Below are 53,888 nucleotides of genomic sequence, written 5' to 3' on the forward strand. Positions count from 1 at the left end.
ACCGCTCGGCTGCGGTGGCCGACGTGTACGCGCCGATCCGCACCGGTACCGACATCGTGTTCCTGGGCGGCCTGATCAACTACCTGTTGACCGAGGACCGCATCCAGCACGAGTACGTGCTGAACTACACCGACATGTCGTTCCTGGTGAAGGACGAGTTCGCCTTCAAGGACGGCCTGTATTCGGGCTACAACGAAGAGAAGCGCAGCTACGACCGTTCCAGTTGGGACTACGCCTACGGTGACGATGGCTTCGTGCGCAGCGACCCGACGCTGCAGGACCCGCGCTGCGTCTACACCCTGCTCAAGCAGCACTACGCGCGCTACACCGTGGAGATGGTCGAGCGCATCTGCGGTACGCCGGCCGACAGCATCCGTCAGATCTGGGACATGATCGCGTCCACCGCCGGCAAGGACAAGGCGATGACCATCCTGTACGCGCTGGGGTGGACGCAGCACTCGATCGGCGCGCAGAACGTGCGTGCCGGCACCATGGTGCAGCTGCTGCTGGGCAACATCGGCGTAGCTGGTGGTGGCATGAACGCCTTGCGCGGGCATTCCAACATCCAGGGCCTGACCGACATCGGCCTGATGTCCGACCTGCTGCCCGGCTACCTCACGCTGCCGAAACAGGACGAGCAGGACTACGACGCCTACATCGCAAAGCGCACGCAGAAACCGCTGCGCGCCAACCAGATGTCGTTCTGGCAGAACTACCCGAAGTTCCACGTCAGTCTGATGAAATCGTGGTGGGGCGACGCCGCCACCGCCGACAACAACTGGTGTTTCGATTACCTTCCCAAGCTCGACAAGCCGTACGACATGCTGCAGGCGTACGAGCTGATGAACGAAGGCAAGATCCACGGCTACATCTGCCAGGGTTTCAACCCGCTGGCCTCGGCGCCGAACAAGGGCAAGCTGATCAGTGCGTTCTCCAAGCTGAAGTTCATGGTCAGCATGGACCCGCTGGAAACCGAGACCATTGCGTTCTGGCAGAACCACGGCGCGTTGAACGATGTCGATCCCAGCGCCATTCAGACCGAGGTGTTCCGCCTGCCGACCACGTCCTTCGCCGAGGAGAACGGCGCGGTGGTGAACTCCTCGCGCTGGCTGCAGTGGCACTGGAAGGGTGCCAATCCGCCGGGCGAAGCGCGCAGCGACATCGAGATCATGTCCGAGCTGTTCCACCGCATCAAAGCGATGTACCAGAAGGACGGCGGTGCGTGGTGGGACCCGGTGCGCGACCTGGCCTGGAAGTACTCCAACCCCGAGGCACCAACGCCGGAAGAACTGGCGATGGAATACAACGGCAAGGCGCTGGTGGATGTGTTCGATCCGAAGGACCCGACCAAACTGGTGCGCAAGGCCGGCGAGCAGCTGGCCGCGTTCAGCGACCTGCGCGACGACGGCAGTACGTCCTCCGGCTGCTGGATCTACATCGGTGCCTGGGGCCCGACCGGCAACATGATGGCACGGCGTGACAACAGCGACCCGACCGGCATCGGCAATACGCTGGGCTGGGCCTGGGCGTGGCCAGCCAACCGGCGCGTCATGTACAACCGCGCTTCGTGCGACGTGGCCGGGCAGCCGTTCGATCCGCGGCGCACCCTGCTGGCCTGGAACGGGAAGAACTGGGGCAGCGTGGACGTGCCGGACTTCAAGGCCGACGAAGACCCAGCCGGCGGCATGGGCCCGTTCATCATGAACCCCGAAGGCATCGCCCGCTTCTTCGCCAAGGCCGGCATGGCCGAAGGCCCGTTCCCGGAGCACTACGAGCCCTTCGATACTCCGCTGCGCAGCAACCCGCTCAGCCCGGGCCAGGCGCAGACGCTCAACAACCCGGCCGCGCGCGTGTTCGCCAGCGACCGTGCCCAGATCGGTTCGCCGGACGAGTTCCCGCACGTGGCCACGACCTACCGCCTGACCGAGCATTTCCACTTCTGGACCAAGCACGGCAAGCTCAACGCCATCATCCAGCCCGAACAGTTCGTCGAAATCGGTGCTGCACTGGCCGACGAGCTGGGCATCAACAACGGCAGCCGCGTGCGCGTGAGTTCCAAGCGCGGCCATATCGAAGCCGTTGCGATGGTGACCAAGCGCATCAAGGCCCTGCAGATCGATGGAAAGACCGTGCACCAGGTGGGCATTCCGATCCACTGGGGTTTCCTCGGTGCGGCCAAACCCGGCTACATCGCCAATACGCTGACCAACGCCATCGGTGACGGCAACTCGCAGACGCCCGAATCGAAGTGCATCCTGGTCAAGGTCGAGAAGGTGTAGGAGACACGCCATGTCACTGCAATCGCTGGACATCATCCGCCGCTCGGCCACCACCACGCCCTCGCCGGAAGCGCGCGGTGCGCACACCGGCCAGGTCGCCAAGCTGATCGACGTGAGCAAATGCATCGGCTGCAAGGCCTGCCAGGTCGCGTGCATGGAGTGGAACGACCTGCGCGACGAAGTGGGCAGCTGCGTTGGCAGCTATGACAATCCGCCGGACCTCAGCGACCAGTCGTGGACGGTGATGAAGTTCCGCGAGTACGAGGACGAGAAGGGCAAGCTGGAGTGGCTGATCCGCAAGGAAGGCTGCATGCACTGCAGCGACCCGGGCTGCCTGAAGGCCTGCCCATCGCCCGGCGCGATCATCCAGTACGCCAACGGCATCGTCGACTTCCAGGAAGAAAACTGCATCGGCTGCGGTTACTGCGTGACCGGTTGCCCGTTCGACGTGCCGCGCATTTCCAAGAAGGACCACAAGGCCTACAAATGCACGCTGTGTTCGGACCGGGTGGCGGTTGGCCAGGAGCCGGCCTGCGTGAAGACCTGCCCGACCGGCGCGATCACCTTCGGCAGCAAGCAGGCGATGACCGAACATGCCGCCGGCCGCGTGGAAGACCTGAAATCACGCGGCTACGAGAACGCCGGGCTGTACGACCCGCAGGGCGTGGGTGGCACCCACGTGATGTACGTGCTGCAGCATGTGGACAAGCCCGAGCTGTACGCCGACCTGCCCAAGGACCCACGCATCAGCCCGATGGTGGAGCTCTGGAAGGGCGTGGCCAAGCCGCTGGGCGTGCTGGCGATCGCTGCCACCGCCTTCGCCGGCTTCCTGCATTACATCGGCATCGGCCGCAACACGGTCAATGACGAGGAAGAAGAGGAAGCCGAACACGAGGCGAAGCAGATCGAAGAGGAGCAGCGGCCATGAAGTACGCACCGCACCCGCGACAGATCATCCGCTACCGCGCGCCGACCCGCATCAACCACTGGATCGTGGCGATCTGCTTCGTGCTGACCGCGCTGTCCGGGCTGGCGTTGTTCCACCCTGCCCTGTTCCCGCTGACCCAGCTGTTCGGCGGCGGCCCGTGGACCCGCATCCTGCATCCGTTCATCGGCCTGGCCATGGTGGTGGGCTTTGCGCTGCTGGCGTTCCGCATGTGGCGCGACAATCTGCCGACCGCCGACGATGGCAAGTGGATGCGCGGGATGCGCGATGTGCTGCGCAACGAGGATGAGAAGCTGCCGCCGGTGGGTCGCTTCAATGCCGGCCAGAAACTGCTGTTCTGGGCCATCATCGGTTGCCTGTCGGCATTGCTGCTGACCGGCTTCGTGATCTGGCGGCAGTACTTCAGCCACTTCTTCCCGATCGGGGTGATCCGCTTCTCGGTGCTTGCCCACGCGTTGTTCGGCTGGGTGCTGATCTGCGCGATCGTGGTGCACATCTATGCGGCGATCTGGATCAAGGGGTCGGTGCGGGCGATGACCCAGGGGAAGGTGACCTACGGGTGGGCGTACAAGCATCACCGGCAGTGGTTCCGGGACATCCTGCGCGGGCGCCGGGAAGAGGGGTAGCGGCAGGGCCTGCGGCCCTGCACCCGCCGGATCAACGTCAACGCCGAAGGCAGGTCTCCTGCGAGATGGCGGGGTGGGTCCGGTTGCGGGGGACGCTGCAAGTACGTCCATGTAAGCTCGGTCGCCGCTTGCTCGTGTGCGCTTTCCTGCGCACACGGCAAGACCGGGGTTGGGCGTCCTGCCCAACCCGTCGGGCGCATGCGCCCGACCCATGCGGCTCACGCCCCCGCAACCGGACCCACCCCGCCTTCGACAGTTTCCTGCGATCTGATGGTGGGTGCCGACCATTGGTCGGCACTGATCGAATCCCGGCCAACGGTCGGGATTCACTTTCAACCAGCCGATGTGGTCAGATCCGTTTTCCTATGGAAAACGGATCTGACCCCAACCTTTCAAATGGCCGGCAACACGCTGGACGCCAGCGCCGACAACGGCGAGGATGGAGACTGGTTCTTCTGGCTGGCCCTGCATGGCGCAACGCATCCTTGAACCCGGTGAGATCGAGACGCTGGCCTCGCGCGATGTTCCGCGCATCATCCTGCCCGATGTCGCGTCCCTGTTCGCCGAGCGCGCGACGCGCCTGCGCAGCCTGGCCGCGCACAGTGCCATCGGCGGCTACCTGCAGCTGTTGGCGGCGTTGGCCGATGCACAGCAGGCGCTGCTGGACGAGCTGACACCACAGCAACGCGAGACGCTGCAGTCGCAGGCACGTGCGCAGCAGTCGAGTGCGGCGGTCGGTGCCGGCATGCCGTTGCGGCCGGCCAACACACTTCACCTGGATGGACGCTGGCGCGACTGGCTGCGCACGCTGTGCCAGCACTGTGCCGACGAAGCCGGGCTGCCGGCGGAAACCCGCCAGGAGTTGCAGCGCGTCGCTGCGGCCGACGATGCCTGGCTGGAGGCGCAGGCCCATGCCGTGCTGGAGCGTGATGATGCGCCATCGGTGGACGCGGTCGCGGCGCTGCTGGTGATGAACGCACTGCAGGTCTACTGGGCGGTGCTGGCGGACAGCTTCCGCCCCACCGACCTGAAACCGCTGGCCGATGCACCCGGCCTGTGCCCGTTGTGCGGCTCGCTACCGGTGGTCAGCGTGGTGCAGGCACGTCCACCTTATGCGTCCTACCGTTACCTGTCGTGCTCGCTTTGCGCCTGCCAGTGGCACTACGTGCGCGTGCAGTGCAGCCAGTGTGGCACCGCCGGCAAGGACATCGCCTACCGCGCCCTGGCCGATGTGGATGGCGACAGCGGCGAGGCGGTGCGCGAGAGCGCGGTCCGTGCCGAGACCTGCGACCACTGCCACAGCTACCGCAAGATCCTGTACCTGGAAAAGGATCCCTCACTGGAACCTGTCGCCGATGACCTCGGCACGCTGGCGCTGGACCTGCTGCTGGGCGAAGAAGGTTATGCGCGCGCCAGCCAGAATCCGCTGCTGTGGCAATCCGACGGCGAGTGAGGCGATGACAGCCACGCCCCCCACCCCGGCATCGGTTTCCGCGCTGCCCTCGCTGGACCGGTTGCTGCGTCTGCCTGCCCTGGCAGCACTGATCGAGGGCCACGGCCGCAGCCGCATCACCCAGCTGCTGCGTTCGCACCTGCAGGTGCTGCGGGACCGTATCAGCGCCGGCCAGCTTTCGGCCGCGCAGCTGCAGGAAGCGGTTGGCGATCCGGCGCTGGTCGCGGCGATCGAGTCCGCACTGGCGGCCGATGCACGGCTGGATCTGCAGCCGATGTTCAATCTGACCGGCACCGTACTGCACACCAATCTCGGGCGCGCATTGCTGCCCGATGCCGCCGTGCACGCGGTCAGCCGCGCGATGACCGCGCCGGTGGATCTGGAGTTCGACGTCATCCGTGGTCGTCGCGGCGACCGCGATGCACGGGTGCAGGCATTGATCTGCGAACTGACCGGCGCTGAAGCCGCCACCGTGGTCAACAACAATGCGGCGGCGGTCCTGCTGCTGCTCAACAGCCTGGCCAACCGCCGCGACGTGGTGGTGTCGCGCGGCGAACTGGTGGAGATCGGTGGCGCCTTCCGCATTCCCGACGTGATGCGCAGCGCCGGTGCGCGGTTGCTGGAAGTGGGCACCACCAACCGTACCCATCCGGCTGACTTCGCCAACGCCATCGGCGCGCGCACCGCACTGCTGATGGAGGTGCACGCCAGCAACTACGCGATCACCGGCTTCACCGCCAAGGTCGACACCGCGGCGATGGCGGCAATCGCGCACGAACATGGCCTGCCGCTGGTGGTGGACCTGGGCAGTGGCAGCCTGTGCGATCTGGCCACGTTCGGCCTGCCGCACGAGCCCACCGTGCAGGAAACGCTGGCAGCCGGCGCCGATCTGGTTTCGTTCAGTGGCGACAAGCTGCTGGGCGGGCCTCAGGCCGGCATCATCGCCGGCCGCGCCGACCTGATCGCACGGATCAACCGCAACCCGCTGAAGCGGGCACTGCGCATGGACAAGATGGGACTGGCCGCGCTGGAAGCGGTGCTGGCCCTGTATCGCGAACCGGAGCTGCTGGCACAGCGCCTGCCGACCCTGCGCACCCTGTCGCGCACGCAGGACGACATCGATGCACAGGCCCAGCGCCTGCTGCAACCGATGCGTGCCTCGCTGGCGGCGGACTACACCCTCGAGCCTGCGTCGATGCACAGCCAGATCGGCAGCGGCGCGCAGCCGCAGGCGCAGCTGGCCAGTGCCGGACTGCGCATTGCCAGCGCACGCCGTGGCGGACTGGATCGCCTGGCCAAGCGCCTGCGTCAGCTGCCGCGGCCGGTGCTGGGCCGCATCGCCGATGACGCGTTGTGGCTGGACCTGCGTTGCCTGGAACCCGCCGACGAAGCGGTCTTCCTGGCCCAATGGAGCATGCTGCAGGCATGATCGTCGGCACCGCCGGGCATATCGACCATGGCAAGACCAGCCTGGTGCGCGCACTGACCGGCATCGAAACCGATCGCCTGCAGGAAGAGCGTACGCGCGGCATATCGATCGAACTGGGCTATGCCTATGTCCCGGTGGAAAGCAGGGACGTTGAAGGCCCGGCGACGACACTGGGTTTCGTCGACGTGCCGGGCCATGAGCGCTTCGTGCATACGATGGTGGCCGGCGCCACAGGTATCGATGTCGCCCTGCTGGTGATCGCTGCCGACGACGGCGTGATGCCACAGACCCGCGAGCATCTGGCCATCCTGCAACTGCTGGGCGTGAACCGGGGTGCGGTGGCCCTGACCAAAATCGACCGTGTGGATGCAGCGCGCATCGCCCGGGTCGAGATCGAGATCGCTGCGCTGCTGGCCGCGACACCGTTGCAGGATTCTCCTCTGTTCGCCTGCAACAGCACCGCACCCGACGATGCCGGCATCAGCGCACTGCGTACCCAGCTGCACGCGTGGGCGGCGGACGACGCCAGCGCGCGCCAGGCCGAACTGCGCAGCGAGCTGTTCCGCATGCCGGTGGACCGCGTGTTCTCGCTGGCCGGCCACGGCACGCTGGTGACCGGCGCGGTACATGGCGGCATCGCCTTGGTGGGTGAGCATCTGCAGCTGATGCCGGCCGCCACTGAAGTACGCATACGCAGCATCCACGCGCAGAACCAGGCCAGCGACCACGCGATGGCCGGGCAGCGCTGCGCGTTGAACCTGGCAGCCATCGCCCGTGACGACATCCGCCGTGGCGACTGGATCGCCGACCCGCGCGCACTGCTGGCCACCACCCGCGTTGATGTACGGCTGCGGCTGTCCGCGTTGGCCGCACCGTTGCGCGACTGGGCGCCGCTGCATATCCACTGGGGCACGATGCACCGGCAGGCCCATGTGGTGCTGCTGGAGGACCCGGACCAAGGCGATGGGCAGTTGGTGCAGCTGGTGTTCGATGCACCGGTCTGTGCGATGTGTGGCGATCGCTTCATCGCCCGCGATTCAGCGGCCTCCCACACGCTGGGCGGCGGCATCGTGCTCGATCCGGACCCGCCACAGCGGCGCCGGCGCAGCCCGGCACGGCTCGCGTGGCTGGGAGCCCTGGAGCAACTGGCCGCGGGTGCGGGAATCGGCCCACTGTTGCAGCAGGCGCCCTTCGGCATTGCCATGGCCGCGCTGCAACGCTACTGCCGGCGCGCGGCCGACCAGATCGAACTACCCAAGGACGCGCAACGCATCGCTACCCGCGAAGACACGGTGGTCATCCTTGCCTCGCACTGGCAGGCCTTGCGCGAGCAGGTGACCACGTCGTTGCGCGGCTGGCATGAGCGACGCCCCGACGAACCCGGTGTCGACAGCGGGCGCCTGCAGCGCAGCACCCTGCCCTCACTTGCAGTGAGCCTCTGGAATGCGCTGCTGCAGGACCTGCTGGACGACGGCAGCGTACAACGCGTGGGCGCCTGGTGGCGCCTGCCCGGCCATGACCATGCGCCGCCGGAACGCGAACGCCTCCTGCTGGAACGTGTGCTGCCGCAGCTGCATGACGGCGGTTTCGATCCGCCATGGGTGCGCACCCTGGCCGCCGACTTCGGACTGGCCGAAGACGAGGTCCGCGCCGTCCTGCGCCGCGCCGCCGCACGTGGCGAACTGTTCCAGGTGGTGCCGGACCTGTTCTACGCACCGGCGCGCATCGCCGAGCTGGCCACGATCGTCGCGCAGCTGTCACAGGCCAGCGGCACGGTGGATGCGGCGGCCTTCCGCGATGCCATCGGCCTGGGCCGCAAACGCAGCATCCAGATCTTGGAGTTCTTCAATCGCGTTGGCTACACTCGACGCGTCGGTGACCAGCATCGGCCGCGTGGCGACCTGCAGTGGAACGCAGTCCGCGACTGAGCCCACCGCTACCGCCGTACTTTCGGAAGGCATGCGCATCCGGGCATGCGGCTGGGCTTCAAACCCAGTAGGGGGCGTCGATCGTTCCCTGGTAGGTTCGACTCCTGCTGCCTTCCGCCATTCGTGTTTCCGCAGGAGATGTCGGCATGGCCACGCACGCGCAGTCCCCCGCCCCTTCGACGGCCGATGCCCCACAACGACTGACGTCTCTCGCGCATGGCGGCGGCTGCGGCTGCAAGATCGCGCCGGGCGTGCTGACCGAACTGCTGCGCGGCGTGCCGGCGCTTCCGGCACCGGCTGAGCTGCTGGTTGGTCGCGAGACCAGCGACGACGCCGCGGTGTACCGCCTTGATGACCGCCAGGCGATTGTCGCCACCACTGATTTCTTCATGCCGATCGTCGACGATCCATTCGACTTCGGCCGCATCGCCGCCACCAACGCGCTGTCGGACCTGTATGCGATGGGCGCGCGCCCGCTGTTCGCACTGGCCATCGTCGGCATGCCGATCAACAGCCTGCCGCAGGACACCATCCGCGGAATCCTTCAAGGTGGCGAACGCGCCTGCGCCGATGCCGGCATCGTGGTGGCCGGCGGCCACAGCATCGATTCGGTGGAACCCATCTACGGCCTGGCCGCGATCGGCGTGCTCGATCCGCAGCGGCTCAAGCGCAATGCCGATGCCCGCGCCGGCGATGTGCTGGTGCTGGGCAAGCCGCTGGGCGTGGGCGTGTATTCGTCAGCACTGAAAAAAGAAGTGCTGGACGCCGACGGCTACCGGCAGATGATCGAGTCGACCACCCGACTTAACACCGTGGGCGTGCCGCTGGCCGCGCTGGACGGCGTGCATGCGATGACCGACGTCACCGGCTTCGGCCTGCTCGGCCACCTGCTGGAAGTGTGCCGTGCCAGTGGCGTTGCCGCCGAGGTGGACAGTGCACAGGTGCCGCTGCTGCCACAGGCACTGGAGCTGCTGCAGCGTGGCTGCGTGACCGGCGCCTCCCACCGCAACTGGGCTTCCTATGGCACCGAGGTGCGCTTCGCCGAGGGCTTGCCAGCACATTGGCAGCCGCTGCTGACAGATCCGCAGACCAGTGGCGGCCTGCTGGTGTCCTGTGCCCCGGAAGCGGTGGATGCGGTGCTGGCCTGTTTCCACGACGCAGGGTTCGTCCAGGCGGCCGTGGTGGGGCGCTTGGGCGAAGGAGCGCCGGGCGTCAGCGTGCGCTGATGCGCGGAAACGACAAGGGCGCCCAAAGGCGCCCTTGTCGTTTCGCCGGGTGCAGCATCACTCGATGTTCTGCACCTGTTCGCGGATCTGGTCGATCAGCACCTTCAGCTCCACCGCGGCATTGGACGTGCGGCTGTCCACCGACTTCGAGCCCAGCGTGTTGGCTTCGCGGTTGAACTCCTGCAGCAGGAAGTCCAGGCGGCGGCCGACCGGCTCACGCTGCTTGAGCACGCGGCGGATCTCGACGATGTGGCTGCCAAGACGGTCCAGCTCTTCATCCACGTCCAGCTTCTGCAGCCACAGCACCAGTTCCTGCTCGGCGCGGCCGGGATCGACCGGGTGCGGCAGGTCGGCCAGGCGTGCGGCCAGCTTGGCACGCTGGCCGTCGCGAATGGCCGGAATCAGCGTGCGGACTTCGGTGGCGATGCGTTCGATGCCGTCCACGCGCTCGCTGATGGCCGCGGACAACTTGCCACCTTCACGCTCACGGGCCTCGACGAAGCCGTCCAGCACCTGGTCCAGCAGGGCCAGTGCCTCGACCTGCAGCGCGGCGGCATCGGTGGCCTCGCCGCGGGTCACGCCCGGCAGCTGCAGCAGGTCGGTGAAGCTGACCTGCAGGTTGGGGAAATCGGAGGTCAGGCGGTGGGCCAGGCGGCCCAGCTGGCCCAGCAGGGCCTCGTCCACCTGCAGGTTGGCCGCCGCCTCCGGCGCGCGCAGGCGCATCACCAGATCCAGCTTGCCACGGCTCAGGCGTGCGGCGATGCGCTCGCGCAGCTGCGGTTCGAGCGCCCGCAGTTCCTCGGGCAGGCGGGTGCCGACCTCCAGGAAGCGGTGGTTGACCGAGCGCAGCTCGCAACCCAGCGTGCCCCACGGGGTGACCCGCTCGCCGCCGGCATAGGCGGTCATGCTTCGAATCATGGATTGTGTCCGGTGCGTGCAAAGGGGGAATGGTACCCTAGCGCCCTCACCAGAGCCCCCTTGCCCGCCCCGTGAAGGCCGCGGGCGTGGCGGCGTACTCCCTCGCCATTACGGAACCCGCACCATGTCCGATTCCCGCCCCAGCGGCCGCCAGCCCGACCAGCTCCGCCCGGTCGTCATCCAACGCGGCTTCACCCGCCACGCCGAAGGTTCGGTGCTGGTGTGCTTCGGTGAAACCCGCGTGCTGTGCACCGCCAGCGTCGAGAACCGCGTGCCGGGCTTCCTGCGCGGCAAGGGCGAAGGCTGGGTCACCGCCGAGTACGGCATGCTGCCGCGCGCCACCCACACCCGCAGCGACCGTGAAGCGGCCCGTGGCAAGCAGGGCGGCCGCACACTGGAGATCCAGCGCCTGATCGGCCGCAGCCTGCGCGCGTGCGTGGACCGCAACGCGCTGGGCGAACGCACCATCACCCTCGACTGCGACGTGCTGCAGGCAGACGGCGGCACCCGCACCGCCGCCATCACCGGCGCCTACGTGGCCCTGGTCGATGCAGTGAACGTGCTGATGAAGCGCGGCGACATCAAGCGCAACCCGATCCTGGGCGCAGTGGCCGCCGTGTCGGTGGGCGTCTACCGCGGCACCCCGGTGCTGGACCTGGACTACGCCGAAGACAGCGACTGCGACACCGACATGAACGTGGTGATGAACGACGGTGGCGGCTTCATCGAGCTGCAGGGCACCGCCGAAGGCCATGCGTTCCGTCGCGACGAGCTGGACGCGCTGCTGGGCCTGGCCGAAAAGGGCGTGCGCGAGCTGCTGGCCGCGCAGCAGGCAGCGCTGTCGGCATGAACCGGCGCCTTGCCCTGACCACCCTGGTGGTGGCCGATTACGACGAAGCCATCGCTTGGTACACCGGCAAGCTCGGCTTCGCACTGTTGGAGGACATCGACCAGGGCCACAAGCGCTGGGTGGTGGTCGGCCCGACCGACGGCAGCGCCGCCGCGCTGCTGCTGGCCCGTGCCAGCGACGAGGCGCAGCGCAGCCGCATCGGCAACCAGACCGGTGGCCGCGTCGCCTTCTTCCTCAACACCGACGACTTCCACCGCGACCACGCGGCGATGCAGGCCGCCGGCGTCGAGTTCCTGGAAGCGCCGCGCGAAGAACCCTATGCAACGGTTGCGGTGTTCCGCGATCTGTATGGCAACACCTGGGACCTGCTGGAGCCCCGTCAATGAAGAAACTGGTACTGGCCAGCCACAACGCCGGCAAGCTGGTGGAGATGCAGGAGATCCTCGCCGACCTGCCGCTGCAGATCACCTCGGCCGCTGAGCTGGGCCTGGGTGACGTGGAAGAGACCGGCCTGACCTTCGTCGAGAACGCGCTGCTGAAGGCGCGCGCCGCCTGCGAAGCAACCGGCCTGCCGGCGCTGGCCGATGATTCGGGCCTGATCGTCGATGCCCTCGGCGGTGCGCCGGGCCTGTACAGCGCGCGCTATGCCGGTCACCCGACCAACGCGGCGGCCAACAACGCCAAGCTGCTGGACGCGATGGCCGATGTTCCCGACGGCCAGCGCAGCGCCCGCTTCTATGCGGTGATCGTGCTGCTGCGCCACGCCACCGACCCGCAGCCGCTGATCTGCGAAGGCCGTTGGGAGGGCCAGATCATCCGCGAGCTGCGCGGCACGAATGGTTTCGGCTACAACCCGGTATTCCTGGACACCACCCACGGCCTGACCGCCGCGGAAATGGAGCCGGCGCTGAAGAACGCCATCAGCCACCGCGCCCTCGCCCTGCAGCAGCTCAAGCAACAGCTGGCGACGCTGTACTGACGCCACCCGATCGAACCAGGGAAGCCGGCCAGCGGCCGGCACTACCGAAGAAGCCCATGCCGCACGCCCACGACCACTGCAACCACCTGCCCGGCGAAGCCTGCTCCGCTGACCACGACAGCCCGCCGCGGCTGGTGCCGCCACCGCTGTCGCTGTACGTGCACCTGCCGTGGTGCGTGCGCAAGTGCCCGTACTGCGATTTCAATTCGCACCAGGCCAAGGGCGAACTGCCGTTCGATGCCTACATCGACGCGCTGCTGCGTGACCTGGACCAGGACCTGCCGCTGGTCTGGGGCCGGGTGGTGCACAGCGTGTTCTTCGGTGGCGGCACGCCCAGCCTGTTCCCGCCGGAAGCGATCGACCGCTTCCTGCAGCAGGCCAGCGCGCGCCTGCGTTTCGCGCCCAATGCCGAGATCACCCTGGAGACCAACCCGGGCACCGCCGAGCACGGTCGCTTCGACCGCTATCGCGCGGCCGGCGTGAACCGCCTCAGCTTCGGCATCCAGAGTTTTGACGACGCGATGCTCAAGCGCCTGGGCCGTATCCACGACAGTGGCGAAGCCGAGCGCGCGGTGAAAATGGCGCAGGACGCGGGCTACGACAACTTCAACATCGACCTGATGTACGCGCTGCCGGAACAGACCCTGGCCGGCGCCGAGGCCGATCTGGAACGCGCGTTCGCACTGCAGCCGGCGCACATCTCGCACTACCAGCTGACCCTGGAACCGAACACGGTGTTCTTCGCGCGGCCGCCGCAGGGCATTCCCGATGAAGACAACGCCTGGGACATGCAGGAACACTGCCAGGCACTGCTCGCGCAGGCCGGTTTCGGCCAGTACGAAGTCAGCGCCTATGCGCGCCCCGGCCGGCAGAGCGCACACAACCTGAACTACTGGCGCTTCGGCGATTACCTGGGCATCGGTGCCGGTGCGCACGGCAAGATCAGTTCAGGCGCCGAAGAACACGTGCTGCGCCGCTGGAAGCTGAAGCATCCGCAGGCCTACCTGGACAGCGCGGGTACCCCGGCCTCGTTCGGTGGTGACGATGTGATCGCGCCCGAGCGCCTGCCGTTCGAGTACATGCTGAATCTGCTGCGCCTGCACGAAGGTTTCGGCCTGCGCGATTTCGAGTCGCGCACCGGCCTGCCGCGCAGCGTACTGGACGCACCGCTGGCCGAGGCCGTGCAGCGCGGCTGGCTGGACGTGACGGATGGCCATGTGCAGCCGACCGAGCTGGGCCGCCGCTTCACCAACGATGTGGTGAGCCTGTTCCTGGAAGATTGATCTCGCGTGACAGAGGGCCATGCCTGGCGAACGGAAGGCACATCCACCCTAAAGTAGCGCCGACAGCGGCCGACACGGTAGATTCACCAGATCGATCCGCGGGAATCCGGGTACCGCCTGCCGATGTCAGCCGTCTTTTCCATCACTCCTGCCGACAAGAACCGACTGGCCGCCAGCGACCTGCCACCGCGGGTACGTGAGCTGTTGGGCGCGCTGATCGGCCTGTGCCGGCAGACGCTGGCCGCGCCCCTGATCCTGACGGTGGAGGCGTTGGAGCAGACCCTGCTGCACGACGCCGACCGCGCACGTAATCCGCAGCAGCAGGCCGAGCTGATGGCCCAGCGTGGACAGCTGCACGCCTTCGCCGGCCACTTCGCCGACCGTATGCTCGATGCCGTGGCCGATGCCCTCGCACGGCTGCGCGAACCGGCCAGCGGTGTCAGCACCAGTGCTACGCCGCCCGCGCTGCCGGGCATGCTCGGGCTGTCGCTGGTTGATGAGCATGAAGTGGATCGCGACCTGCTGCTGACCGAGATGGTGCGGCGCGAGACCCTGCGTTCAACCAACACACTGAACCTGCTGGGCCAACGCCTGGGCGTACTGGCGGCGGCGCCGGCCTTCGAGGCCGACACCCTGCCGCTGGCACCGCAGGCACTGTGCGCGATGGTGCGCCGGATTGCCGAACAGGACGCGCTGAGCGTCGAGGTACAGCTGGCGCTGTATCGCAGTTTCGAACGGCAGGTGCTGGAACGGCTGGGCGATATCCTTGACCGTGCCAATGCCCTGCTGGCCCAGTCCGGCGTATTGCCGGGGCTGGTCTACACCCCCTACCTGGCACGCTCGTCGAGCACGCGGCGGATCATCACCCAGTCGGTGGGGGGCGGCCGCACCACGCAGCCGGCCAAGCGCGCCGCAGCCCCCCTGACCGGCTGGAACGGTTCGGCACCGGCCGGCTCCTGGTCCAGCCTGGTACAGGACGCCTTCCACGGGGGCGGCGCAACCGGCCCCGCCACGCCGGGCGTAACCACGTCCACCGGCGGTGCATTGCATGAACTGCTGCAGCAGGCACGGCACGCCAGCCCTGCCCCGGCGGACAGCGGCGCGGTGCCCAGCGCGGCAGTCGACGCGGTCCTCGCGCGCCTGCAGGCCCAGTCCAGTGCCGCAACCGGAGTGGCCGACCTGCAGGCTGCCGTGGTCGCGCAGCTGCGCAGCGAGCATGGTGCGCAGGCCCAGCTGGGCAGTCACGACCGTGACAACCTCGACCTGCTGCGCATGCTGATGCAGCAGGTGCAACAGCAGCAGCGTCCGGATCCAGTGCCGGCCGCCCTGCTGGCGCGCCTGCAGGTGCCCTTGGCACGCGCGGCCATGGCCGACCCGGGCTTCTTCGTGCGCGACGAACACCCCGCGCGTGAGCTGCTCAACCAGATCGCCGAAGTCGGCGCCAACTGGCTGGGCGATGACGATGTGGACCCACAGCTGCTGCAGCGCATGGCGCAGAGCGTGCAGGGCCTGCTGGGGCAGGATGCGCGTGCGCCGGAGGCCTTTGCCGCCGCCAACGAAGACGTGCAGCAGCACCAGCGCGCGGCGGCCCATCGTGCCGAACTGGCCGAGCGCCGCCATGTGGAAGCCGCGCGCGGCAAGGAACGATTGGAACTGGCCCGTCGCCAGGCCACCGCACAGATCGACCAGTGCTGCGACACGCAGTCGCCGCCGCGCTTCGTGCAGACCCTGTTGCGCCAGGCCTGGGCCGATGCACTGACCCTCACCCGCCTGCGCCATGGTGACGATTCGCCACAGTGGCAGGAACGCCTGCAGCAGACCGAGCGCATCGCCGCCATCACCGCACAGGCCATCGACGCCCCTGGCGGCACCGATACCGCGCTGGCAGCGGACGTGGAGGCCGCACTGCTGCAGGTCGGCTACCACGCCGAGGAAGCCGCCGCCGTCGCGCGCAGGCTGGCCACGCCCGGCGGCGAGGATGAAAGCACCTCGCGTACCGAGCTCAGCGCACGCCTGAAGGCACGTGCGCGCTTGGGCGAGCACGCCGGCACGAACAGTGGCACCGCACCTGCCACACCGCGCAGCAGTGCTGAAGAAGTGGCCTACCAGCAGCTGTCCACGCTGCCGTTCGGCAGTTGGTTCGACATCGACACGGGCGATGGCACGCTGCGCCGCCAGCGCCTGTCCTGGTACAGCCTGCTGACCGGCCACGCGTTGTTCGTCAATGCGCGCGGGCAGAAGATCACCGATACCGACCTGGATACGCTGGCACGGCAGATCAGTGCCGGGCGCGCGCAGCTGGTCACCGAAGACAAGGGCCGGCTGGTCGACCGTGCATGGGAAGCCAGCCTCGGTGCACTGCGTGCACTGGCCACGGGCCGCGCACAGGAGACCCCCGCATGAAAGCCGTACCGCCGCAGGACACCCGCCGCGCGCCGCGCCGCCAGGTCTCGGACCTGGTGCCGGTCACCGACCAGATGCGCGAGTGCGTGGTCGGGCGCCTCGGCAATGTCTCCGAAACCGGCATGCTGATGCTGGCCAGCGTGCCGCTGCGCGAGGATGCGCTGTACCAGCTGCGCTTCCCGCTGCCACTGGGTGACGGCCGCCAGCAGGACATCGATGTGGGCGTGCATCTGCTGTGGAGCGAGCCCGCGCACGTTCCCGGGCAGAGCTGGACCGGCTTCCGCTTCCTCACCCTGTCACGCGAGCATCGGCAGCTGCTGCGGCAGTGGGTGGGCGAGGACAGCGACGAGGGACCGGTTTCGACGGCCTGAGTGCCGGTTCCGGCACAGCGGTTTTTCGCGGTATGCGGCAGAATCTAGGGCCGTTTTCCGTGTCGAGCCACCGCAATGATCCAGCAAGACCCCGGCGCCCTGTATTCCGACCACCTGGCCGTGCTGTGCCGACGTGCCGAACAGGCGCTGGCCCGCGGTGGCTTCGATCACCTGGTGGTGCCCAGCGGCACCCTGCACTACCAGGTGTTCGACGACCGCGACTACCCATATGCGGTCAATCCGCAGTTCAAGGCTTGGCTGCCGCTGACCCGCGTGCCCAACAGCTGGATCGTGTTCACCCCGGGCAAGCGCCCGGCCGTGATCTTCCACCAGCCCTTCGACTACTGGCACGTGGTGCCGGACGCCCCCAGCGGCTGGTGGGTGGAGCACTTCGACATCCACATCATCCGCAAGCCCGAAGAGGCGCTGGCCCTGCTGCCGGCCGACCCGGCGCGCTGCGCCATCCTCGGCGAGCCGCAGAGCGCGCTGGGCAACTACGTGCCGAACAACCCGGCGCCGGTGGTGAATTACCTGGAATGGCACCGCGGCAGCAAGACGCCGTATGAGATCGCGCTGATGCGCCAGGCGCAGGTGCTGGGCGTACGCGGCCACCGTGCTGCCGAGGCCGCGTTCCGCAATGGCGCCGACGAGTTCAGCATCCACATGGCGTACTGCCAGGCCGTTGGCCAGGACGCCAACGAGCTGCCGTACGGCAACATCGTGGCGTTGAACGAACACGCCGCCGTGCTGCATTACACCGAGCTGGGCCGCAAGGCGCCGCAGCCGCTGCGCAGCTTCCTGATCGATGCCGGTGCCAGCGCCTACGGCTACGCCAGCGACATCACCCGCACCTACGCCGCGCAGGGCCACGACGAGTTCGCGGCGATGATCGCCGCCGTCGACGCTGCCCAGCAGCAGATGTGCGCGGCGGTGCGGCCGGGCTTTGACTACAAGCAGCTGCACGTGGACGCGCATCTTTCACTGATGGGCGTGCTGAAGGACTTCGGCGTGATCAAGGTGTCGCCGCAGACCGCGTTGGAGACCGGCGTCAGCGCCGCGTTCTTCCCGCACGGCATCGGCCACCTGATCGGCCTGCAGGTGCACGACGTGGCGGGGTTCGCGGCCAGTGACGAAGGTGGCCGCATCGAGCGCCCGGCCGGCCATCCGTACCTGCGCCTGACCCGCGTGCTGGAACCGGGCATGGTGGTGACCATCGAACCGGGCCTGTACTTCATCGACATGCTGTTGAATGAAGTGAAGGACGCCGGCCATGGCGATGCGATCAACTGGGACCGCGTGGACTTCTTCCGTCCGTATGGCGGTATCCGCATCGAAGACGAAGTGCTGTGCACCGAGGGCGAAGCGGACAACCTGACGCGGCCGGCGTTTGCGGCGGCCAACGGCTGAGCCCCTCGTGGTTGCCCGTTGAATCAAAAGCCGCGCTTGGCCGGGCGGGGTGGGTTTGCAGGACACGCCGTAAACCCATCCATGGGGGCTCGATGGCGCCATCCATGGCGCCAACGGTCCTGCAAACCCACCCCGCCGGCCCCCCCCGCCCCCCCACCCCCCCCCCGCCCAGCCCTTGACAGTTTCCTGCCGCGTCCAACCACGGAAAAGAAATAAAGAAAAGCAAAAGCGGGTCGCTCGCTGCGCTCGCTCTGTGCCGACCAAGGTCGACACCTACCAACAGCCGCGCGTGCCAACAGCCGCAATTGCCAGTAGATCCACGCCATGCGTGGATGATTCATTCGATGTCTGACAGATGTGCCGACCAACGGTCGGCACCCACCAACAGCCCCGTGAACCTGTCGAAGGCGGGGTACTGTGGGTTTGCGGGGTGTGAGCCGCATGGATGCGGCGACCAAGCCTCCAGGGATGGATTCACGGCGTCCCCGCAAACCCACAGTGCCCCGCCATCCCACGGATAGCCCGCTGTTGCTGTTGCTGTTGCCTCTGCGGGTGCAGGGCTGCAAGCCCTGCCGACCCCCCTTACCCCGCCATCACCGCTTCGATCTCGTCGGCGCTTCGCGCCAGGCCTTCGGTCAGGACGCGATGGCCGTCATCGGTGATCAGCACATCATCCTCGGTGCGGATGCCGATGCCGCGCCAGCGCGGCTCCACCGTCGTGTCGTCCACGCCGATGTACAGCCCCGGCTCGATGGTGAACGCCATGCCCGGCTCCAGCAGGCGCGAATCGCCCGCCAGGCGGTAGTCGCCCACGTCGTGCACGTCCATGCCGATCCAGTGCCCGGTCTTGTGCCGGTAGAAGCGCTGGTACAGGCCTTCGGACAGGTTCTTTTCCAGCGTGCCCTTCAGCAGGCCCAGCCGCAGCAGGCCCTCGGTCAGGGTCTGCACTGCGGCGAGGTGGCCGGCCTCGTACGGTACACCCGGCTTGGCCTGGGCCAACGCGGCGGCCTGCGCATCGCCGACCAGGTCGTGCAGCGCACGCTGCTCGGCACTGAAGCGGCCATTCACCGGGAAGGTGCGGGTGATGTCGCTGGCATAGCCGCGGTATTCGGCACCGGCGTCGATCAACACCAGCTCGCCATCGCGCGAACGCGCGTTGTTGTCGCGGTAATGCAGGATGCAGCCGTTGCGACCGGCACCGACGATGCTGCAGTAGGCCGGCACAGCGTCGCTGGCACGGAACACGCGTTCCAGTTCGGCCTGCAGTTCGTACTCGTGGATACCCGCCCTGGCAGCCTTCATCGCCGCCAGATGCGCACGCACGCTGATCTGCGCGGCGTGGTGCATCAACGCCACTTCGGCGCCGGACTTGAACAGGCGCTGCTCGTGCAGCAGGTGGCCCAACTCCAGGAACTCGTGCGGGGGCTGCGCGCCGTGGCGCACCTGCGAACGCACGCGGTTGACCCAGCCGATCAGCTTCAGGTCGAAATCCGCGTCGCGGCCGAAGTGGTAGTAGACGCGCGAACGGCCTTCCAGCAGGCCCGGCAGGATGTCGTCCAGATCGTCGATCGGGTAGGCATCGTCCATACCGTACTGCGATACCGCGCCTTCCTGGCCGGCGCGGCTGCCGTCCCAGGCTTCGCGCTCGGCATCGCGCTCGCGGCAGAACAGGATGGCCTCGCCGTGGCGGCGGCCCGGGATCAGTACCAGCACCGCTTCCGGCTCCGGGAAACCGCTCAGGTACTGGAAGTCCGAATCCTGGCGGAACGGGTAATGGGTGTCGAGGCTGCGCACCTTCTCGGCTGCGGCCGGCAGTACCAGGATCGCGTCCTCGCCGGCCATGTCCATCAGCTGGCGGCGGCGACGCTTGTATTCGCCGGCCGCGATGCCGGTGCGCTGCTTGATGTCCATCAGTTCAGGCGCTGCCGATGGCGCGAGGCCAGCACCACGTCACCGTGAAGCAGCAGCACCGCCACGCGGATGAATTCCTCGATCTCCGACAGGGCTTCGTCGTCATCATCGCCGCCGGCCTCGAAATCCTCGCTGGAGGCGCGGGCCAGGCTGGCCATGTCGGTCAGCGCTTCCTCGCCCTCTTCGGACAGGGCTGGCCGGTTGCCACCACTACCCAGACCGAAGCCGCCCAGGAACGAGCGGGTCCAGCTGAACATGGCATCGGCCTGCGCGGACACGTCATCGTTGTCGGTCAGCAGCAGTTCGAAGGCGAAGTCACGGTCTTCCAGCTGCTTGATGGTGACCTGCAGCAGCTGCGCCAGCACGCTGTCGGCAGCCACCGGGGCCAGGTTGTCGTCGGCCAGCACGCGCGCCGGCCAGTCGTTGCCGGGGGCGCCGCCGGCGGCCAGCCAGCCACACAGCGCGCCGTGCAGCTCGGCAGCGGTGGCGCCCAGGCCCAGTTCCTGGCTGGCGCGGGTAACGTCGTCGACGGAGGGAAGTTCGGTCATCGTGCGGCTCGTTCGGAAAGGAAACCCGGGGCGCGCACGCGCGCGCCCGTGAGACCCCGTAGTGTAGCAACCCGACGGCATCCTCTCCGCAGCCGTCCAGCCTTGCTGCGACAACGCTTGACCGCCCTTACCCGGCTTGCCTATCGTGCCCGTATGGAACCCGCTGATCCCCTTGCCCAGCTGCAGGACTTCGCCGCCCGCGTGGAAGCGTTGCTTGAACGCAACCAGCGCCTGGCCGAGGAGAACCGCAGCCTGCGCCACCAGCAGGAACAGCTGGTGGCCGAGCGCTCGACGCTGCTGGCCAAGAATGAGCAGGCACGTTCGCGGGTGGAAGCAATGATCAGCCGGCTCAAATCCCTGGAGCAGCACACATGAGCGCCGAACCGGTCAGTGTCCGCATCCTCGATCGTGAATACACCGTGGGCGTCGGCGGCGATGAACGCGACAGCCTGATGGCCGCCGCGCGCCTGCTGGATGCGCGCATGCGCGAGATCCGCGGCAGCAACCGCATGGCCGCGGTCGATCGCGTCGCCGTGCTGGCCGCGTTGAACCTGGCCCACGAACTGCAGCTGCTGCGCGACGAAAACGCCCGCCAAGCGGTGGCCTTGCAGCAGACGCTGGCCGATCTGAACCGGCGCCTGGACCGCGCCATCGACGGCACCCCGTAGAAAAAAGGGACGGAGGGAATTAAGGCGCATTCGCCCCTTCCGTGCCGGAAACGCCTTAATCCCCTCCGTCCCCTTTTCTCATATCTGAATTGGCACGGACTGTTGCCGACGAACGGCCTATCCAGATCCTGCGTGCTGGCTATAATGGCCACGCGTTCTCTGCGGTACTCGACGGCATGTGCAAACATTCGCCTTGTCCCTTAAGAACGACACCGGGAGCGCGACAGCGCCGGGAGTGCAGGTCCGCCTTGTAGCGGGAAGCCCGATGGTGCTCCAGCGTTCCCACTTGAGCCCCCGGGTTCAAGGTCGTTTCGCATGCATCGACATTGCGGAGAATGCAATATTCCAGCAAGGGCGGCGTCTTCGGGCGTCGCCCTTGTTCTTTCCGGCACAATGACGGCTGATCCTTGCCGCACGCTGCCATGACCGACCCGCGCCAGGCCCTGCGCCACGACCTGCGGCAACGCCGCCGCGACCTTTCCGCCGCTGAGCGCATCGCCGCCGCCGAATCGCTTGCCGATGCCCTGCTCGCCCTGCCGTTCGCCCCACGCGAAGGCGCCGTGGCCGGCTACTGGGCGCTGGATGGCGAAATCGCCCTGCACCGCTGGCAGCTGCAGCTGCCCGAAGGCCTCACCTACTGCCTGCCGGTACTGGCGGGCGACGTGCTGCGCTTCGCACCGTGGCGCCCCGGGCAGCCGCTGACCAGCAACCGCTATGGCATTCCCGAGCCGGACGTGGCGGTGGAAGACACCCTGGAACCGGCGCAGATGGCGCTGGTAGTGACCCCGCTGGTGGGTTTCGACACGCACTGCCGGCGGCTGGGCATGGGGGGCGGCTGGTATGATCGCAGCTTCGCCTTCCGCCACGACCGGCCGGCGCCGCCCTGGCTGGTCGGTGCTGCATTCGCGGTGCAGCAGGTCGAGTCCTTGCCGGTGGCGTCGTGGGACGTGCCGGTGGATGCGATCTGCACCGAAGACGGCACCCTGTTCCCCTCCGCTGCCCCCGTGAACGCATGACCGCCCGCAAGCGCTACTGGCTGATGAAGTCCGAACCGGACGCCTTCTCCATCGATGACCTGGCCAAGGTCAAGGTCGAACCCTGGAACGGGGTGCGCAACTACCAGGCGCGCAACTTCATGCGCGATGGCATGCAGGTGGGCGACGGCATCCTGTTCTACCACTCCAACACCAAGGTGCCGGGCATCGTCGGCCTGGCCACGGTGGCCAGCACGGCCTACCCGGACGACACCCAGTTCGATCCGAAATCCGACTACCACGACCCCAAGAGCACGCGCGAGAACCCGCGCTGGATGCTGGTGGACGTGGGTTTCGACCGCAAGCTCAAGCAGGTGATCGCGCTGGACGAGATCAAGCTGCACGCCGAAGCGCTCGGTGAAGGCTTCCCGCTGGTTGCCAAGGGCAACCGCCTGTCGGTGTTCCCGGTGACCGCCGCGCAGTGGAAGCTGCTGCTGTCGCTGGAAAAGAAATCCTGATTCCCTGCCTGAGAGTTCTCCCATGTCCGAAGCCAAGCGCCTGGCCGCCGAGAAAGCCATCGAGTACGTAGAAGACGGCATGATCGTCGGTGTCGGCACCGGTTCCACCGTGGCCTATTTCATCGATGCCCTGGCCCGCATCCAGCACCGCATCAAGGGCGCCGTGTCCAGCTCCGAGCAGAGCACCGCGCGCCTGAAGCAGCACGGCATCGAGGTGATCGAGCTGAACCACAGCGGCAACCTGTCGCTGTACGTGGACGGCGCCGACGAGTGCGACGCCAACAAGTGCCTGATCAAGGGCGGCGGTGCCGCGCTGACCCGCGAGAAGATCATCGCCGAGGCCAGCGAGCGCTTCATCTGCATCGTCGACCCGAGCAAGCAGGTGCCGGTGCTGGGCAAATTCCCGCTGCCGGTGGAAGTGATCCCGATGGCGCGCAGCCTGGTCGCCCGCCAGATCCGCGACATGACCGGCGGCCAGCCGACCTGGCGCGAAGGCGTGGTCACCGACAACGGCAACCAGATCCTGGACATCCACAACCTGCAGATCACCGATCCGGAAAAGCTGGAGCGCGAGCTCAACCAGCTGCCGGGCGTGGTCTGCGTGGGCCTGTTCGCGCGCCGTCGCGCCGATGTGGTGATCGTCGGCGGCGAGCCGCCGGTCGTGCTCTGACCCTTTCGAAGGATCCTGACGATGTCGCTGTTGCGTTCGCTGCTGATGCTCCCGCTGCTGGCCCTGGCCGGCTGCGCCACCGATGCGGCCCGCCATTGGGTCGAGCTGGATGGCGCCCGCTACCAGGTCGAGCTGGCCACCAACGATGAAACCCGCGCGCGCGGGTTGATGTTCCGCGACCAGATGGCCGCCGACCACGGCATGCTGTTCATCCACGACCGCGAGGAAATGCAGGCGTACTGGATGAAGAACACCAAGCTTGCGCTGGACATCCTGTACTTCGACAGCCAGCGCAAGCTGGTCAGCCAGCAGCGCGACGTGCCGCCGTGCTCGGCCGGCGATATGTGCCCGCCCTACCCCAGCGGCGGCCCTGCACGCTATGTGCTGGAGCTCAACGCCGGCCAGGCCGAGAAGCTGCAGCTGAAGGACGGCACCCAGCTGACTTTCGGCCCGGGCATCGAGTAGATCCTCGCCCTGCATTGAGGAGAACCGGCAGGTGCCGACCTTGGTCGGCACTGACCTGCCGCGCGCTGGCTGGCTGTGGTGTGGACCAAGGTCCACACCCACCGGAAGCCCATCGACAAGCCCAGCGACCCAGGCCGTGACTTTTTCACGCGGCACCGCTTGAAACCGCCTGCGAATGACGCCAGTCTGTGGTCATGCAGGACCGGATCTCTCTCCCCGACTGGGATGCACTGGCCGACCTCGAAGACGAGGCGCTGCCACTGTTGCCGACCGCACTGCTGATCGCGCGCGATGAATACCCCGATCTGCAGCCGTCCACCTACGACGCGTTGATCCAGAGCCATGTCGACCACCTCCGCTCGGAAGTGGACAGCATCGACAACAGCCCCTTGAAGATGGCGGCGATCAACCGCCACCTGTTCGACGAGCTGGGCTACAGCGGCGACCACGACGAGTACTACGACCCGCGCAACAGCTACCTCAACCAGGTATTCGAGCGGCGCCTGGGCAACCCGATCTCGCTGGCGCTGGTGCAGATGGAAGTCGCGCGCCGGCTGGGCATTCCGCTCGATGGCGTGTCCTTCCCCGGCCACTTCCTGGTGCGCCTGCCGGTGGACGACGGCGTGCTGGTGATGGACCCGTTCAACGGTGGCCGCCCGTTGGACGTGGACGAACTGCGCGAGAGGGCCAAATCACACCTGGGTGGGCAGATGCCCGACGACCAGGTGCTGGCGCAGATCCTCGACCCGGCGCCGGCGCGCGCGATCCTGATGCGCATGCTGCGTAACCTGCACGGCGTCTACGCCGAAGCCGGCGAGTGGGACCGTGCCGCACGCAGTGCCGATCGCCTGCTGAAGCTGGCCCCCGAGCAGGACGACGCGCTGCGGGATCGCGGCCTGGCCTATCTGCAGCTGGAGTATCTGGCCGGCGCCCGCCATGACCTGGGGCAGTACCTGAAGCGCAATCCCGAGGCCAGCGATGCGCAGTGGCTGCGCGAGAAGCTGATCGACCTCGGCGGGCCGGTGCCGCGGCTGCATTGAGGGAGTCGGTGTGTGGACCAACGGTCCACACCCACCCCAACGGTCCGCACCCACAGAAGGGCCTGCAGGCCCCACCGGTCAATCGACTTCGACCATCTCGAAATCGGCCTTGGTCACCCCGCAATCGGGGCAGGTCCAGGTCTCGGGGATGTCCTCCCAGCGCGTCCCCGGCGCGATGCCCTCCTCCGGCAAGCCTTCCGCTTCGCTGTAAAGGAAGCCGCAGACCACGCACATCCAGGTGCGCAAGGTGGTGGGGGTGGCATCGCTCATCGGATAATCAGGGCTGGATTCACGGGCCGACATTGTCCCATCGCGGCCCACGCACCGGTAGCCATTGATGACTTCTGCTTCCCCGGCGCCCCGCGGCGTCTACCTGATCACCCCGGACGAGCCCGATACCGCGCGCCTGCTGGCCCGTACCGCGCCATTGCTGGCCGCTGGCGCCACCTGGCTGCAGTATCGCAACAAGACCGCCAGCGACGCGCTGCGGCAGGAACAGGCCATCGCCCTGCAGGCACTGTGTGCGGAACACGGTGTACCGCTGATCATCAACGACGACCCGGCGCTGGCCCAGGCAGTGGGCGCGGCCGGCGTGCATCTGGGCGGCACCGACGGCGACATCCCCAGCGCGCGCGCCCTGCTCGGCACGGACGCCATCATCGGCGCCTCCTGCTACGACCAGCTGGCCAATGCCGAAAAGGCCGTGGCCGCCGGCGCCAGCTATGTGGCCTTCGGCGCGTTCTTCCCGACCACCACCAAGGTCACCAGCAGCCGCGCCGATACCGACCTGCTGCGGCAAAGCGCCGCACTGGGCGTGCCGCGGGTGGCGATCGGCGGCCTGACGCCGGACAATGTCGGTCCCATCATCGACGCCGGCGCCGATCTGGTCGCCGTGGTCAGCAGCGTGTTCGCCGCCGAAGACCCGGTCGCGACCCAGCGCGCCTACCTCGCCCAGTTCGCGTAATGCCCAGGAAATCCGCATGAACCACGACCAGTCCCACGCCCTGTTCTCCCGTGCCCAGCAGCTGCTGCCGGGCGGCGTCAATTCGCCGGTGCGCGCGTTCAAGTCGGTTGGCGGCGAGCCGTTCTTCGTCGAACGCGCCGACGGCGCCTACCTGTACGACGTCGACGGCAACCGCTACATCGACTACGTCGGTTCCTGGGGCCCGATGATCGTCGGCCACAACCACCCGGCGGTGCGCCAGGCGGTGAAGAAGGCGATCGACAACGGGCTGTCGTTCGGTGCGCCGTGCGCGGCCGAAGTGACCATGGCCGAAACCATCACCCGGCTGGTGCCGTCGTGCGAGATGGTGCGCATGGTCAACTCCGGCACCGAGGCCACGCTGTCGGCAATCCGGCTGGCGCGTGGCGCCACCGGCCGCAACCGCATCGTCAAGTTCGAAGGCTGCTACCACGGCCACGGCGACTCGTTCCTGGTCAAGGCCGGCAGTGGGATGTTGACGCTGGGCGTGCCGACCTCGCCAGGCGTCCCGGCCGGCCTGAGCGAGCTGACCCTGACCCTGCCCTACAACGATTTCGAAGCCGCGACTGCGCTGTTCGAGCAGCAGGGTGACGACATCGCCGGCCTGATCATCGAACCGGTGGTCGGCAATGCCAACTGCATTCCGCCGCGCGAAGGCTACCTGCAGCATCTGCGTGAACTGTGCACGAAGCACGGCGCGCTGCTGATCTTCGACGAAGTGATGACCGGCTTCCGCGTCGCCCTGGGCGGTGCGCAGGCGCACTACGGCATCACCCCGGACCTGACCACCTTCGGCAAGATCATCGGCGGCGGCATGCCGGTGGGCGCCTACGGCGGTCGCCGCGAGCTGATGCAGCAGATCGCACCGGCCGGCCCGATCTACCAGGCCGGTACGCTGAGCGGCAATCCGGTGGCAATGGCCGCTGGCCTGGCGATGCTGGAGCTGATCCAGCAGCCGGGCTTCCACGCCGACCTCGCCGAGCGCACGGCACGCCTGTGTGCAGGCCTGGAAGCCGCCGCTGCCGACGCCGGCGTGGCCGTAACCACCACCCGCGTGGGCGCGATGTTCGGGCTGTTCTTCACCAGCGAGAAGGTGGAGACCTACGCGCAGGCCACCGCCTGTGACATTCCGGCGTTCAACCGCTTCTTCCACACAATGCTGGACCAGGGCGTGTTCCTGGCACCGTCTGCGTACGAGGCCGGCTTCCTGTCCAGCGCGCACGACGATGCCGTGATCGAAGCGACGCTGGCCGCTGCACGCGTGGCGTTCAAGGCCGCCAAGGGCTGATCGCAAAAAGGGGACGGAGGGGATTAAGTCGTTTGTGCACAAACGACTTAATCCCCTCCGTCCCCTTTTTTCAACCGAAGACGAACTTGCCCTTCATCATCGCGAAGTGGCCCGGGAACGAGCAGAAGAAGGTGTAGTCACCGCCCTTCTGCAGGCCCTGGGTAGAGAAACGCACGCGCGTGGTCTCGCCACCGCCGATCACCTTGGTGTGCGCCAGCACGCGCTTGTCGGCCTTCGGCAGGTAGCTGTCGGCCAGGGTCATGCGCATGCCCGCCATCGCCACCGGCTGGTAGTCGGCGGTGCGGGTCAGCACCCAGTTGTGGCCCATGGCGGTAGTGGCCAGCTTGCCAGTGTGGCGCAGGGTCAGGTCCACGGCGGTGCAGTCGGCGGCGACCTTGATCTCGCGGCTGCTGAAGCTCATCTGGTCGGTGCTGTCGATGCTCACCGCACACACCCGCGCCATCGCCGACGGCGCCAGCATCAGCGCGCCCAGTCCCACTGCCACCCTCCAAGCCTTCATCGTTGCATCTCCTGCGGATTCAAGCGCCATTCTAGGCAGGCCCCTGTGGCCGCGTCTGCGACCGTCTGTCGCATGGCTGCTCCAGGGTTTCCCGCGTGTTCACTGCAATGGCATGCTCGGCCGATGCGGATCGATCTGTTGCTGTTGGATGTGGATGGCGTGCTGGTGCAGTACCAGCGCGCGCAACGCGTGCTGCACCTGGCCCAGGCGCTGCAGGTTCCGGCGCAGGCCGTGCAGGCCGCGCTGTATGACAGCGGACTGGAAGCGGCGCATGACAATGGCACGCTGGATGGCCCGGCCTATCTGGCGCAGCTGGGGGAGCGTCTGGGCACGACGGTCGATGTGGCTGCATGGACCGCGGCACGGCGGGCCGCCAGCCATCCGCAGGCTGCCGTGTTGCAGCGGCTGCAGCCCCTGCAGCTGCCGATGGCGGTGCTGACCAACAACGGCGCGCTGATGCGGCAGGCCTTGCCCACCCTGCTGCCGGAACTGTTCCCGGCCCTGCGGGAGCGTGTGTTCAGCAGCGCCGATTTCGGCCTGCGCAAACCCGCACCGGAAGTCTTCCTGCGCACGCTTGAGGTACTCGGCGTGGCCCCTTCGCACACGCTGTTCGTTGATGACCTGTTCGCCAATGTGCGCGGGGCACGCGCTGCCGGCCTGCACGCGGAAACCGTGCGCGATGGCCGGGGATTGGGCAAGGTGTTGAAGCGCTATCGGATCACGTGACGCGCTGTAGAGCCGAGCCCATGCTCGGCTCCTGTTGCCTGACATCGCGATGAGCCGAGCGTAGGCTCGGCTCTACAGATGCCTCTGCCGGCGTCAGCGCGCGGCAATGAACGCAGCAATCGCTGCGCGCAGGCGCTTCAGGCCTTCGGCCACTTCTTCGTCGGTGATGTTCAGCGACGGCACGAAGCGCAGCACGTCCGGGCCGGCCTGCAGGGTCAGCAGGCCCTGCTCGGCGGCGTGGTCGAGGATCGCGCCAGCCTGGCCGGCAAAGTCCTTGCTCAGCACCGCGCCCAGCATCAGGCCACGGCCACGCACGTCGCTGAACACGCCGAATTCTTCGTTGATGCGCGCAAAGCCATCGCGCAGCGCCTTCGACTGGCGGCTGACATTGGCGGCGATCTCCGCCGAGGCCAGCTTGCGCAGCGCAACGCGTGCGACCGCAGCGGCCAACGGGTTGCCACCGAAGGTGGTGCCGTGTGCACCGAACTGCATGGTTTCAGCCACCTTCGGGCCGGCCAGCATCGCACCGATCGGGAAGCCGCCACCCAGCGCCTTGGCCAGGGTGACCATGTCCGGCACCACGTCGTCCTGCCAGTGCGCGAACAGCGTGCCGGTGCGGCCCATGCCGGCCTGGATCTCATCCAGCACCAGCAGCGCGTTGTGCTGGTCGCACAGCTCACGCACGCGCTTGAGGAAGCCGGACTTGGCCGGCATCACGCCGCCCTCGCCCTGGATCGGCTCCAGCATCACCGCTGCCACGTCACCGGCGGCCATCGCGGTTTCCAGCTGCACTTCATCGTTGAAATCGATGTAGCGGAAGCCACCCGGCAGCGGCTCGTAGCCTTCCTGGTACTTCGGCTGGGCAGTCGCGGTCACGGCGCCCATGGTGCGACCGTGGAAGCTGCCGCGGAAGGTGATGATCACGCGCTTGTCGGCCGGGCGGCCCTGGCTGGAGGCCCACTTGCGGACCATCTTGATTGCCACTTCATTGGCTTCGGCGCCGGAGTTGCACAGGAACACGCGCTCGGCGAAGCGGCTGGCCTTCACCAGCTCCTCGGCCAGGTGCAACGGCGGCGCGCTGTAGAACACGTTGCTGGTATGCCAGAGCTTGCCGGCCTGTTCGACCAGCGCGGCCACCAGGTCCGGGTCGTTGTGGCCCAGACCGCACACGGCGATGCCGGCGGCCAGGTCGATGAACTCACGGCCCTGGCTGTCCCACACGCGGGCGCCCTGGCCTCGCTCCAGTACCACCTGGCGGGGCTTGTAGACCGGCAGGTAATAGTGCGAAAGGGAGATCAGCGGATCGGTAGCGGCGGTCATGGCAGTCGGCAGGATTCAGGAATCCCCATTCTCGCGCCGGAACCCCTGCGGCACAATGCGCCCATGCGACCGTTTTCCGCCCCCCAGCTGAACCCCGCCACCGAGACCGGCTGGCGCCGTCGGTGGTTCGACATCATCTACCGCCACGACACCCGCCCTTCGCGCAATTTCGACCTGATCCTGGTGGTGGCGATCGTCGCCAGCATCCTGGTGGTGATGATCGACAGCGTGCAGCACCTGCACGCCGAATGGTCCACCGGCCTGTACATCCTGGAATGGGGCTTCACCATCATCTTCACCGCCGAGTACCTGCTGCGGCTGGCGGTGGTCAAGCGCCCGCTGCGGTATGCGGTGAGCATCTGGGGCATCATCGACCTGCTGTCGATCCTGCCCGCCTACCTGTCGATGTTCATCCCCGGCGCGCAGAGCCTGCTGGTGGTGCGCGCACTGCGCATCCTGCGCGTATTCCGCATCCTCAAGCTGACCCGCTACATCGAGGAAAGCGGCGTGTTGATGACGTCGCTGTGGCGCAGCCGGCGCAAGGTGCTGGTGTTCCTGTTCACGGTGATCACCATCACCATCATCGCCGGTGCGCTGATGTACGTGATCGAGGGCCCCGAACACGGCTTCACCAATATCCCGGCCAGCATGTACTGGGCGGTGGTGACCATGGCCACGGTCGGCTTCGGTGACATCGTGCCGCAGACCGTGCTCGGCCGCTTCGTCACCTCGGTACTGATCCTGATCGGCTACAGCATCATCGCCGTGCCCACCGGCATCTACACCGCCGAACTGGCCAGCACCATGCGTGAAGCCGAACAGGCCGCGCGCCGCGATGCGCGTGGCTGCCCGGACTGTGGGCTGGAAGGCCATGAACCGGATGCACTGCACTGCCGCAAGTGCGGCGGCAAGCTGCCGGATGCGTTCAACCATTGAGGCACATGCCGACCAGCGGCCGGCACTACCCCTTGGCGGTTACGCATGGATGCGTGCGCCGTTGCTCATCGCATGCGGTTGCTGGTGGTCACCAGATCGTTGTATGCGGCAAGGATCGTTGACTGCGTTCCCTCCGGGTCGGTGGTGAGCCAACTGCCCGACGCCTTCCGCTCTGCCGCCAGCGCTTCGGCGGTGATCGGCTTGTGCTGCTCCAGACGCTCGACGCCGCGTCCCGCGGTACGTACCAGCTTGTCCGCCGAACGCTGCACGTGGCCCCACATCGGGTCGTCCTTGCCGACACCGCCGTTCTGGATTTCCGTCACCAGTACCTGATAGTCAGCCAGCTGCGCGCGTAGCGCCGCGACGTCCGGTGCGTCGTCCTGGAACGCCGTGGCCAATCGCTTGCCGTCGCCCAGCAGGCGAAGGTGGTAGTAGGCCAGCGAGCGCCCTTCGCTTTCCTCGATCTGCTTCAGCTGCGCGGCACGGCGATCGTTCTCGTTCTTTTCCAGCGCCACATCCATCGCTTCGCTGGCCTTGAAGAAATCGGCGTAGGCCTGCATCAGCGGGGCATGCTGGCTGCGCATCCCTTCACCGCCATCACGGCGATAGTCCTCGCGGGTGAAGTAGCCATCGGCACGCTCGACCAGGGTGTTCAATGCCTGGAATGCCTGCTGATAGTCACGCGCGGGGCCATCCACCGGCAGTGCCGGGGTCTTCGCCAGCGCGTCGGTCAGTGGCTGGCCGCAGTACTCGACGCGGTGCGACAGCACCTTTCCGGGCGAACGCGGCTGCGCTTCCTTGCCGGTCGGGCCGGCTTCGGGGTCCTTCATCCAGCTGGTGTAGGCCTGGAAGCCCTCGTGGATGGGCTGTTCAACGCCGTTGTAGCACTCGATGTAGGCGTTCACCTTCTCCAGCCCGGGGTCGGCCACGCCCAGCCCTGCCGATTTGTTGCAGCCGCTCAGGCCCGCCACAGCGCCGATCAGCAGCAGCGGCGCGATACGCAGACAGGACGTCGTCCTGGTCTCTCGCATGAGTACTGGTGCGCCGGTCACTGGCGGTTGCTCTGGAAAACGAGCGAGTTGTATTCCTGCATCAGCTTGCTGGCCGAACCGCGCGGCGCCATCGACGGCGAATCAAGCATGCGTCGTTCGAAATCGGTGTAAGGCTTTTTCTCGCTGACGCGCTGCAGCCGCTCCTTGCCTTCGCGCCGGAAATTCTCGGCCCCACGTTCGAAGCCTTCCCAGTCCGACTTGCCCGGCTCCTGGTCTGCAACCTTGGCGTGCGCTTCATCGGAAATGCGGTTGAAGGCATCCAGGCGTTCGCGGGCCTTGGCCTGATCGAAATCATCCTCGCTCATCAGATCCATGATGGCCTTGGCCTCCAGCATCATCGCCAGGCGGTAGTACTCGCGCGTGCGCCCCTCAGCCTGCTCCAGCGCCTTGAGCTGCTCGCGCTGGGCGGCGTCGTTCTGGCGCTCCAGCTCGGCATTGAACGTTTCGCTGGCAGCCACGAAATCCTTGAAGGCGGCCATCAAGGGCGCGTGCAGCTGCTTGCCCTTGGCAAACTGGTCGTCTTCGTAGTCCTGGCGATCGTAGTAGTCGTGCGCGTCCTTGCTGACCGGCACCAGCGCTTTCAGCGCCTGCTGGTAATGGCCTGCAGCAGCATCGAGTTCGGCCAGCGCCGGCTTGGCAGCGATCGCCCCGGTCACCGGGGCGTCGCACTGCTTCATGTCGTAATCGCTGATCTCGAACGGTCCGTACACGTGCGTCTCGCGCCCGGTCGGGCCAGCGTCGACGTCCTTGATCCAGCGCGTGTAGGACTGGATGCTGCCGTGGGTCTTCGAATCCAGCGCGTTGAAGCAGCCGATGTAGGCGTTGAGCTTGGCGGTCAACTGCTGCTGTGTATCGGACGGCGCCGCGCTGGTGTCCGGCGTGCCGGAGGCAGCGGCGCCGCCCGCAGCTGCGGGTGCCTTGCCACCGCAGGCGGTCAGGATCAACGACAACGAAGCGGCCAGCGCCGCGACGGAAAGAGTGCGTGACATGTGTTCACATCCCTGTTGAAAACGATTACAGCCACGCATTCTAGCGCAGCAGGCCGAGGGTCGCAGCCCTCGGCCTCTTCCGGCGACGCGTGGTCAATCCAGGAACAGATCCGGCAACAACGGACGCGACGGATCCACCGCATAGCCCGAAAGATCGGTGATACCGGCCTGCGCCAGCACTTCATCGTCGATCAGGAACTGGCCGTGGAAGCCCGCCGCTTCGCGCACCAGTACCGCGTGTGCGGCGTCGGCCATGATCTGCGGCGTGCGGCAACCGGCCGCATCCACGCCCGGAATCATGTTGATCGCATCGGTGGCGATCACCGTGCGCGGCCACAACGCGTTCACCGCCACGCCCTGCGGGCCGAATTCCGCGGCCAGGCCCAGGGTGACGAAGCTCATGCCCATCTTCGCCAGCGTGTAGCCGGTATGTGCGCCCCACCACTTCGGCTCCAGGCTCGGCGGCGGTGCCAGGGTCAGGATGTGCGGGTTCGGCGCCTGCAGCAGGTACGGCAGGCAGGCCTGCGCACACAGGAAACTGCCGCGCGCATTGACCTGCTGCATCAGGTCGAAACGCTTCATCGGCGTATCCAGCGTGCCGCGCAGCCAGATCGCGCTGGCGTTGTTGATCAGGATGTCGATGCCACCGAAGGTGTCGACCGTGGCCGCCACCGCCGCCTGCACCTGCTCTTCCTCGCGGATGTCGCACTTCAGCGCCAGGCCCTGCCCGCCTGCAGCCGTCACCGCTTCGGCGGCGGTGTGGATGGTGCCCGGCAGCTTCGGATTCGGCACCGACGACTTGGCCGCAATGGCCACATTGGCGCCGTCGCGCGCAGCGCGCAGTGCGATGGCCAGGCCGATGCCACGCGAGGCACCGGTGATGAAAAGCGTTTTGCCCTGCAGACTGCCCACGTTCCACACTCCAGCGTATGCAATGAGCCGCTAGTATGCCGCGCCGACGCGGAGTTCACCCGCCCTTGACGATACTCGGGCCTCCAGACAACGCACGAGGTCCACGCCATGCGCCGTTCCCGCCTGTTGCTGCCTGCCCTGGGGCTTGCCCTGCTGACCGCCTGCCAGGGCCGTTCGCCGGAACCCGGCAAGGAGCCGCCCGCCGGTGACGCGCCAAGTGCGGAGAAGGCCGCCGCCGACGGCAAGATGCGCTGGAGCGAGGCGGTGGTCTGGGATGGCGACCTCAACGCCTGCCGCCAGGGCGAGAATGCGGCCACCCGGGATTGCCTTCGCGACGCGATGCGCGCCGGTGGCGCCAGTGCCGAGGCCATCACCGCCGCCGAGCAGTTGTCCACCGGCGGTGAGTTGGCCTATGTGACCGCCTGGCACGAGAACGAAGGACTGGGCATTGCCACGGTCGAGTATCCGTTCCGCGCCAACACCAATGAAGGTACCCGTCTGGTTGATGCCAGCGGCAAGCGCATCGATGTGGATGCCGTGCAGTTGGACGACACCCTGCGTGCCGACCCCACTGTGCAGGAACTGCTGAAGGCCAACCCGCAAGCCACGCCGTTCGCACCGGCGCAGTCGGCCGGCGCCTCGCCGCTGGAGAACGGTGGCATCCGTTTGCTGTACCGCACGCCGCTGCGCGACTGCCACGCCTGCCCGGATGTGGGGCAGTTGCAGATTGCCTATGACTTCGACGCCAAGCGCAACTTCATCGGCCAGCAGGTGGTGCCGGCGACGCCGTAAGGCCACCGCCCCCTGTAGAGCCGAGCCATGCTCGGCTCATTGAATGCAGCCGAGCATGGCTCGGCTCTACATTTCTATTCCTGGTACAGCACTGCCACGCCATCACCACGGGCAAGCCGTTTCACCTGATCCAACGTATCCACCGCCATCACGGAGTACGTGACCTCCACGCCGGAGTGCAGGCGCCCCTCGGCGGTGTCCTGACCAGGCTCCACAGATATCAGCTTGCGGATTCCGGCGAATCGATAAAGGTACGGCCTACCGTCTTCACCCACCAGGCGACCGGTCAGATCCTCATACCCGGAAGCAAGCGCTTCTGCATTCTCAAGAGCGTGTTCATCGTTGTCGGCACTGATCAGGTACACGTTCTCATGCACCAGGAACGAGCCCTGGCCTGGGCTCTCGTAATAGAAAATTGCGTGCGCGCAATACCACATGCATCACCTCGATCATTCTCTTGCGGATTGTCCCTGGTTTGGATGTCGCGAGCCTTCTGCTGCCGATGGAATCCACATTCATGCGGCACTGGGCAATGAGCCGTTTAGCCGTTGAGCAGCCCGCGGATCACAAACCGCATCCACGCATGGCGTGGATCTACCGGTACGCCTGCACCTGCTTCTCCAGCAGATGCGGCACGATCAACCGGTGCACCGGCGCAACCGGCAGCATGTACACGCGCCCGAACGCGTTGTGCGTATGCACCACGGTCGCCACTTCCAGCACGTCGCCCTGCCACTGCAGGGCCAGCTGCACACGCAAGTGGCGGTCGTTGTCCTCCAGCACGATCGCATCGTCATCCATCGACTGCAGGGTGAAGATACCCAGCCGCTGGCCGGGTTGAGGATCTTCGACAACCTGCACCGCCCGCAACGAGCCCAGATGCTTCATGCCGAGCAGGCGCATGCCGTGGTTGCGCAGCGCCATCAGCCCATCGAACCAGCCGGGAATGGTCGCGGCCATGTCGCAGTAGGCCTGCAGTGCGGTACGCCCGTCGCGCCGGGTGGTGGCCTGACAGGCGTGCACGAAGTCGGCACCAGGCAACTGCGCACGCAACACATTGCCCGCGCTCGGCGGGCCGGTCACTACCCGCGATACCTTCACGGCTTGGGCCCCTGCCCTTCGTTGTCTTCCCAATGCAGGATGCGGCGGGTGACGAAGCGGTAGACCGGCTTGCCGGTAGCAAACCACAGTTCGCGCACCCACGAGGTGCGCTTGAGCAACCGCTTCTCCACCGGCGTAAGCAATTCACGGCAGTACATGCGCTTGTGCTTGAGCAGGTGGCGCAGGTCCTCGCGGGCCAGCAGGCGCATCCAGCGCGAGCGAGGGTTGCCGATCACCGCCAGCTGGAAGTCGATCAGCGCCGGCCGTCCATCTTCAGTGACCAGCCAGTTGGCTTCCTTGGCGAGATCGTTGTGGGCCACGCCGTTGCGATGCAGCTGCTGCAGCAGCCGGCGCGCGGCGCGGAACCAGGCCAGGTCGCCGCGCGGCGGACGCTGGTACATGGCGTCGCCGGCCATGAAGCTGCGATCCAGGTGATGGCCATTCCAGGCCAGCAGCTGCGGTACGTCGGCCATGCCGTGAATGTGCTGCAGCGCGCGGGCTTCACGGCGGGCCAGCCACCACGCAGGCAGCCGCAACCACAGCGGCGTGGCGCCCAGATCACGGCGCACGAAGGGGCCATCAGGCCCTTTCACAAGGAGGATCTGGCCGAAGCTGTCGGCCTTCAAAGCATGCGGTTGAGCGTCGGGCGTATGTGGCATGAGCCCATTCTAGGCGATGGCACTGGTTGCAAACGGTCACGAAGCGGCTGGGAACCAGTCACCTTCACGCCCCTATAATCGGGCAATGGACTCTTCATGGATCGACGCCACCCTCGCGTGGATTGCCGCTCATCCCGTGTTGGCGGGTGCGGTCATTTTTCTGATCGCCTTCTGCGATGCGGTCATCATTCTCGGCGCGATCGTGCCGGCGCTTCCGTTGCTGTTCGCGGTGGGCGTGTTCATCGGCCTGGGCCAGATCTCCGGGCCGTACGCGGTGGCGGCGGCAGCCCTGGGCGCGTTCGCCGGTGACGGCATCAGTTACTGGATCGGCCGCCGCTGGGGCGACCGGCTGCGTGGCATCTGGCCGTTCAGCCGCTACCCGCAGCTGCTCGACCGCGGCGAGAACCTGTTCCGCCGCAATGCGTTCAAGAGCATCCTGGTGGCGCGCTACGTCGGCGCGATCCGGCCGTTCGTACCGGCCATCGCCGGCATGATGAAGATGCCCGCCAGCCGCTACGTGCAGGCCAGCGGCATCGCCAGCATTTCCTGGGCGGTACTGTTCCTGGCCCCGGGCTGGATCCTCGGCGAAGCGTATGACGCGGTGGCTGCCGTGGCCGGGCGGCTGGTGGTGGTGGTCGGCCTGCTGGCGGTAATCCTTGGCCTGGTCTGGGCCATCGTGCTGTACGGCTACCGCTGGTCGGCCGCGCGCATGGACAACTGGCTGGCACGCCTGCTGGACTGGTCCAACCGCCACCCGACGCTGGGCCGCTATACCGTCGGCGTGCTTGATCCCAAGCGCCGTGAATCGGTGCCGCTGGCAATGCTGGCGTTGATGCTGCTGGTACTGGGCTGGGGCTGGTTCGCGTTGCTGACCGTGGTGGTCGCGCACGGCGAGCCGCTGGCGATCGACCTGCTGGTGCACCAGGCCATGCTGGCGCTGCGCAACCCGCTGGCCGATTACCCGATGGCCGCGCTGGCGTCGCTGGGCGCCTGGCAGGTACTGCTGCCGGCCACCGCTGCAGCGATGGGCTACCTGATCTGGCGCCGGCGCTGGATGGCGGCCGCACATTGGCTGGCTGCCCTCGCCTTCGGCCTGGCGCTGACCATGCTGCTGGGTGCCACCGTGGATGTGGTGCGCCCGGTCGACGCCAGCAGTGGCTTCGGCTTCCCTTCGGTGTCGGTGACCATGGCCACCATCACCTTCGGCTTCTTCGCGGTGCTGATCGCCCGCGAGATGCCCGGCCGCACCCGCGTCTGGCCCTACCTGGTGTCGGGCATCGTGGTCAGCCTGATCGGCTTCTCGCGCCTGTACCTGGGTGCGCATTGGCTGAGCGACGTGATAGGCGGCATGCTGTTCGGCACGTTCTGGCTGCTGGTGCTGGGCATCGCCTACCGCCGCCGCTTCAACCGTTCGTTCTGGGTGAAACCGGTGGCCTGGCTGTTCTATGGCGTCTTCGCCGTGGCGGCCATGTGCTATGCGCCGCGCAACATCCCGGTGAAGCTGGAACGCTTCGAACCGACCCTGCCGGCACCACAGGCGATGGACATGCAGGCCTGGTGGCAGCACGACTGGGTGACGCTGCCGGCGCGCCGCAATGAGTTCGACGACGACCAGCGCTGGCCGCTGGACGTGCAGGTGGCCGGGCCGCTGGCACCGCTGCAAGCGCAGCTGGAAGCACGCGGCTGGAAGCGGCAGGAACAGGCGGGCTGGCAACAGGCGCTGCTGATGCTGGACAAGAACACCGGCGCCGACGAACTACCGGTGCTGCCGGCCACGCTGGACACCCGCGTGGAAGCACTGCTGATGGTGCGCCAGGGCGCGCAGCCGGATGAGCGCTATGTGCTGCGCCTGTGGCCGGCGCCCGCGCAGCTGCAGCCGGGCAGCACGCCGCTGTGGCTGGGCAGCGCGCAGACCCTGCGCTACGAGCGCCACTTCGAATGGATCGGCATGTGGCACCCGTTGCGTGGTGTCGACCCGGCATTGAATGCCGTGAAGGACGCCGTGCAGGACCTGCCGCAGCGCGAGGATGTGCACAGCGAAACCGGGTTGCCGGTGCTGCGGTTGAAGACCACCACGCCCTGACCGGTACCGGTGCGCGGCCACCCACTGTAGAGCCGAGCCCATGCTCGGCTGCCCTTCGCGGGATCCATCAAGCCGCGCAAGGGCTCGGCTCTCCCGTCGATCCACGCCATACGTGGATGGCATTCCCCGCATACCCCAGCGTGTGCACCAAGGTGCACACCCACCCGGGGCAGGCTGTTACGGCATCCAGCCCAGCAACTGCTGCAGTCGCTGGTGCGGATCATCCATCTGCAACAGCTGCAGGCGCTGCTGCTCACTCAGCGGCAGCAGCTCGGCCAGCCGCCAGCCGACCCAGCTGGCCTGGTCCAGCAGCGCCGGGTTGGCCGGCGCATAGGCCTCACCGGCCTGTTCGATGATGTGCCCCAGCACCGTGGCCAGCAGCGCATGCTGCGGCCGCAGTTCGTCGTCGGGGTCTTCATCGCACCAGCGCACATCGGCTACCACCAGCCCGTTGTCACGCACACGGGTGCGCTCGACATGGAAACGGCGGGTGCCGCGCAGACGCAACTGCAGCACGCCGTCGGCGCCGACATCGAAGTCTTCGATGCGCACCTGCACGCCATACGCGGCCGGCGTTGCCGGGGCTCCCACTTCCTGGCCGTCGAGGATCAGGCAGACACCAAAGCCCTCACCACTGCGGCCGCTGTCGCGTACCAGATCCAGGTAGCGCCGTTCGAACACGCGCAGGCCCACCGCCGCACCCGGCACCAGCGTGGTGTGCAGCGGAAACAGCGGCAGCGAACCGTCGACGCTCATCGGGCCTGCAGCGCGGCAAGGAAGCGGCGCGGTGCGCCGTCGAAGCCACCGTTGGACATGAACACCACGTGGTCACCCCTGCGCGCGCTGGCCTGCAATTGCGCCAGCAGCGCGTCGGTATCGGGCACCGCGTGCGCTTCGCCACGCACTGCGGCGATCACCGCAGCAGCGTCCCAGGCCAGTTCCGGGCGATGCAGGAACACCACTTCATCGGCCAGCGCCAGCGAGGGTGCCAGCGCCTGCGCGTGTGCGCCCAGCCGCATCGAATTGCTGCGCGGCTCCATCGCGACCACGATGCGCGCATCGCCCACCTTGGCGCGCAGCCCTTCCAGCGTGGTGGCGATTGCGGTCGGGTGGTGGGCGAAATCGTCGTAGACGGTGATGCCCTCGTGGCTGCCGATCACTTCCATGCGCCGCTTGACGCTGCGGAAGCGCGCCAGCGCCGGGATCACCTCGGCCGGCGCGACACCCACCGCATGTGCGGCTGCCAGAGCCGCCAGGCCGTTGAGGACGTTGTGGCGTCCCAGCAACGACCACTGCACATCACCCAGTGCCTGCCCGCGGTGGTGCACGCGGAACGCGCTGCCATCGGCAGCCAGCAGTTCGGCATGCCATTCCAGCGACGGATCGAAGCCGAAGCGCTCGATCGGGGTCCAGCAGCCCATCGCCAGCACTTCGGCCAGATGCTGATCCTCGCCATTGACGATCAGTCGGCCACGCGCCGGCACCGTGCGCACCAGGTGGTGGAACTGGCGCTGGATCGCGGCCACGTCCGGGAAGATGTCGGCGTGGTCGTATTCAAGGTTGTTGAGGATGGCCACCAGCGGCCGGTAGTGCACGAACTTGCTGCGCTTGTCGAAGAATGCGGTGTCGTACTCGTCGGCCTCGACCACGAACTCGCGGCCCTGGCCCAGGCGGGCGGAGACGCCGAAATCCTCGGCGACGCCGCCGATCAGGAAACCGGGAGAACGACCGGCGCTTTCCAGCAGCCAGGTGAGGATGGTGGTGGTGGTGGTCTTGCCATGGGTACCGGCCACGGCCAGCGTGTCGCGGCCCGGCAGCACCTGTTCGGACAGCCACTGGGCACCGGAAATGTAGCGCTGGCCGGCGTCGAGCACGGCCTCAACGGCGGCATTGCCGCGCGAGAGTGCGTTGCCGATCACCACGTCGTCGGTGCCCGGTGGCACGCTGTCGGCGCGGTAGCCCTGGTCCAGGGTGATACCCAGCTGCTCGAGCTGGGTCGACATCGGCGGATAGATGGCCTGGTCGCTGCCACTGACCGTATGGCCCAGTTCCCGCGCCAGGGCGGCCACGCCGCCCATGAAGGTGCCGGCGATTGCAAGGATATGTACGCTGCTCATGACCGAGGATTGTGACCGATGACGGCTGTATAGGGCCAATGTCCGATCCGGGGTAAGACAAGTCCTACACAGGATGTGAGAAAACTCCAATCTTCTGTCAGGGAAATCCCGATAGCGATGTTCTGTGAACCCGGACACAATTCGAACTGCCAGCCGCAGTACCCGAACCGGTCCTACTCCCCAAGAGGCCATCCCCAAGGGAGCTCATGCTGCGGGGCCCTGAGCAAGCCCTCTGCTGGCGCCTATCAAACGACACAGGCCTGGTCCTCGCGGACCAGGCCTGTGTTTTTTGCGCCCGAAGGGCCGGCAGTGCACCGGCCCTGCAGGATCAACCCTTGATCGCCGCCAGGATGCGGGCTTCGATCTCGTCCAGCTCGCCGACGCCATCGACGCGGGCCAGGGTGCCACGGCCGGCGTAGAAGTCCACCACGGGGGCAGTCTGGTCGTTGTAGACCTGCAGGCGCTGGCGCACCGCTTCCGGCGTGTCATCGGCGCGGCCCTGCTCCTTGGCGCGACCGGCGATGCGGTCGACCAGCAGCTCGGTGGCCACGTCCAGCTGCACCACGGCATCCAGCGGCTGGCCGATCTTGGCCAGCAGGCCGTCCATCGCATTGGCCTGGGCCACATTGCGCGGGTAGCCATCGAGGATGAAGCCCTTGGCGACATCGGCCTGGGTCAGGCGCGACTCCAGCATGCCCAGCAGGATGTCGTCCGACACCAGGTTGCCGGCATCCATCACCGTCTTGGCCTGCTTGCCCAGCTCCGTGCCGGCGGCGATTTCCGCGCGCAGCATGTCACCGGTCGAAATGTGGGCGATCCCCAGCTTTTCCTTCAGGCGCGTCGCCTGTGTCCCCTTGCCCGAACCGGGCGGTCCCAACAGAACCAATCGCATTGACCTGACTCCAACGTGTTGAAAACAAAGAAGGTTCGCGTCCCGGACGGACCGGTATCGCTGCACCGCAATAGCGCCACTTTACCGCATCCGGGTAATGTCCCTGCAATGTCCCCTCCCCCGAGCAGGTAGAAGCATGCGCAACGGTACTCTCCTCTACGCCCAGTCCGGCGGTGTCACCGCGGTCATCAATGCCACGGCGGCAGCGGTGATCGAGCAGGCCCGGGCCAAGGGCATCAAGGTCCTTGCCGCCCGCAACGGCATCCTCGGCGCGCTGCGCGAGGAGCTGATCGACACCAGCAAGGAGAGCGCCGCCGCGATCCGCGCCCTGGCCCATACCCCGGGTGGCGCCTTCGGCTCGTGCCGGGTGAAGCTGAAATCGCTGGACGCCGACCGCGCCCGCTACGACCGCCTGCTGGAGGTGCTGCGCGCGCACGACGTTCGCTGGTTCCTCTACAACGGCGGCAACGACTCGGCCGATACCGCACTGAAGGTCTCGCAGCTGGCCAAGGCCTCCGGCTACGACCTGACCTGCATCGGCGTGCCCAAGACCATCGACAACGACCTGGCAGTGACCGACACCTGCCCCGGCTTCGGCTCGGCGGCCAAGTACACCGCCGTCTCGGTGCGCGAAGCGGCGCTGGACGTGGCGGCGATGGCCGAGACCTCCACCCGCGTTTTCATCTACGAGGCCATGGGCCGCCATGCGGGCTGGCTGGCTGCGGCCGCCGGCCTTGCCGGCAACGGCGATGACGAAGCGCCGCACATCATCCTGCTGCCCGAACGCGCCTATGACGAGGCGGCGTTCCTGGCCAAGGTCAAGGCCGTGGTCGACCGCGTCGGCTACTGCGTGGTGGTGGCGTCGGAAGGCATCGCCACCGCCGATGGCCGCTTCGTCGCCGACGCCGGTGGCGGCAAGGACTCGTTCGGGCACTCGCAGTTGGGCGGCGTGGCCGCGCACCTGGCCGGCCGGGTCAAGGACCAGCTGGGCCTGAAGGTCCATTGGGCGCTGCCCGATTACCTGCAGCGCTCGGCCCGCCACCTGGCCAGCAAGACCGACTGGGAGCAGGCGCAGGCGGTCGGCAAGGCCGCGGTGCAGCTGGCGCTGAAGGGCCAGAACGGCGTGATGCCGGTGATCGTGCGCAGCAGCGACGCACCGTACCGCTGGAAGATCGAAGCGGCGCCGCTGTCGAAGATCGCCAACCATGAAAAGAAGATGCCCGCCGGCTTCATCCGCCGCGACGGCTTCGGTATCACCGCCAAAGCGCGCGCCTACCTGTCGCCGCTGATCAAGGGCGAAGCCCCGCTGCCGTATGGCACCGATGGACTGCCCAAGTACGTCACCCTCAAGAACGTGGCGGTGAAGCAGAAGCTGCCGGCCTTCGAAGGCTGAGGTGCACCTGCGCCCTGTGTGGAGCACAGGGCGCATTGCAGCGACCACCGAAGCACCCCACAATCGGGCTCCGGCCCGGGGCAAAGGGGCCGCCGCAAGCCAGATTCGACGCTGCCCGGCCACCTGGCCTGGGCCTGTGCTGCCATTTCACAAGGACTGTAACCATGAAGCACCCGATCCTGATCGCCGCGCTGCTGTGCGGTGCTGCCGCACCCGCCTTCGCTGCGACCTGCGAAAGCAACTTCCAGAAGAAGGGCAATCCCTTCGTCGGCACGACCTTCACTTCATCGGTCACCCATCCGGACCTGACCGTGGCGAGTGCCATCGGCCAGATGCGGGTGATCGCCAAGAACGCCAACATGGACGTCCTCAGCGAGGACGTGGAAGGCGGCTCGATGCTGATCGAAGAGCCGGAATCCATGGCCCACAAGCCGATCCCGATGATCATCAGCGCCACTTCCGAAGGCGGCCAGGGCACCGTCGGCATGGTGGTGAAGGTCAACAAGGGCGCCATTGCCTCGGCCGATGGCGTGCGCGAAGAAATGTGCAAGCTGCTCAACCAGATCAAGCCGGGCAAGGCTGGCGAACAGGCAGCCAAGGCCACTCCGCAGGCGTCGGTGGTAACGATTGCCGCCGACCGCTTCGGCTTCCAGCTGCGCAACCAGAACAAGGACAACCCGGCCGCGGTCGAGCCGCGCTACAAGGGCAAGACCTACGCCATCACCGGTCGCATCACCACCGTGCTGCGCAGTGGCGGCACCTACAACACCAGCTTCGACCTGCCCAGCGATGGCAGCATCGACTTTGAGCGTGTGGCCATTTCCTGCTCGTTCGCAGCCAACCAGGCCGCGTATGCGCTGGCCCTGCGCCCGCGCGAGAAAGTGACGCTGACCGGCGTGGTCGACAGCTACGACCAGATTGGTCGTGTGCTGTGGCTGAAGGACTGCCGCGGCAACTGATCCGCTGCCGGCATTGGAAAAGGCCCGGGTGCGCAAGCGCCCGGGCCTTTTCGTTTCCACAGCGGTTCACGCCTGGCGCACGTGCATCGCTGGATGATGGATGCGCCGCCTGGAGATCATCATGGCATTGCGTGTTGTTCGACTGGGTATGCCGCGCCACCCCAGCGAGGGGCTGCGTATCGGTACCGTGCGGCGCCCGCCGCGTGGCGTGCCGCGCAGCGAGTTCGCCCGGCAGGACTGGTATGACGTCTGGTTCCCGACCCTGTCACCCAGCGCCGAGCTGGTGAAGCAGGCGCATGAGGCGAAGTCGGCCGCCGACTGGACTGCGTTCTTCCGCCACTACAAGGCCGAGATGAGGGCGCCGGATGCGGCCCACGCGCTGGACCTGCTGGCCGCGATGTCACGGCACAGCGACATCAGCGTAGGGTGCTACTGCGAGGATGAAATGCATTGCCATCGCAAGGCATTGCGCGAGTTGCTGGTAGCGCGGGGGGCGAAGCCGGCCGGAGAATGATGGCGCGCCGCAGTAGATCCACGCCATGCGTGGATGCGGCATCGGTGCCGACCAACGGTCGGCACCCACCTGTATCAATTACAGGCCTTGCCTTCCATCTGCAGCTGCGCGGCGAACATGGTCACCTGCGGAATCTGGCCGGCCGCGGCCTGCTTCTTGGCCTCTTCCAGATAGATGCGCGACTGGCCTTGACCGTCCAGCTCGACCTTGTTGCTCGACGGCAGTCGCCAGACGCGCACCACCGCCTGCTGTGCCGGGCATGCTGCGCTGGGCACGCGGATCACATCATTGAGCTTCCAGCCCTTGTCGGCACTTGGCTGTGCCTTGGCGTAGTCGACGAAGCGCGCGCGTGGCTGGCACTGCTCGCTGGTCCGCACCGGCGCAAAGCGGTACGGCTCGGCCGCCTGGCCGGTGAAGGCACCTTCCAGGCGCGCGCAGGCCTCGGGGATCTGCCGCAGGGTGTGCACTGCGCCCACTGCCTGGGGAGCGCCCACGGCGCGCTGCAGCTCCGGGGTTTCCGCGGCGAGTGCCGGTACGGCCGGGACCAGGGCGGCAAGCATCAACAGGGACAGGCGCATGGGGAATCTCCTACGGGACTGTGCGCAGGCTTGCAGAGGCTGGCTTAACGGGGTGCAAAGGCCTGCGGCTCTCGAATCTTGCCCCTGGCCCGGCGCCATGCGCCGCGGCTCGCAGGAGCCAGTCGAGCACGGCTCGACTCTACAGTGCGCCGAACGCATACTGCGGGCACCAGGGAATGCTGAACACCGCCATACGTCGGACGACCACCAAGGTCGGTACGGGTTGGTTCCAGGCTGCAGCCCGTCGTCCCCCTTGTGGTGCAGTTCATCGCCACTGGATGCTTGTCCATCCATTCTGCGGAGGGGTCTAATGCTGGAACGTCATGGGCTGTCATTGGCGCTGGGCTGCGCCATTCTCGCGATCCTGTACGGAATCGTCTCGGCGCGCTGGATCCTGCGCCAACCCACCGGCAATGAACGCATGGTCGCCATCGCCACGGCCATCCAGGAAGGCGCGCGCGCCTACCTCAACCGCCAGTACCTGACCATCGGCATCGCCGGCGTGGTGCTGTTCGTGCTGGTCGGCATCTTCCTGAGCTGGTACACCGCGATCGGCTTCGCGGTCGGTGCGGTGCTGTCCGGTGCAGCGGGCTACATCGGCATGAACGTGTCGGTGCGCGCCAACGTACGCACCGCAGAGGCCGCGCGCCGCGGCATCAGTGCGGCGATGGACGTTGCGTTCCGCGGCGGTGCGATCACCGGCATGCTGGTGGTCGGGCTGGGCCTGCTCGGCGTGGCGGGTTACTACGCGCTGCTGCTGCGCATGGGCCTGCCGATGGAACAGGCGCTGCATGCGCTGGTCGGCCTCGCCTTCGGCTCATCGCTGATCTCGATCTTCGCGCGCCTGGGCGGCGGCATCTTCACCAAGGGCGCCGATGTCGGTGCCGATCTGGTCGGCAAGGTCGAAGCGGGCATTCCCGAAGACGACCCGCGCAATCCGGCGGTGATTGCCGACAATGTCGGTGACAACGTGGGCGACTGCGCCGGCATGGCCGCCGATCTGTTTGAAACCTACGCGGTCACCGTGATCGCCACCATGCTGCTGGGCAGCCTGATGCTGGCCGAGGCCGGTGCCAATGCGGTGCTGTATCCGCTGGTGCTGGGCGGTGTGTCGATCATCGCTTCGATCATCGGCGCGCTGTTCGTGAAGGTGAAGTCCGGCGGCTCGATCATGGGCGCGCTGTACAAGGGCGTGATCGTCTCAGGCGTGCTGGCGGCGATCGCGTTCTATCCGATCACCACCGGACTGATGGCCGACAACGTGCATGGCCCTCTCGCCCTCTACGGCTGTGCATTGATCGGACTGGTGCTGACCGGCCTGATCGTGTGGATCACCGAGTACTACACCGGTACCCAGTACAAGCCGGTGCAACACGTGGCGCAGGCCTCGACCACCGGCCACGGCACCAACATCATTGCCGGCCTCGGCATCTCGATGAAGTCCACTGCGCTGCCGGTGATCGCCGTGTGCGCGGCGATCTGGGGCGCGCACGCGCTGGCCGGGTTGTACGGCATTGCCATCGCCGCCACTGCCATGCTGTCGATGGCGGGCATGATCGTCGCGCTCGATGCCTACGGGCCGATCACCGACAACGCCGGTGGCATCGCCGAGATGGCCGAACTGCCCTCGGAGATCCGCGACATCACCGATCCGCTGGATGCGGTGGGCAACACCACCAAGGCGGTGACCAAGGGCTATGCCATCGGCTCGGCGGCACTGGCCGCGCTGGTGTTGTTCGCCGACTACACGCACAACCTGCAGGCGGCCAATCCCGGCCAGGAGTTCCGCTTCGACCTCAGCGACCACACGGTGATCATCGGTCTGCTGATCGGTGGCCTGATTCCCTACCTGTTCGGCGCGATGGCGATGGAAGCGGTCGGTCGCGCGGCCGGCGCGGTGGTGGAGGAAGTGCGGCGGCAGTTCCGCGAGATCCCCGGCATCATGCAGGGCACCGCCAAGCCGCAGTACGACCGCGCAGTGGACATGCTGACCCGTTCGGCGATCCGCGAAATGATCGTGCCGTCGCTGCTGCCGGTCGCCGTGCCGGTGGTGGTCGGCCTGCTACTGGGGCCGCGCGCACTGGGCGGCCTGCTGATCGGCACGATCGTGACCGGCCTTTTCGTTGCCATCTCGATGACCACCGGCGGCGGCGCCTGGGACAACGCCAAGAAGTACATCGAGGACGGCCACTTCGGTGGCAAGGGGAGCGAAGCGCACAAGGCCGCGGTGACCGGCGATACCGTCGGTGACCCGTACAAGGACACCGCCGGCCCGGCGATCAATCCGCTGATCAAGATCATCAACATCGTGGCGTTGCTGCTGGTGCCGCTGTTGTAGATCCACGCCGTGCGTGGATGGCGGCGCCGAATGGGGTCAGCGCCCTTTCCTGCGGAAAGGGATCCGACCCCATCGTCAATCACCGCCCGCGCAGGAAGAAGGACACCGGCACCATCACGTCCACCGGGTCGCCGGCTACCTCGGCCGGCGGCGCCGGTACCGGGCTGGCACGTCGCACGGTGTCCAGCGTCTCCTGGTCGAGCAACGCGAAGCCACTGCTGCGGCCCAGTGTCAGCCCCGAGACCGCGCCATCCCGGGCCACGGCAAAACGCACGTAGACCACGCCCTGCTGGCGCAGCCGCTCGGCCTGGCGCGGATAGCGCCGATGCTTCTGCAGATGCCCGAGCAGGCGCCCTTCCCAGGTTGCCTCGGCGCGACTGCGTTCGCCGGCCGTGGTCTGCGGTGCGGCATAGCGTGCGGCCGCGTCGGCCGCCACCTGCGGCGGCGCGCTGGTCTGCGCGACATTGGCATCGGCAGTATCCGGCGAGGGCATCGGCTCAGGTGTGCGCGGCGGCGGCAGGTCACCCTGTGGCTGCACCGGTGCCTTGGGTTGCTCGCGCAGGGCCGGCTTCGGCGCCTGTCGCTGCTGTTGCTGCTGCAGGGGCCCGGTTGCCACCTCGCGCGGCGGCACCGGCGGTGCCTGTGCCATCGGCGCAAGTTCCAGCATCAGCGCGGCGGGCGGCGCCGTCGCAGCCAGCACCGGTGCACGCGTCGCCCACCAGCAGGCCGCAACGATCAGCAGCGCATGCACCAGCAGCACGATCGCCAGGCTGGTCGCCCAGCGCCGCAGTCCACTCATCGCGCGCCCTGCTCCAGTCCAACCAGTGCCACCTTCAGGTAGCCCGCCGCACGCAGCGCATCCAGCGTTGCCATCAGTTCACCGTAAGGCACGCGGGTATCGGCACGCAGGAACAGGCGTTGCGAGGTGTCACCGTGGGTGGCTACCTGCAGCGCAGCGGCCAGCCCGTCGCGTGCCACCGCCTGCTCGCCGACACGCAGCGACAGATCGGCCTGCACGGTCACGTACACCGGCGCCTGTTCCGGCGGCGTGGCACCGGCGCTGCTGGCCGGCAGCTGCACCGGTACCGACACGGTGGCCAGCGGTGCCGCCACCATGAAGATGATCAACAGCACCAGCATCACATCGATGAAGGGCGTGACGTTGATCTCGTGCGATTCTTCCGGCGTGTCGTCGCGGTCGGACGCGGTCCTGATGGCCATCGTCGCCTCTCAGTGCACCGCACGCAGCGACGCCGCTGCAGCGCGTGGAACGGCGCGGTCGAGATCGCGCGAGACCAGCTGCTGCACGGCCGCCGACAGATCGCCGAGCAGGCCACGCAGACCGGCCAGCACGCGACTGAAGTGGTTGTAGACCAGTACCGCCGGGATCGCGGCGACCAGGCCGAGCGCGGTGGCCAGCAGCGCCTCGGCGATGCCGGGTGCGACCACCGCCAGGTGGGTGGTGTTGCTGTGGGCGATACCGATGAAGCTGTTCATGATGCCCCACACCGTTCCGAACAGGCCGACAAAGGGCGCCACCGCGCCGATGCTGGCGAGCACACCGATGCCGCGCCGCTGCACGCGCGCGGTCTCCAGCTCGATACGGTCCAGGCGCGATGCAATGCGTTCCTTGATGCCGTCGCGCCCTTCCAGATCCTGCGACAGGCGCAGTTCGGTACGGGCCGCATCCAGCATCGCCCCTGCGATGCCCTGCTGCACATTGGCGTCAGCGCTCTCGCCGGGCAGGCTCGGCGCCTGCAGCAACAACGCGCGCACCGCCCGCAGCTGCCGGGCCTGGCGAGCCAGCTCCCAGCCCTTTGCCAGCAGCACGGTCCAGGTGGCCAGCGACGCCAATGCCAGCGCGATCATCACGGCTTTCACCACCACGTCGGCGGCCAGGTACATGCCCCACGGGGTCAGTGCAGGGGCGGCCACAGGGGCCAGGTCAGCAGGCAGCATCGTCTCGGTTTCCATCAGCATCAGAGGTCGCTGCGCGACGACGGGCCGCGCGCGGATCATTGGCGTCGTCCACTTCCACGACCGGATTGGGCTCCAGCCGCGGTGCAGGTCGACTGAGCACGTAGCCGGCGCTGACCGCGAAGAACAGGCCCACGCCCAACAACAAGCGCCACGACGGGTGCGCGCCCCAACAGAACAGGGCAAAGCCCACCGCCATGCCGGCACTGGCGAACGCCTTGCCCTTGCGCGACACCGCCCCCTGCTCACGCCACAGCCGCAGTGACGGGCCGTAGCGCGGATGCGCCAGCAGGCGCTGCTCGAACTTCGGCGAGCTGCGCGCAAAGCAGCCGACGGCCAGGATCAGGAAGATGGTGGTCGGCATCACCGGCAGCAATGCGCCGATCACCCCGAGGCCGACCATCAGCCAGCCCAGCGCGAACCAGAGCCAGCGCATCAGCGTTGCGCCTGTGGGCGCGCGCCGTGCATCAGGCGAATTCCACTTCGACGTGGCCGTGCACGCTGCGGAATGCGGCATCGGCTGCGTCGATCACCTGCTGCTCCTGCTCGGCACTCAGCGGCACCGCGTCCAGCGCGGCGGTGAACTCACGCCAGTGGCGCGCCGCGCCATCCGGATGCGCGGCCAGGTGGCGGGCGCCGAAGTCACGGTCCAGCCCGAGCTTGGCGGCCATCTTGTACAGGATGGTGCCGCCGAGGTTGGAGCCTTCGGCTACGTACAGCCAGCCAAGGGCGGCCGGCAGCGCCAGGTCCGCGGGCAGCGCGTCGATGTCCGATCCTGGCAGGGTCTGCTCCAGGTCCTGCAGGTCGCGCGCGACCTGGGTCAGGCGGCGGCGCTCACCGAGATCGGGCAGCAGTGCGTCGAGCGCAGGGTTGGCATACAGCGCATCAATGCTGCGGTGGAAGCGATACTGCACGCGCAGGAAACGGGCGAAATTGCTGCGGTCGGCGAAGATGTCGCCGGCCATGATGCGCTTGTCCAGGGCACCGTGGCTGTCGCGGGTGGCGGCCTTGAGCCGCAGGCTGCGGCTGTCTTCGGGAGCGATGTGTGCGTTCATGGGGGGAATGCCAAGGGGGTCGTCGTGCTGTAGACGTTCGCCGCGGGGCTTTCCCCAAGGCCGTGTGCACCGATAATGGACCATCCCTTCTTCCAGCAGGAACCGATGATGATCACCACCGAACCGCGCATGACCAACCTGTTCCTGCAGCTGGGCCTGGACGCCAGCGCCGAGGCCATCGCCCGTTTCATCCGCGAGCACCAGCTGCCCACCGACGTTGAAGTGGTCGAGGCGCCCTACTGGAACGATGCCCAGCGCCAGTTTCTGTCCGAATCGCTGCAGGCCGATGCGGCATGGAGCACGGTGGTGGATGAGCTGAACGAGTCGCTGCACGAAGATGCGGTGAAGGCTTCGACCGGGCTGTAAACAGACGCCGGGCATGGCCCGGCGCTGGCGATCGCACGGCGGAAGCGGTGCGGACCAAGGTCCGCACCCACCGAGGGCGGCCGGAGCCCGATGGGGTCAGAGCCCTCTCCTCAGGAAAGGGATCCAACCCCACCGCCCATCCGCGACCGATCAATACTTCCAGGTCAACGCCAGCCGCGCGGTGCGGCCCGGTGCCGGCATCACGCCCAGCGCCAGCGGGTCCAGGTAGTAGCGGTCGGTCAGGTTGTCCACGCCCGCTTCCACCGACAACTGGTCGTTGAAGCTCCAGCTGGCAAACAGGTCCACCAGCGTGGTTGGCCGGTACAGCTGCTGGATCGCCGACAGGCCCACGTTCCAGTCCTTGTCCAGCTTGCTGATCGGGCCGGCGTTGTGGACCACGCGGGTGCCGAAGGTCAGGCGCTCGTCGAACAGGCGCGAGCCCAGGGTCAGGTTGACCATGTAGCGCGGCGGATTCTGTGTATTGGTGTACGAACCCTCGAAGCCGCCGTCCACGCAGTTGGGCGTGCTGGCCAGTTCATCGTTCTTGCGCTGTGCACCATAGGCGCGGCGCTCTGCGGCGATGTCCGGCGCGCAGGTCTTGGCCTTGAAGTAGTAGTGCGCGGAAAGATCGGCAAACACCTTGCCGCTGTCATAGCTGGACTGGAACTCCATGCCCGAGACCTTGAACTGGTCGACGTTGCGGATCAGGCCCGCCGACAGCGTGCGATAGTCACGGGTGATCAGGTCGTCGATGCGGGTATCGAAGTACGCCAGCTTCAGCGCCAGGCGGTCGCCGGCGGTGAACAGGTCGTAGCGGATGGTGCTGGCACCGATTTCCCAGCTGCGCGCACGCTCCGGCTTCAGCTCGCCCACCGGCTTGGCGGCGGTGAACAGGCCCAGCGTGGTCTCGAACAGGCTCGGCAGCTTGGTGCCTTCGGCGTACTTTACGTAGACCATGGTGTCTTCGCTGAAGCGATAGGCCACGCTGGCGGTCGGCGAGAACGCGGTGTCACGACGGCGGATCGGCTGCGACCAGGTCCAGCTGACCGGCACTTCCAGGTCCTGCGCCTTGCCGGCGTCGTAGAAGTTCCAGCCACCGATGTCGCCCACCGTGCCCTTCTTGTACGGTGAGGCCAGCAGCGACTCCTGGGTGAAGTTGCCGTTGGCATCCGGATACCAGTTCAGCAGCGCGATGCGCTTGGCCCGCCACGACGGCAGCGCCGGGTTGCCATTGAGCAGTTCGGTATAGCGGTACTGGCCCTGCACCTCATAGGCATCGGGCGTGGCCAGGCGGTTGCGGTCATGCACATCCACGCGGTTCCAGCGTCCGCCGGCCAGCAGTTCCCAATGCTCATCGGGCTGCCACTTCAGCGAGGCCACGGCACTGTATTCCTTGCGCTCGGCGTTGCGCAGGAAGCGGTTGTTGACCAGATCGTCGTGCATGACCGGTCCCGAACTGCCCGGCGCGATGTCTTCGTCGCTGTAGGACAGGCCGTAGTCCAGCGTGAACGCGCCAGCACGTGTGTCGAACTTGGAAGTGTTGCTGGCATCCAGTCCGAAGCGCTTCTGTCGCAGCGGATTGCGGTAGGCATCCTTGTAGCCGGGGTCGCCGCTGAAGCTTGGCGCGTCATACCACTCGGTGCGGCGGTCGAAGTACCACGGGGTGATGCCGGTCAAGCTGTTGTACATCACGCTGTCGGTATCGGTGTATGTAGCGTTGACACGCAGGTCGACCAGATCGCTGTCCGGATTGAAGCGGTAGCGCAGGGTGTAGCTGTCCATGTCGACATGGCCCGGGTCCCACTGCGGAATGCGATCGCGGTCGACGCGGATGATCTGCGAGGCCATGATCTCGCCGGCGGTGCCTTCGTAGCGGCGGTAGCCCGCTTCCAGCGTCTGCGCATCATCGATGCGCCAGGTGCCCTTGAGCAGCGCCGACTTCGAGCGCGCCGAGGTATTGAAGACCTCGGTACGCGGCGGGTTCAGCGGCGCCAGCGTACGCCGGGTCTGCGGGAAGTCGTCGTAACCGTGCTTGCCGGAGAAATAGTTGCCGTTGTCGCGGTAAGCATAGGCGGCGACCAGATCGAAGCGGTCCCAGTGACCGGCTGCGGCCACGTTGAAGAACTGGCTGCCGGTGGCGCTGCGGTCGGAACGCGGCGCGGCGCTGTAGGACGGCAGGTTGTTGGCACTGGCGTTGGCCAGGCCGCCACGCACGCGCACGCCGAAGTCGCGGCCTTCGCGCAGCACGTCACCGATCTTCAGCGTCTCCATCTCGACCACGCCGCCGATGCCACCGGAGGCGTTGGCCTGCAGGCTCGGGCCCTTGGTGATGGTCAGGGTGGAGATCAGGTCCGGGTCGAGGTAGGTGCGCTGTGATTGGCCGGCATAGCCGCGGTAGGTATCCATGCTGGACTGGCCGCCATCGATGATCACCGGCACGCGGCCCTGGCCCTGGATGCCGCGGATGTTGACGTCGAAGCCGTTGCCCACGCGCGGATCGCCAGCGGTGACGCCGGCCACGCCCTTGATGATGTCGCCATTGGAGGTGCCGCGGAAGCGCTCCAGGTGCGTGCGGTTGAGCGTAGTGGTGGAACCGACGCTGCGATAGCTGTCGAGCAGGCCCGCCTCATCGCTGGTCGCGCCACTGTCGACGCGATCGCCGGCCACGCTGAGCGTGTCGGTGACGATCACACCGCTGTCGGCCTGCACCGGCGTCGCCGCTTCCAGAGTGACTGCATCTGCGCTGACCCGGTGCACCGCCAGGCCACTGCCCTGCAACAGCTGCTGCAGCGCCTCGTTGGCCGGCAGGCTGCCATTGACCGCACGCGAGGTTACGCCCTGGGCCAGGGTGGCCGGATACACGACCTGCACGCCGGACTGGCGCATATAGCTGCGCAGCGCTTCATCCAGCGGCTGCGCTGGAATGTCGAAGCGCTGCACGGCAGCGTGGTTGCCGGTGGCGCCCTGTGCCAGCACGGACGGTGCGGCGCTGGCCAGGCCGGCGGCCAGCAGGGCGATGCACAGGCGGGACGGGCGCAGCGCGCGGCCCGGGCGGTGGGAGTCGAACATGGGGAACCTGTCAGGTAATCGGTGCCGCAGGCGCGGCGTCATCCGCAACACAGGCGGACACGGCGACGTACGTGGCGGCGGCGGGTACGTTCGCGGGGTAAGACGGTTGGGCGCGCGGCAACCCCAAGAGCGATTTGCGGTCGCGGCAGGTGCCGACCGGCCGGTGGTCGTGGTGGGTGCCGACCGTTGGTCGGCACACTGGGACCTTCATCCACGCAGGGCGTGGATCTACTGGTGAATGATGGCGACGCCGAGCGGCAGGCGGGTGACCTGCAGACCGGCTGTTGCCGCCAGTGCATCCAGCGCCTGCTCCGGGCGATCGATGCGCAATGCGGCACTCACCGCGGGTAGTCGCGACAGATCGCCGCGCACGAAGGT

56 protein-coding genes, 1 tRNA gene and 1 other RNA gene (2 of these 58 cut by a window edge) are annotated in these 53,888 nt (G+C 67.3%); 35 read left to right on the forward strand and 23 right to left on the reverse strand.

Features of this window, described 5'->3' with window-relative positions:
- The 9 genes from fdnG to selD all read left to right on the forward strand — a co-directional run.
- On the forward strand, window positions 1-2,279 hold the 3' portion of the coding sequence (fdnG, locus tag AC13FN_RS15080; RefSeq protein ID WP_152906277.1) for a formate dehydrogenase-N subunit alpha. The gene continues 790 nt to the left of window position 1, outside the view; 2,279 of the gene's 3,069 nt are visible here — the last part of the coding sequence; its start codon lies beyond the left edge, outside the window; its stop codon occupies window positions 2,277-2,279.
- Between the two features lie 10 nt (window positions 2,280-2,289).
- A complete protein-coding gene (fdxH, locus tag AC13FN_RS15085; protein ID WP_478415255.1) occupies window positions 2,290-3,207 on the forward strand; it encodes a formate dehydrogenase subunit beta in 918 nt (305 codons plus the stop codon).
- On the forward strand, window positions 3,204-3,851 hold the full coding sequence (locus tag AC13FN_RS15090; RefSeq protein WP_054172435.1) for a formate dehydrogenase subunit gamma: 648 nt from the start codon (window positions 3,204-3,206) through the stop codon (window positions 3,849-3,851). Before fdxH ends, AC13FN_RS15090 begins: the two co-directional genes overlap by 4 nt.
- A gap of 270 nt (window positions 3,852-4,121) precedes the next feature.
- Window positions 4,122-4,340: a hypothetical protein gene (locus AC13FN_RS15095; protein ID WP_482984720.1), complete on the forward strand. Its 219-nt coding sequence runs from the start codon at window positions 4,122-4,124 to the stop codon at window positions 4,338-4,340.
- Complete coding sequence (gene fdhE / locus AC13FN_RS15100; protein WP_049453689.1) at window positions 4,321-5,304, forward strand: formate dehydrogenase accessory protein FdhE; 984 nt, start codon at window positions 4,321-4,323, stop codon at window positions 5,302-5,304. The genes AC13FN_RS15095 and fdhE overlap by 20 nt, the downstream gene beginning before the upstream one ends.
- 4 nt (window positions 5,305-5,308) lie before the next feature.
- Window positions 5,309-6,733: an L-seryl-tRNA(Sec) selenium transferase gene (gene selA, locus AC13FN_RS15105; RefSeq protein ID WP_482984721.1), complete on the forward strand. Its 1,425-nt coding sequence runs from the start codon at window positions 5,309-5,311 to the stop codon at window positions 6,731-6,733.
- A complete protein-coding gene (selB, locus tag AC13FN_RS15110) occupies window positions 6,730-8,661 on the forward strand; it encodes a selenocysteine-specific translation elongation factor (protein WP_478415257.1) in 1,932 nt (643 codons plus the stop codon). The genes selA and selB overlap by 4 nt, the downstream gene beginning before the upstream one ends.
- A 24-nt stretch (window positions 8,662-8,685) precedes the next feature.
- Window positions 8,686-8,781: transfer RNA gene (locus AC13FN_RS15115), tRNA-Sec, on the forward strand.
- Window positions 8,782-8,807: 26 nt separating this feature from the next.
- The gene (gene selD, locus AC13FN_RS15120) at window positions 8,808-9,887 is read left to right on the forward strand and encodes a selenide, water dikinase SelD (RefSeq protein WP_049437163.1); all 1,080 of its coding nucleotides are present in this window, start codon (window positions 8,808-8,810) and stop codon (window positions 9,885-9,887) included.
- Window positions 9,888-9,944: 57 nt separating this feature from the next.
- On the opposite strand, the gene AC13FN_RS15125 is transcribed toward selD, so the two are convergent.
- Complete coding sequence (locus tag AC13FN_RS15125; RefSeq protein WP_019661992.1) at window positions 9,945-10,805, reverse strand: YicC/YloC family endoribonuclease; 861 nt, start codon at window positions 10,803-10,805, stop codon at window positions 9,945-9,947.
- A gap of 124 nt (window positions 10,806-10,929) precedes the next feature.
- Between AC13FN_RS15125 and rph the strand changes: the two genes are divergently transcribed.
- The 7 genes from rph (at window position 10,930) to pepQ (ending at window position 18,098) form a co-directional block, all read left to right on the forward strand.
- The gene (rph, locus tag AC13FN_RS15130) at window positions 10,930-11,655 is read left to right on the forward strand and encodes a ribonuclease PH (protein WP_008267511.1); all 726 of its coding nucleotides are present in this window, start codon (window positions 10,930-10,932) and stop codon (window positions 11,653-11,655) included.
- The gene (locus AC13FN_RS15135; RefSeq protein WP_197579939.1) at window positions 11,652-12,041 is read left to right on the forward strand and encodes a VOC family protein; all 390 of its coding nucleotides are present in this window, start codon (window positions 11,652-11,654) and stop codon (window positions 12,039-12,041) included. Before rph ends, AC13FN_RS15135 begins: the two co-directional genes overlap by 4 nt.
- Complete coding sequence (gene rdgB / locus AC13FN_RS15140; RefSeq protein ID WP_111202675.1) at window positions 12,038-12,634, forward strand: RdgB/HAM1 family non-canonical purine NTP pyrophosphatase; 597 nt, start codon at window positions 12,038-12,040, stop codon at window positions 12,632-12,634. Before AC13FN_RS15135 ends, rdgB begins: the two co-directional genes overlap by 4 nt.
- 56 nt (window positions 12,635-12,690) lie before the next feature.
- A complete protein-coding gene (gene hemW, locus AC13FN_RS15145; RefSeq protein ID WP_043400308.1) occupies window positions 12,691-13,917 on the forward strand; it encodes a radical SAM family heme chaperone HemW in 1,227 nt (408 codons plus the stop codon).
- 123 nt (window positions 13,918-14,040) lie between these two features.
- Window positions 14,041-16,320 carry a DUF1631 family protein gene (locus AC13FN_RS15150; RefSeq protein WP_482984722.1) on the forward strand — a complete coding sequence of 760 codons (2,280 nt, stop codon included), beginning with the start codon at window positions 14,041-14,043 and terminating at the stop codon, window positions 16,318-16,320.
- On the forward strand, window positions 16,317-16,691 hold the full coding sequence (locus AC13FN_RS15155) for a PilZ domain-containing protein (RefSeq protein WP_197645325.1): 375 nt from the start codon (window positions 16,317-16,319) through the stop codon (window positions 16,689-16,691). Before AC13FN_RS15150 ends, AC13FN_RS15155 begins: the two co-directional genes overlap by 4 nt.
- Window positions 16,692-16,766: 75 nt before the next feature.
- Window positions 16,767-18,098, forward strand: a complete 1,332-nt coding sequence (gene pepQ / locus AC13FN_RS15160; protein ID WP_049437173.1) for a Xaa-Pro dipeptidase — start codon at window positions 16,767-16,769, stop codon at window positions 18,096-18,098.
- Between the two features lie 582 nt (window positions 18,099-18,680).
- Here the strand turns inward: pepQ and AC13FN_RS15165 are convergent.
- Both AC13FN_RS15165 and AC13FN_RS15170 read right to left on the reverse strand, forming a co-directional pair.
- The gene (locus AC13FN_RS15165) at window positions 18,681-20,003 is read right to left on the reverse strand and encodes an aminopeptidase P N-terminal domain-containing protein (protein WP_152906278.1); all 1,323 of its coding nucleotides are present in this window, start codon (window positions 20,001-20,003) and stop codon (window positions 18,681-18,683) included.
- 5 nt (window positions 20,004-20,008) lie between these two features.
- Window positions 20,009-20,557 (reverse strand): YecA/YgfB family protein, encoded by a 549-nt coding sequence (locus tag AC13FN_RS15170; protein ID WP_049437176.1) that lies wholly within the window; start codon window positions 20,555-20,557, stop codon window positions 20,009-20,011.
- A gap of 153 nt (window positions 20,558-20,710) precedes the next feature.
- Between AC13FN_RS15170 and AC13FN_RS15175 the strand changes: the two genes are divergently transcribed.
- The 8 genes from AC13FN_RS15175 to AC13FN_RS15210 all read left to right on the forward strand — a co-directional run bounded on the left by AC13FN_RS15175 (window position 20,711) and on the right by AC13FN_RS15210 (window position 24,892).
- Window positions 20,711-20,932 (forward strand): TIGR02449 family protein, encoded by a 222-nt coding sequence (locus AC13FN_RS15175; RefSeq protein ID WP_005410898.1) that lies wholly within the window; start codon window positions 20,711-20,713, stop codon window positions 20,930-20,932.
- Window positions 20,929-21,225: a cell division protein ZapA gene (locus tag AC13FN_RS15180; protein WP_005410899.1), complete on the forward strand. Its 297-nt coding sequence runs from the start codon at window positions 20,929-20,931 to the stop codon at window positions 21,223-21,225. Before AC13FN_RS15175 ends, AC13FN_RS15180 begins: the two co-directional genes overlap by 4 nt.
- Window positions 21,226-21,378: 153 nt before the next feature.
- Window positions 21,379-21,564, forward strand: a non-coding RNA gene (gene ssrS, locus AC13FN_RS15185) — 6S RNA.
- Between the two features lie 83 nt (window positions 21,565-21,647).
- Entirely contained in the window at window positions 21,648-22,241 is a 594-nt protein-coding gene (locus AC13FN_RS15190) for a 5-formyltetrahydrofolate cyclo-ligase (protein ID WP_054172446.1), read from the forward strand.
- Complete coding sequence (locus AC13FN_RS15195) at window positions 22,238-22,717, forward strand: EVE domain-containing protein (protein ID WP_054172447.1); 480 nt, start codon at window positions 22,238-22,240, stop codon at window positions 22,715-22,717. Before AC13FN_RS15190 ends, AC13FN_RS15195 begins: the two co-directional genes overlap by 4 nt.
- Before the next feature lie 22 nt (window positions 22,718-22,739).
- The gene (rpiA, locus tag AC13FN_RS15200) at window positions 22,740-23,387 is read left to right on the forward strand and encodes a ribose-5-phosphate isomerase RpiA (protein WP_006389802.1); all 648 of its coding nucleotides are present in this window, start codon (window positions 22,740-22,742) and stop codon (window positions 23,385-23,387) included.
- Window positions 23,388-23,408: 21 nt separating this feature from the next.
- The gene (locus AC13FN_RS15205; RefSeq protein WP_049437177.1) at window positions 23,409-23,852 is read left to right on the forward strand and encodes a DUF192 domain-containing protein; all 444 of its coding nucleotides are present in this window, start codon (window positions 23,409-23,411) and stop codon (window positions 23,850-23,852) included.
- Between the two features lie 194 nt (window positions 23,853-24,046).
- Window positions 24,047-24,892 (forward strand): SirB1 family protein, encoded by an 846-nt coding sequence (locus AC13FN_RS15210; RefSeq protein ID WP_010484022.1) that lies wholly within the window; start codon window positions 24,047-24,049, stop codon window positions 24,890-24,892.
- A 78-nt stretch (window positions 24,893-24,970) separates the two neighbouring features.
- On the opposite strand, the gene AC13FN_RS15215 is transcribed toward AC13FN_RS15210, so the two are convergent.
- Entirely contained in the window at window positions 24,971-25,162 is a 192-nt protein-coding gene (locus tag AC13FN_RS15215) for a rubredoxin (RefSeq protein ID WP_012512010.1), read from the reverse strand.
- Window positions 25,163-25,229: 67 nt separating this feature from the next.
- Between AC13FN_RS15215 and thiE the strand changes: the two genes are divergently transcribed.
- A complete protein-coding gene (thiE, locus tag AC13FN_RS15220) occupies window positions 25,230-25,856 on the forward strand; it encodes a thiamine phosphate synthase (RefSeq protein ID WP_054172448.1) in 627 nt (208 codons plus the stop codon).
- A 16-nt stretch (window positions 25,857-25,872) separates the two neighbouring features.
- A complete protein-coding gene (hemL, locus tag AC13FN_RS15225) occupies window positions 25,873-27,162 on the forward strand; it encodes a glutamate-1-semialdehyde 2,1-aminomutase (RefSeq protein ID WP_054172449.1) in 1,290 nt (429 codons plus the stop codon).
- Window positions 27,163-27,232: 70 nt separating this feature from the next.
- On the opposite strand, the gene azu is transcribed toward hemL, so the two are convergent.
- Window positions 27,233-27,682 (reverse strand): azurin, encoded by a 450-nt coding sequence (azu, locus tag AC13FN_RS15230; protein ID WP_043400276.1) that lies wholly within the window; start codon window positions 27,680-27,682, stop codon window positions 27,233-27,235.
- A 123-nt stretch (window positions 27,683-27,805) separates the two neighbouring features.
- On the opposite strand from azu, the gene AC13FN_RS15235 reads away from it, so the two are divergent.
- Window positions 27,806-28,408: an HAD-IA family hydrolase gene (locus AC13FN_RS15235; RefSeq protein ID WP_482984723.1), complete on the forward strand. Its 603-nt coding sequence runs from the start codon at window positions 27,806-27,808 to the stop codon at window positions 28,406-28,408.
- 93 nt (window positions 28,409-28,501) lie between these two features.
- Here AC13FN_RS15235 and AC13FN_RS15240 read toward each other — a convergent pair whose 3' ends face one another.
- Entirely contained in the window at window positions 28,502-29,728 is a 1,227-nt protein-coding gene (locus AC13FN_RS15240) for an acetylornithine transaminase (protein ID WP_010484016.1), read from the reverse strand.
- Window positions 29,729-29,791: 63 nt separating this feature from the next.
- Between AC13FN_RS15240 and AC13FN_RS15245 the strand changes: the two genes are divergently transcribed.
- The gene (locus tag AC13FN_RS15245; protein ID WP_054172451.1) at window positions 29,792-30,664 is read left to right on the forward strand and encodes an ion transporter; all 873 of its coding nucleotides are present in this window, start codon (window positions 29,792-29,794) and stop codon (window positions 30,662-30,664) included.
- Window positions 30,665-30,729: 65 nt separating this feature from the next.
- Here AC13FN_RS15245 and AC13FN_RS15250 read toward each other — a convergent pair whose 3' ends face one another.
- From AC13FN_RS15250 to AC13FN_RS15260, 3 genes are all read right to left on the reverse strand, one after another.
- The gene (locus tag AC13FN_RS15250) at window positions 30,730-31,695 is read right to left on the reverse strand and encodes a YiiG family protein (protein ID WP_482984724.1); all 966 of its coding nucleotides are present in this window, start codon (window positions 31,693-31,695) and stop codon (window positions 30,730-30,732) included.
- 17 nt (window positions 31,696-31,712) lie between these two features.
- Complete coding sequence (locus AC13FN_RS15255; protein ID WP_197579230.1) at window positions 31,713-32,705, reverse strand: YiiG family protein; 993 nt, start codon at window positions 32,703-32,705, stop codon at window positions 31,713-31,715.
- Window positions 32,706-32,798: 93 nt separating this feature from the next.
- On the reverse strand, window positions 32,799-33,617 hold the full coding sequence (locus AC13FN_RS15260; RefSeq protein ID WP_019338776.1) for an SDR family oxidoreductase: 819 nt from the start codon (window positions 33,615-33,617) through the stop codon (window positions 32,799-32,801).
- 108 nt (window positions 33,618-33,725) lie between these two features.
- Here AC13FN_RS15260 and AC13FN_RS15265 point away from each other — a divergent pair, with 108 nt between their 5' ends.
- The gene (locus AC13FN_RS15265) at window positions 33,726-34,409 is read left to right on the forward strand and encodes a hypothetical protein (RefSeq protein WP_019338777.1); all 684 of its coding nucleotides are present in this window, start codon (window positions 33,726-33,728) and stop codon (window positions 34,407-34,409) included.
- Window positions 34,410-34,483: 74 nt separating this feature from the next.
- Here AC13FN_RS15265 and AC13FN_RS15270 read toward each other — a convergent pair whose 3' ends face one another.
- The 3 genes from AC13FN_RS15270 to AC13FN_RS15280 form a co-directional block, all read right to left on the reverse strand.
- The gene (locus tag AC13FN_RS15270; protein ID WP_043400269.1) at window positions 34,484-34,846 is read right to left on the reverse strand and encodes a DUF4288 domain-containing protein; all 363 of its coding nucleotides are present in this window, start codon (window positions 34,844-34,846) and stop codon (window positions 34,484-34,486) included.
- A gap of 157 nt (window positions 34,847-35,003) precedes the next feature.
- Window positions 35,004-35,492, reverse strand: coding sequence for a DUF2867 domain-containing protein (locus AC13FN_RS15275; protein ID WP_482984725.1), 489 nt, complete (start codon window positions 35,490-35,492; stop codon window positions 35,004-35,006).
- A 14-nt stretch (window positions 35,493-35,506) separates the two neighbouring features.
- Window positions 35,507-36,169, reverse strand: a complete 663-nt coding sequence (locus AC13FN_RS15280; RefSeq protein WP_482984726.1) for a serine/threonine-protein kinase — start codon at window positions 36,167-36,169, stop codon at window positions 35,507-35,509.
- An 85-nt stretch (window positions 36,170-36,254) separates the two neighbouring features.
- Between AC13FN_RS15280 and AC13FN_RS15285 the strand changes: the two genes are divergently transcribed.
- Window positions 36,255-38,252, forward strand: coding sequence for a VTT domain-containing protein (locus AC13FN_RS15285; protein WP_049481614.1), 1,998 nt, complete (start codon window positions 36,255-36,257; stop codon window positions 38,250-38,252).
- A gap of 177 nt (window positions 38,253-38,429) precedes the next feature.
- Here AC13FN_RS15285 and AC13FN_RS15290 read toward each other — a convergent pair whose 3' ends face one another.
- From AC13FN_RS15290 to AC13FN_RS15300, 3 genes are all read right to left on the reverse strand, one after another.
- A complete protein-coding gene (locus AC13FN_RS15290) occupies window positions 38,430-39,008 on the reverse strand; it encodes an LON peptidase substrate-binding domain-containing protein (RefSeq protein ID WP_010484006.1) in 579 nt (192 codons plus the stop codon).
- Window positions 39,005-40,369 (reverse strand): UDP-N-acetylmuramate:L-alanyl-gamma-D-glutamyl-meso-diaminopimelate ligase, encoded by a 1,365-nt coding sequence (gene mpl / locus AC13FN_RS15295; protein ID WP_043400252.1) that lies wholly within the window; start codon window positions 40,367-40,369, stop codon window positions 39,005-39,007. Before mpl ends, AC13FN_RS15290 begins: the two co-directional genes overlap by 4 nt.
- Before the next feature lie 328 nt (window positions 40,370-40,697).
- Window positions 40,698-41,261, reverse strand: coding sequence for an adenylate kinase (locus AC13FN_RS15300; RefSeq protein ID WP_010484004.1), 564 nt, complete (start codon window positions 41,259-41,261; stop codon window positions 40,698-40,700).
- Between the two features lie 136 nt (window positions 41,262-41,397).
- Here AC13FN_RS15300 and AC13FN_RS15305 point away from each other — a divergent pair, with 136 nt between their 5' ends.
- The 3 genes from AC13FN_RS15305 to AC13FN_RS15315 all read left to right on the forward strand — a co-directional run bounded on the left by AC13FN_RS15305 (window position 41,398) and on the right by AC13FN_RS15315 (window position 44,127).
- Complete coding sequence (locus tag AC13FN_RS15305) at window positions 41,398-42,654, forward strand: 6-phosphofructokinase (RefSeq protein ID WP_197645309.1); 1,257 nt, start codon at window positions 41,398-41,400, stop codon at window positions 42,652-42,654.
- A 164-nt stretch (window positions 42,655-42,818) separates the two neighbouring features.
- Window positions 42,819-43,613, forward strand: a complete 795-nt coding sequence (locus AC13FN_RS15310) for a hypothetical protein (protein WP_019338785.1) — start codon at window positions 42,819-42,821, stop codon at window positions 43,611-43,613.
- A 121-nt stretch (window positions 43,614-43,734) separates the two neighbouring features.
- On the forward strand, window positions 43,735-44,127 hold the full coding sequence (locus tag AC13FN_RS15315; RefSeq protein WP_482984727.1) for a DUF488 domain-containing protein: 393 nt from the start codon (window positions 43,735-43,737) through the stop codon (window positions 44,125-44,127).
- Between the two features lie 74 nt (window positions 44,128-44,201).
- On the opposite strand, the gene AC13FN_RS15320 is transcribed toward AC13FN_RS15315, so the two are convergent.
- Window positions 44,202-44,705, reverse strand: coding sequence for a hypothetical protein (locus tag AC13FN_RS15320; protein ID WP_010484000.1), 504 nt, complete (start codon window positions 44,703-44,705; stop codon window positions 44,202-44,204).
- 310 nt (window positions 44,706-45,015) lie between these two features.
- Between AC13FN_RS15320 and AC13FN_RS15325 the strand changes: the two genes are divergently transcribed.
- The gene (locus AC13FN_RS15325) at window positions 45,016-47,043 is read left to right on the forward strand and encodes a sodium-translocating pyrophosphatase (RefSeq protein ID WP_482984728.1); all 2,028 of its coding nucleotides are present in this window, start codon (window positions 45,016-45,018) and stop codon (window positions 47,041-47,043) included.
- 79 nt (window positions 47,044-47,122) lie between these two features.
- Here AC13FN_RS15325 and AC13FN_RS15330 read toward each other — a convergent pair whose 3' ends face one another.
- The 5 genes from AC13FN_RS15330 to AC13FN_RS15350 are packed head-to-tail and all read right to left on the reverse strand — an operon-like array spanning window position 47,123 to window position 50,075.
- Window positions 47,123-47,842, reverse strand: a complete 720-nt coding sequence (locus tag AC13FN_RS15330; protein ID WP_482984729.1) for an energy transducer TonB — start codon at window positions 47,840-47,842, stop codon at window positions 47,123-47,125.
- Window positions 47,839-48,264: a TonB system transport protein ExbD gene (gene exbD / locus AC13FN_RS15335; RefSeq protein WP_159360548.1), complete on the reverse strand. Its 426-nt coding sequence runs from the start codon at window positions 48,262-48,264 to the stop codon at window positions 47,839-47,841. Before exbD ends, AC13FN_RS15330 begins: the two co-directional genes overlap by 4 nt.
- Before the next feature lie 9 nt (window positions 48,265-48,273).
- The gene (gene exbB, locus AC13FN_RS15340) at window positions 48,274-49,002 is read right to left on the reverse strand and encodes a tonB-system energizer ExbB (protein WP_482984730.1); all 729 of its coding nucleotides are present in this window, start codon (window positions 49,000-49,002) and stop codon (window positions 48,274-48,276) included.
- Entirely contained in the window at window positions 48,989-49,456 is a 468-nt protein-coding gene (locus tag AC13FN_RS15345; protein WP_043400233.1) for a YbaN family protein, read from the reverse strand. Before AC13FN_RS15345 ends, exbB begins: the two co-directional genes overlap by 14 nt.
- A gap of 31 nt (window positions 49,457-49,487) precedes the next feature.
- A complete protein-coding gene (locus AC13FN_RS15350) occupies window positions 49,488-50,075 on the reverse strand; it encodes a biliverdin-producing heme oxygenase (RefSeq protein ID WP_010483994.1) in 588 nt (195 codons plus the stop codon).
- Between the two features lie 108 nt (window positions 50,076-50,183).
- On the opposite strand from AC13FN_RS15350, the gene AC13FN_RS15355 reads away from it, so the two are divergent.
- Window positions 50,184-50,441: a DUF2789 domain-containing protein gene (locus AC13FN_RS15355; protein ID WP_049481910.1), complete on the forward strand. Its 258-nt coding sequence runs from the start codon at window positions 50,184-50,186 to the stop codon at window positions 50,439-50,441.
- A gap of 150 nt (window positions 50,442-50,591) precedes the next feature.
- Here AC13FN_RS15355 and AC13FN_RS15360 read toward each other — a convergent pair whose 3' ends face one another.
- Both AC13FN_RS15360 and AC13FN_RS15365 read right to left on the reverse strand, forming a co-directional pair.
- Complete coding sequence (locus AC13FN_RS15360) at window positions 50,592-53,510, reverse strand: TonB-dependent receptor (protein WP_482984731.1); 2,919 nt, start codon at window positions 53,508-53,510, stop codon at window positions 50,592-50,594.
- Window positions 53,511-53,738: 228 nt separating this feature from the next.
- Window positions 53,739-53,888: the 3' end of a FecR family protein gene (locus tag AC13FN_RS15365; protein ID WP_482984732.1), read on the reverse strand. It continues 786 nt past the right edge of the window; only the last 150 of its 936 coding nucleotides appear in the window; its start codon lies beyond the right edge, outside the window; the stop codon is at window positions 53,739-53,741.

It is taken from the genome of Stenotrophomonas sp. 115C5, from assembly GCF_056861055.1.

What these genes read in the sequence shown, in the direction of transcription:
- AC13FN_RS15155 (WP_197645325.1), top strand. Translation starts at nt 16,317, where the DNA reads ATGAAAGCCGTACCGCCGCAGGACACCCGCCGCGCGCCGCGCCGCCAG.
- selA (WP_482984721.1), top strand. Translation starts at nt 5,309, where the DNA reads ATGACAGCCACGCCCCCCACCCCGGCATCGGTTTCCGCGCTGCCCTCG.
- AC13FN_RS15255 (WP_197579230.1), bottom strand. Translation starts at nt 32,705, where the DNA reads ATGTCACGCACTCTTTCCGTCGCGGCGCTGGCCGCTTCGTTGTCGTTG.
- fdhE (WP_049453689.1), top strand. Translation starts at nt 4,321, where the DNA reads ATGGCGCAACGCATCCTTGAACCCGGTGAGATCGAGACGCTGGCCTCG.
- AC13FN_RS15090 (WP_054172435.1), top strand. Translation starts at nt 3,204, where the DNA reads ATGAAGTACGCACCGCACCCGCGACAGATCATCCGCTACCGCGCGCCG.
- fdxH (WP_478415255.1), top strand. Translation starts at nt 2,290, where the DNA reads ATGTCACTGCAATCGCTGGACATCATCCGCCGCTCGGCCACCACCACG.
- rph (WP_008267511.1), top strand. Translation starts at nt 10,930, where the DNA reads ATGTCCGATTCCCGCCCCAGCGGCCGCCAGCCCGACCAGCTCCGCCCG.
- AC13FN_RS15305 (WP_197645309.1), top strand. Translation starts at nt 41,398, where the DNA reads ATGCGCAACGGTACTCTCCTCTACGCCCAGTCCGGCGGTGTCACCGCG.
- AC13FN_RS15300 (WP_010484004.1), bottom strand. Translation starts at nt 41,261, where the DNA reads ATGCGATTGGTTCTGTTGGGACCGCCCGGTTCGGGCAAGGGGACACAG.
- AC13FN_RS15205 (WP_049437177.1), top strand. Translation starts at nt 23,409, where the DNA reads ATGTCGCTGTTGCGTTCGCTGCTGATGCTCCCGCTGCTGGCCCTGGCC.
- exbD (WP_159360548.1), bottom strand. Translation starts at nt 48,264, where the DNA reads ATGGCCATCAGGACCGCGTCCGACCGCGACGACACGCCGGAAGAATCG.
- AC13FN_RS15175 (WP_005410898.1), top strand. Translation starts at nt 20,711, where the DNA reads ATGGAACCCGCTGATCCCCTTGCCCAGCTGCAGGACTTCGCCGCCCGC.
- AC13FN_RS15180 (WP_005410899.1), top strand. Translation starts at nt 20,929, where the DNA reads ATGAGCGCCGAACCGGTCAGTGTCCGCATCCTCGATCGTGAATACACC.
- rpiA (WP_006389802.1), top strand. Translation starts at nt 22,740, where the DNA reads ATGTCCGAAGCCAAGCGCCTGGCCGCCGAGAAAGCCATCGAGTACGTA.
- AC13FN_RS15240 (WP_010484016.1), bottom strand. Translation starts at nt 29,728, where the DNA reads ATGACCGCCGCTACCGATCCGCTGATCTCCCTTTCGCACTATTACCTG.
- AC13FN_RS15285 (WP_049481614.1), top strand. Translation starts at nt 36,255, where the DNA reads ATGGACTCTTCATGGATCGACGCCACCCTCGCGTGGATTGCCGCTCAT.
- azu (WP_043400276.1), bottom strand. Translation starts at nt 27,682, where the DNA reads ATGAAGGCTTGGAGGGTGGCAGTGGGACTGGGCGCGCTGATGCTGGCG.
- AC13FN_RS15345 (WP_043400233.1), bottom strand. Translation starts at nt 49,456, where the DNA reads ATGCGCTGGCTCTGGTTCGCGCTGGGCTGGCTGATGGTCGGCCTCGGG.
- AC13FN_RS15125 (WP_019661992.1), bottom strand. Translation starts at nt 10,805, where the DNA reads ATGATTCGAAGCATGACCGCCTATGCCGGCGGCGAGCGGGTCACCCCG.
- AC13FN_RS15195 (WP_054172447.1), top strand. Translation starts at nt 22,238, where the DNA reads ATGACCGCCCGCAAGCGCTACTGGCTGATGAAGTCCGAACCGGACGCC.
- AC13FN_RS15210 (WP_010484022.1), top strand. Translation starts at nt 24,047, where the DNA reads ATGCAGGACCGGATCTCTCTCCCCGACTGGGATGCACTGGCCGACCTC.
- selD (WP_049437163.1), top strand. Translation starts at nt 8,808, where the DNA reads ATGGCCACGCACGCGCAGTCCCCCGCCCCTTCGACGGCCGATGCCCCA.
- AC13FN_RS15320 (WP_010484000.1), bottom strand. Translation starts at nt 44,705, where the DNA reads ATGCGCCTGTCCCTGTTGATGCTTGCCGCCCTGGTCCCGGCCGTACCG.
- pepQ (WP_049437173.1), top strand. Translation starts at nt 16,767, where the DNA reads ATGATCCAGCAAGACCCCGGCGCCCTGTATTCCGACCACCTGGCCGTG.
- hemL (WP_054172449.1), top strand. Translation starts at nt 25,873, where the DNA reads ATGAACCACGACCAGTCCCACGCCCTGTTCTCCCGTGCCCAGCAGCTG.
- AC13FN_RS15135 (WP_197579939.1), top strand. Translation starts at nt 11,652, where the DNA reads ATGAACCGGCGCCTTGCCCTGACCACCCTGGTGGTGGCCGATTACGAC.
- rdgB (WP_111202675.1), top strand. Translation starts at nt 12,038, where the DNA reads ATGAAGAAACTGGTACTGGCCAGCCACAACGCCGGCAAGCTGGTGGAG.
- AC13FN_RS15190 (WP_054172446.1), top strand. Translation starts at nt 21,648, where the DNA reads ATGACCGACCCGCGCCAGGCCCTGCGCCACGACCTGCGGCAACGCCGC.
- AC13FN_RS15325 (WP_482984728.1), top strand. Translation starts at nt 45,016, where the DNA reads ATGCTGGAACGTCATGGGCTGTCATTGGCGCTGGGCTGCGCCATTCTC.
- exbB (WP_482984730.1), bottom strand. Translation starts at nt 49,002, where the DNA reads ATGCTGCCTGCTGACCTGGCCCCTGTGGCCGCCCCTGCACTGACCCCG.
- selB (WP_478415257.1), top strand. Translation starts at nt 6,730, where the DNA reads ATGATCGTCGGCACCGCCGGGCATATCGACCATGGCAAGACCAGCCTG.
- AC13FN_RS15350 (WP_010483994.1), bottom strand. Translation starts at nt 50,075, where the DNA reads ATGAACGCACACATCGCTCCCGAAGACAGCCGCAGCCTGCGGCTCAAG.
- AC13FN_RS15170 (WP_049437176.1), bottom strand. Translation starts at nt 20,557, where the DNA reads ATGACCGAACTTCCCTCCGTCGACGACGTTACCCGCGCCAGCCAGGAA.
- AC13FN_RS15355 (WP_049481910.1), top strand. Translation starts at nt 50,184, where the DNA reads ATGATCACCACCGAACCGCGCATGACCAACCTGTTCCTGCAGCTGGGC.
- AC13FN_RS15235 (WP_482984723.1), top strand. Translation starts at nt 27,806, where the DNA reads ATGCGGATCGATCTGTTGCTGTTGGATGTGGATGGCGTGCTGGTGCAG.
- AC13FN_RS15250 (WP_482984724.1), bottom strand. Translation starts at nt 31,695, where the DNA reads ATGCGAGAGACCAGGACGACGTCCTGTCTGCGTATCGCGCCGCTGCTG.
- AC13FN_RS15245 (WP_054172451.1), top strand. Translation starts at nt 29,792, where the DNA reads ATGCGACCGTTTTCCGCCCCCCAGCTGAACCCCGCCACCGAGACCGGC.
- thiE (WP_054172448.1), top strand. Translation starts at nt 25,230, where the DNA reads ATGACTTCTGCTTCCCCGGCGCCCCGCGGCGTCTACCTGATCACCCCG.
- AC13FN_RS15360 (WP_482984731.1), bottom strand. Translation starts at nt 53,510, where the DNA reads ATGTTCGACTCCCACCGCCCGGGCCGCGCGCTGCGCCCGTCCCGCCTG.
- AC13FN_RS15315 (WP_482984727.1), top strand. Translation starts at nt 43,735, where the DNA reads ATGGCATTGCGTGTTGTTCGACTGGGTATGCCGCGCCACCCCAGCGAG.
- AC13FN_RS15310 (WP_019338785.1), top strand. Translation starts at nt 42,819, where the DNA reads ATGAAGCACCCGATCCTGATCGCCGCGCTGCTGTGCGGTGCTGCCGCA.
- hemW (WP_043400308.1), top strand. Translation starts at nt 12,691, where the DNA reads ATGCCGCACGCCCACGACCACTGCAACCACCTGCCCGGCGAAGCCTGC.
- AC13FN_RS15280 (WP_482984726.1), bottom strand. Translation starts at nt 36,169, where the DNA reads ATGCCACATACGCCCGACGCTCAACCGCATGCTTTGAAGGCCGACAGC.
- AC13FN_RS15095 (WP_482984720.1), top strand. Translation starts at nt 4,122, where the DNA reads ATGGTGGGTGCCGACCATTGGTCGGCACTGATCGAATCCCGGCCAACG.
- AC13FN_RS15330 (WP_482984729.1), bottom strand. Translation starts at nt 47,842, where the DNA reads ATGAGTGGACTGCGGCGCTGGGCGACCAGCCTGGCGATCGTGCTGCTG.
- mpl (WP_043400252.1), bottom strand. Translation starts at nt 40,369, where the DNA reads ATGAGCAGCGTACATATCCTTGCAATCGCCGGCACCTTCATGGGCGGC.
- AC13FN_RS15265 (WP_019338777.1), top strand. Translation starts at nt 33,726, where the DNA reads ATGCGCCGTTCCCGCCTGTTGCTGCCTGCCCTGGGGCTTGCCCTGCTG.
- AC13FN_RS15150 (WP_482984722.1), top strand. Translation starts at nt 14,041, where the DNA reads ATGTCAGCCGTCTTTTCCATCACTCCTGCCGACAAGAACCGACTGGCC.
- AC13FN_RS15215 (WP_012512010.1), bottom strand. Translation starts at nt 25,162, where the DNA reads ATGAGCGATGCCACCCCCACCACCTTGCGCACCTGGATGTGCGTGGTC.
- AC13FN_RS15290 (WP_010484006.1), bottom strand. Translation starts at nt 39,008, where the DNA reads ATGAGCGTCGACGGTTCGCTGCCGCTGTTTCCGCTGCACACCACGCTG.
- AC13FN_RS15270 (WP_043400269.1), bottom strand. Translation starts at nt 34,846, where the DNA reads ATGTGGTATTGCGCGCACGCAATTTTCTATTACGAGAGCCCAGGCCAG.